The 57,671-nt window shown below is 65.3% G+C and carries 43 protein-coding genes, 1 other RNA gene and 2 pseudogenes (2 of these 46 only partly in view); 28 read left to right on the forward strand and 18 right to left on the reverse strand.

Annotated elements, in window-relative coordinates; all coding sequences use genetic code 11:
• The 3 genes from FLG15_RS02665 to FLG15_RS02675 form a co-directional block, all read left to right on the forward strand.
• Window positions 1–254: the 3' portion of an Rrf2 family transcriptional regulator gene (locus tag FLG15_RS02665; protein ID WP_017159129.1), read on the forward strand. It extends 268 nt beyond the left edge of the window; the window shows 254 of its 522 coding nt (coding positions 269–522); its start codon lies beyond the left edge, outside the window; its stop codon occupies window positions 252–254.
• Between the two features lie 102 nt (window positions 255–356).
• Window positions 357–1,256, forward strand: a complete 900-nt coding sequence (locus FLG15_RS02670; RefSeq protein ID WP_057680032.1) for an NAD(P)/FAD-dependent oxidoreductase — start codon at window positions 357–359, stop codon at window positions 1,254–1,256.
• 360 nt (window positions 1,257–1,616) lie between these two features.
• Entirely contained in the window at window positions 1,617–1,811 is a 195-nt protein-coding gene (locus tag FLG15_RS02675; RefSeq protein WP_057680033.1) for a hypothetical protein, read from the forward strand.
• Window positions 1,812–2,037: 226 nt separating this feature from the next.
• On the opposite strand, the gene FLG15_RS02680 is transcribed toward FLG15_RS02675, so the two are convergent.
• On the reverse strand, window positions 2,038–2,589 hold the full coding sequence (locus FLG15_RS02680; protein ID WP_057687033.1) for a hypothetical protein: 552 nt from the start codon (window positions 2,587–2,589) through the stop codon (window positions 2,038–2,040).
• Between the two features lie 205 nt (window positions 2,590–2,794).
• Complete coding sequence (locus FLG15_RS02685; protein WP_057679887.1) at window positions 2,795–3,679, reverse strand: class I SAM-dependent methyltransferase; 885 nt, start codon at window positions 3,677–3,679, stop codon at window positions 2,795–2,797.
• 198 nt (window positions 3,680–3,877) lie between these two features.
• Between FLG15_RS02685 and FLG15_RS02690 the strand changes: the two genes are divergently transcribed.
• Complete coding sequence (locus tag FLG15_RS02690; RefSeq protein ID WP_017159126.1) at window positions 3,878–4,753, forward strand: DMT family transporter; 876 nt, start codon at window positions 3,878–3,880, stop codon at window positions 4,751–4,753.
• 273 nt (window positions 4,754–5,026) lie between these two features.
• Here the strand turns inward: FLG15_RS02690 and FLG15_RS02695 are convergent, their stop codons facing one another.
• Both FLG15_RS02695 and FLG15_RS02705 read right to left on the reverse strand, forming a co-directional pair.
• A complete protein-coding gene (locus tag FLG15_RS02695; protein WP_057679886.1) occupies window positions 5,027–6,799 on the reverse strand; it encodes an expansin EXLX1 family cellulose-binding protein in 1,773 nt (590 codons plus the stop codon).
• Window positions 6,800–7,205: 406 nt separating this feature from the next.
• The gene (locus FLG15_RS02705) at window positions 7,206–8,852 is read right to left on the reverse strand and encodes a glycoside hydrolase family 6 protein (RefSeq protein ID WP_170922313.1); all 1,647 of its coding nucleotides are present in this window, start codon (window positions 8,850–8,852) and stop codon (window positions 7,206–7,208) included.
• A gap of 201 nt (window positions 8,853–9,053) precedes the next feature.
• Here FLG15_RS02705 and FLG15_RS02710 point away from each other — a divergent pair, with 201 nt between their 5' ends.
• Together FLG15_RS02710 and cycA are read left to right on the forward strand one after the other, a co-directional pair.
• Window positions 9,054–9,347, forward strand: coding sequence for a hypothetical protein (locus tag FLG15_RS02710; protein ID WP_057661407.1), 294 nt, complete (start codon window positions 9,054–9,056; stop codon window positions 9,345–9,347).
• A gap of 660 nt (window positions 9,348–10,007) precedes the next feature.
• A complete protein-coding gene (gene cycA / locus FLG15_RS02715) occupies window positions 10,008–11,438 on the forward strand; it encodes a D-serine/D-alanine/glycine transporter (protein ID WP_017167467.1) in 1,431 nt (476 codons plus the stop codon).
• Window positions 11,439–11,523: 85 nt separating this feature from the next.
• Here cycA and xopV read toward each other — a convergent pair whose 3' ends face one another.
• The gene (xopV, locus tag FLG15_RS02720) at window positions 11,524–12,516 is read right to left on the reverse strand and encodes a XopV/AopV family type III secretion system effector (RefSeq protein WP_412566726.1); all 993 of its coding nucleotides are present in this window, start codon (window positions 12,514–12,516) and stop codon (window positions 11,524–11,526) included.
• Between the two features lie 368 nt (window positions 12,517–12,884).
• Here xopV and FLG15_RS02725 point away from each other — a divergent pair, with 368 nt between their 5' ends.
• On the forward strand, window positions 12,885–13,796 hold the full coding sequence (locus FLG15_RS02725) for a CorA family divalent cation transporter (RefSeq protein WP_057679885.1): 912 nt from the start codon (window positions 12,885–12,887) through the stop codon (window positions 13,794–13,796).
• A 405-nt stretch (window positions 13,797–14,201) separates the two neighbouring features.
• Here the strand turns inward: FLG15_RS02725 and FLG15_RS02730 are convergent, their stop codons facing one another.
• The 4 genes from FLG15_RS02730 to FLG15_RS02745 form a co-directional block, all read right to left on the reverse strand.
• Window positions 14,202–14,900 (reverse strand): AIM24 family protein, encoded by a 699-nt coding sequence (locus tag FLG15_RS02730; protein WP_150145493.1) that lies wholly within the window; start codon window positions 14,898–14,900, stop codon window positions 14,202–14,204.
• Between the two features lie 84 nt (window positions 14,901–14,984).
• Window positions 14,985–15,060: non-coding RNA, sX9 sRNA (locus FLG15_RS02735), on the reverse strand.
• A 422-nt stretch (window positions 15,061–15,482) separates the two neighbouring features.
• Window positions 15,483–17,156: an alpha,alpha-trehalase TreA gene (treA, locus tag FLG15_RS02740; protein ID WP_150145495.1), complete on the reverse strand. Its 1,674-nt coding sequence runs from the start codon at window positions 17,154–17,156 to the stop codon at window positions 15,483–15,485.
• Window positions 17,157–17,429: 273 nt separating this feature from the next.
• Window positions 17,430–18,200 carry a DUF72 domain-containing protein gene (locus FLG15_RS02745; protein WP_150145497.1) on the reverse strand — a complete coding sequence of 257 codons (771 nt, stop codon included), beginning with the start codon at window positions 18,198–18,200 and terminating at the stop codon, window positions 17,430–17,432.
• Window positions 18,201–18,304: 104 nt separating this feature from the next.
• Between FLG15_RS02745 and FLG15_RS02750 the strand changes: the two genes are divergently transcribed.
• Together FLG15_RS02750 and FLG15_RS02755 are read left to right on the forward strand one after the other, a co-directional pair.
• A complete protein-coding gene (locus FLG15_RS02750; RefSeq protein WP_057678779.1) occupies window positions 18,305–19,057 on the forward strand; it encodes a DNA-formamidopyrimidine glycosylase family protein in 753 nt (250 codons plus the stop codon).
• A 617-nt stretch (window positions 19,058–19,674) separates the two neighbouring features.
• A complete protein-coding gene (locus FLG15_RS02755; protein ID WP_176215032.1) occupies window positions 19,675–20,580 on the forward strand; it encodes a hypothetical protein in 906 nt (301 codons plus the stop codon).
• Between the two features lie 358 nt (window positions 20,581–20,938).
• On the opposite strand, the gene FLG15_RS02765 is transcribed toward FLG15_RS02755, so the two are convergent.
• Both FLG15_RS02765 and FLG15_RS02770 read right to left on the reverse strand, forming a co-directional pair.
• Window positions 20,939–21,868 carry a GAF domain-containing protein gene (locus tag FLG15_RS02765; protein ID WP_057678781.1) on the reverse strand — a complete coding sequence of 310 codons (930 nt, stop codon included), beginning with the start codon at window positions 21,866–21,868 and terminating at the stop codon, window positions 20,939–20,941.
• 568 nt (window positions 21,869–22,436) lie between these two features.
• The gene (locus tag FLG15_RS02770) at window positions 22,437–25,316 is read right to left on the reverse strand and encodes a M16 family metallopeptidase (protein WP_057678782.1); all 2,880 of its coding nucleotides are present in this window, start codon (window positions 25,314–25,316) and stop codon (window positions 22,437–22,439) included.
• A 138-nt stretch (window positions 25,317–25,454) separates the two neighbouring features.
• Here FLG15_RS02770 and FLG15_RS02775 point away from each other — a divergent pair, with 138 nt between their 5' ends.
• Window positions 25,455–28,145, forward strand: a complete 2,691-nt coding sequence (locus FLG15_RS02775) for a PAS domain S-box protein (RefSeq protein WP_335338815.1) — start codon at window positions 25,455–25,457, stop codon at window positions 28,143–28,145.
• Between the two features lie 598 nt (window positions 28,146–28,743).
• Here FLG15_RS02775 and FLG15_RS02780 read toward each other — a convergent pair.
• Window positions 28,744–30,524: pseudogene (locus FLG15_RS02780) on the reverse strand (methyl-accepting chemotaxis protein).
• 267 nt (window positions 30,525–30,791) lie between these two features.
• Window positions 30,792–32,252: a cellulase family glycosylhydrolase gene (locus tag FLG15_RS02785; protein WP_150145499.1), complete on the reverse strand. Its 1,461-nt coding sequence runs from the start codon at window positions 32,250–32,252 to the stop codon at window positions 30,792–30,794.
• 211 nt (window positions 32,253–32,463) lie between these two features.
• Here FLG15_RS02785 and FLG15_RS02790 point away from each other — a divergent pair, with 211 nt between their 5' ends.
• The 8 genes from FLG15_RS02790 (at window position 32,464) to hemC (ending at window position 43,719) form a co-directional block, all read left to right on the forward strand.
• On the forward strand, window positions 32,464–33,951 hold the full coding sequence (locus tag FLG15_RS02790; protein WP_057661422.1) for a SulP family inorganic anion transporter: 1,488 nt from the start codon (window positions 32,464–32,466) through the stop codon (window positions 33,949–33,951).
• Window positions 33,952–34,171: 220 nt separating this feature from the next.
• Window positions 34,172–35,152: a GGDEF domain-containing protein gene (locus FLG15_RS02795; protein WP_057678785.1), complete on the forward strand. Its 981-nt coding sequence runs from the start codon at window positions 34,172–34,174 to the stop codon at window positions 35,150–35,152.
• A 167-nt stretch (window positions 35,153–35,319) separates the two neighbouring features.
• A complete protein-coding gene (locus FLG15_RS02800; RefSeq protein ID WP_057678786.1) occupies window positions 35,320–36,969 on the forward strand; it encodes a M28 family metallopeptidase in 1,650 nt (549 codons plus the stop codon).
• A gap of 1,262 nt (window positions 36,970–38,231) precedes the next feature.
• Window positions 38,232–40,130 (forward strand): glucans biosynthesis glucosyltransferase MdoH, encoded by a 1,899-nt coding sequence (gene mdoH, locus FLG15_RS02810; protein WP_237377079.1) that lies wholly within the window; start codon window positions 38,232–38,234, stop codon window positions 40,128–40,130.
• 150 nt (window positions 40,131–40,280) lie between these two features.
• The gene (locus FLG15_RS02815) at window positions 40,281–40,949 is read left to right on the forward strand and encodes an alpha/beta hydrolase (RefSeq protein WP_017159119.1); all 669 of its coding nucleotides are present in this window, start codon (window positions 40,281–40,283) and stop codon (window positions 40,947–40,949) included.
• Between the two features lie 4 nt (window positions 40,950–40,953).
• Window positions 40,954–42,006, forward strand: coding sequence for a sensor histidine kinase (locus FLG15_RS02820; RefSeq protein WP_057678789.1), 1,053 nt, complete (start codon window positions 40,954–40,956; stop codon window positions 42,004–42,006).
• A gap of 30 nt (window positions 42,007–42,036) precedes the next feature.
• A complete protein-coding gene (locus FLG15_RS02825; RefSeq protein WP_017155438.1) occupies window positions 42,037–42,774 on the forward strand; it encodes a LytR/AlgR family response regulator transcription factor in 738 nt (245 codons plus the stop codon).
• Window positions 42,775–42,804: 30 nt separating this feature from the next.
• Window positions 42,805–43,719, forward strand: coding sequence for a hydroxymethylbilane synthase (hemC, locus tag FLG15_RS02830; protein ID WP_017155437.1), 915 nt, complete (start codon window positions 42,805–42,807; stop codon window positions 43,717–43,719).
• A 382-nt stretch (window positions 43,720–44,101) separates the two neighbouring features.
• Here hemC and FLG15_RS02835 read toward each other — a convergent pair whose 3' ends face one another.
• Entirely contained in the window at window positions 44,102–44,902 is an 801-nt protein-coding gene (locus tag FLG15_RS02835; RefSeq protein ID WP_057678790.1) for a DUF481 domain-containing protein, read from the reverse strand.
• A 567-nt stretch (window positions 44,903–45,469) separates the two neighbouring features.
• Between FLG15_RS02835 and FLG15_RS02845 the strand changes: the two genes are divergently transcribed.
• Complete coding sequence (locus FLG15_RS02845) at window positions 45,470–46,435, forward strand: helix-turn-helix transcriptional regulator (protein ID WP_005916857.1); 966 nt, start codon at window positions 45,470–45,472, stop codon at window positions 46,433–46,435.
• A gap of 158 nt (window positions 46,436–46,593) precedes the next feature.
• Here the strand turns inward: FLG15_RS02845 and FLG15_RS02850 are convergent, their stop codons facing one another.
• The 3 genes from FLG15_RS02850 to FLG15_RS02860 all read right to left on the reverse strand — a co-directional run bounded on the left by FLG15_RS02850 (window position 46,594) and on the right by FLG15_RS02860 (window position 47,901).
• Window positions 46,594–46,872 (reverse strand): hypothetical protein, encoded by a 279-nt coding sequence (locus FLG15_RS02850; RefSeq protein WP_057661438.1) that lies wholly within the window; start codon window positions 46,870–46,872, stop codon window positions 46,594–46,596.
• 84 nt (window positions 46,873–46,956) lie between these two features.
• Window positions 46,957–47,298: a VOC family protein gene (locus FLG15_RS02855; protein ID WP_057661440.1), complete on the reverse strand. Its 342-nt coding sequence runs from the start codon at window positions 47,296–47,298 to the stop codon at window positions 46,957–46,959.
• Between the two features lie 33 nt (window positions 47,299–47,331).
• Window positions 47,332–47,901, reverse strand: coding sequence for a lipocalin family protein (locus tag FLG15_RS02860; RefSeq protein WP_017155433.1), 570 nt, complete (start codon window positions 47,899–47,901; stop codon window positions 47,332–47,334).
• Between the two features lie 376 nt (window positions 47,902–48,277).
• On the opposite strand from FLG15_RS02860, the gene FLG15_RS02865 reads away from it, so the two are divergent.
• The 3 genes and pseudogenes from FLG15_RS02865 to FLG15_RS23320 all read left to right on the forward strand — a co-directional run.
• Window positions 48,278–48,583 (forward strand): hypothetical protein, encoded by a 306-nt coding sequence (locus FLG15_RS02865; RefSeq protein WP_150145501.1) that lies wholly within the window; start codon window positions 48,278–48,280, stop codon window positions 48,581–48,583.
• 67 nt (window positions 48,584–48,650) lie between these two features.
• Window positions 48,651–50,744 carry a prolyl oligopeptidase family serine peptidase gene (locus FLG15_RS02870; RefSeq protein WP_150145503.1) on the forward strand — a complete coding sequence of 698 codons (2,094 nt, stop codon included), beginning with the start codon at window positions 48,651–48,653 and terminating at the stop codon, window positions 50,742–50,744.
• A gap of 206 nt (window positions 50,745–50,950) precedes the next feature.
• Window positions 50,951–51,193, forward strand: a pseudogene (locus tag FLG15_RS23320) (P-loop NTPase family protein); the annotation flags it as partial.
• A 289-nt stretch (window positions 51,194–51,482) separates the two neighbouring features.
• On the opposite strand, the gene FLG15_RS02880 reads toward FLG15_RS23320, so the two are convergent.
• Window positions 51,483–52,667 (reverse strand): pyridoxal phosphate-dependent aminotransferase, encoded by a 1,185-nt coding sequence (locus FLG15_RS02880; protein ID WP_057687031.1) that lies wholly within the window; start codon window positions 52,665–52,667, stop codon window positions 51,483–51,485.
• 109 nt (window positions 52,668–52,776) lie between these two features.
• Here FLG15_RS02880 and FLG15_RS02885 point away from each other — a divergent pair, with 109 nt between their 5' ends.
• The 6 genes from FLG15_RS02885 to xerC form a co-directional block, all read left to right on the forward strand.
• On the forward strand, window positions 52,777–54,885 hold the full coding sequence (locus FLG15_RS02885; protein ID WP_057677622.1) for a S9 family peptidase: 2,109 nt from the start codon (window positions 52,777–52,779) through the stop codon (window positions 54,883–54,885).
• A 115-nt stretch (window positions 54,886–55,000) separates the two neighbouring features.
• The gene (locus FLG15_RS02890; protein ID WP_003482768.1) at window positions 55,001–55,399 is read left to right on the forward strand and encodes a YbaN family protein; all 399 of its coding nucleotides are present in this window, start codon (window positions 55,001–55,003) and stop codon (window positions 55,397–55,399) included.
• Window positions 55,400–55,455: 56 nt separating this feature from the next.
• Window positions 55,456–55,710, forward strand: coding sequence for an LPS translocon maturation chaperone LptM (gene lptM, locus FLG15_RS02895; protein ID WP_017155427.1), 255 nt, complete (start codon window positions 55,456–55,458; stop codon window positions 55,708–55,710).
• Window positions 55,700–56,554 (forward strand): diaminopimelate epimerase, encoded by an 855-nt coding sequence (dapF, locus tag FLG15_RS02900; RefSeq protein WP_057677621.1) that lies wholly within the window; start codon window positions 55,700–55,702, stop codon window positions 56,552–56,554. The genes lptM and dapF overlap by 11 nt, the downstream gene beginning before the upstream one ends.
• Window positions 56,551–57,222 (forward strand): DUF484 family protein, encoded by a 672-nt coding sequence (locus FLG15_RS02905; protein ID WP_017155425.1) that lies wholly within the window; start codon window positions 56,551–56,553, stop codon window positions 57,220–57,222. Before dapF ends, FLG15_RS02905 begins: the two co-directional genes overlap by 4 nt.
• A 199-nt stretch (window positions 57,223–57,421) precedes the next feature.
• Window positions 57,422–57,671 carry the start of a tyrosine recombinase XerC gene (gene xerC / locus FLG15_RS02910; protein ID WP_057677620.1) on the forward strand. It continues 668 nt past the right edge of the window, so 250 of the gene's 918 nt are visible here — the first part of the coding sequence; the start codon lies at window positions 57,422–57,424; the stop codon falls past the right edge of the window.

Genomic DNA, 57,671 nt, shown 5'->3' on the forward strand with positions numbered 1-57,671 from the left:
TGCTGGATGTGCATCGCGCGGTTGGCGGCCCGCATCTGTTCGCGATCGGTGCCGATCACCCGAATCCGCAATGTGGGGTGGAGCGAGTGGTCAACGCGGCAATCGCCGATGCGCTGGCCCACGCCGAAGCGCTGCTGTTGCAGCGCCTGGGCACGGTGACGCTTGCCGCACTGGCGAGCGAGTTCGATGCCTTGTGTAGCGCGAGGGCCCCATCTGGCGGCAACGCGACGGGCAAGCGCACGCGGCAGCGCTGAATCGCGTCACTCGAGACGCAGCACGATGCCCGTGGTGTCTCAGCTGTCAATTAATGTAACATCGAAAGATACATTATTCGACATCGATACCCGGGAGCGACCATGCAGTACGAGGTGATCATCATTGGCGGCAGTTATGCAGGGCTATCTGCCGCCCTGCAGTTGGCGCGGGCGCGACGCCGCGTCTTGCTGGTGGACAGCGGCCGGCGGCGCAATCGTTTTGCCGACACCTCGCATGGCTTGTTGGGCCGCGATGGCGCATCGCCCGCGCGCATTGCCGATGAGGCGCGCGCGCAGGTGCTGTCGTATGCCAGCGTGCAGTGGGCCGACGGCGAGGTGGTCCAGGTCCGCGGGCAGGCAGATGGGTTCGAGGTCGTCTTTGCCGACGGCAGCGTGCATGCGGCCCGGCGGCTGATTCTGGCCATGGGGGTGGTCGATCGCCTCCCTGCGCTGGCCGGTCTGGCCGAACGTTGGGGCAGGCAGGTGTTCGTGTGTCCGTATTGCCATGGCTACGAACTGCAGCAGGGGCGCATCGGTGTGATCGCGACCTCCGCGCTTGCCGCGCATCAAGCCGCCATGCTGCCGGATTGGGGCGCCACCTGGCTGTTCTTGAACGACGCGCTGGTGCCCGATGAAGCCCAGCGGGCCCAGCTGGAGGCACGCGCGGTGCGTGTGGTGGCTGGCGCAGTGGCGGCGCTGCAAGGCGAGGGCGACACGCTGGAGCTGGTGCTGCACGACGGCCAGAGGTTCGCATTGGACGGGGTATTCATCACCACCCAGACCCAGATCAGTCCGTTAGTGACGCAGCTTGGATGTGCCACCAGCGATGGGCCATTCGGTCGCCTTGTGGCCGTGGACGCAATGCAGGCGACGACAGTGCCGGGCATATTTGCCTGTGGCGATATCGCAAACCCGGCCGCATCGGTGGTGTTGGCGGCAGCCAGCGGCGCGATAGCTGGCGTCGCAACGCATCGCAGCTTGATCTTCGGCCTGGGTAGCTGACCGCTGCGTGCGTGGTGATCGCCCCGCACGCCGCTTGGTCTGCGGGATGCTACCCGGCGCCGCATCGTTAACCGACGCAGGTTCTGCATTGGAATCTTGTACCCGGCGAACACCAGAGTGCGAGAGAGATACAGCCGGTGGCGACGACCGCGACGCCCATCTGACGACCGCGCAGAAGTTGGCCGGTCTGACGTTGCGCGGCGTAAACTTCACTGCCATGTCGATCCAACTTCATGCTTGAAAAAACTTCGTCGATCATCGCTGCCGGCCTCTGAACGCAAGAGTTCACGCCTGACCGACTGGCTAGTGCGCGGCGTGGTCGGTATCGCGGTGATCGCATGTTGCGGACGTTTTTGGCTATTGGGTGAGGCAGTCTTCGAAGGACGCTATGTCAACGTGATACGTGGCCGGCCGGCACGGATCTTCCTGGTGGACAGCGACCCGCATCGCTTCTGGATTGCTGTGGGCTGGGATGCGCTGCTGAGCTGCGTGCCGTTGGTGATCGTCGGCGGGTTTGCATATGCGGGTTGGAGGGCGCGCCGTCACTTGCGGTGATGGCACGGTTGGTGGCGATTGCAGTTTTCGTGCTTCATGGCCCGGCGTGTGCCTTGCCGCCGATCATGCGACGCCTATCCATTCGATACGCAGCAGTTGAGGCGGCGGTGCCAGGCAATCGCATGCAACGTGCAATCGCTGGTGTGCAGCGCGAAAGGCGTATTGCGAACGCGCGCTGACCAACACAGGCCAGATTCGTGCCGCTCCCACGGCGCCCGCACAACGATCAATGCGCTTGTTGCTTGCGCGCAGGTCGCCGCGCAGCGTGCCTGGGCCAGGTGTCGTAGCTATAGACGAACTGCTTCTGGTCGGCCCCTGCGGTCGGGTCGCAATGCCAGGAGCCGGCGACACCGCCGGGTTCCAGCACGCCGCCGATCTCGCGTACCGCTTGCGCTTCGAAGGCGCAGATGGGCCCGTAGACGGCCACGTCCCAGTCCGGTCGCGACGTCGGATGCGCATGCTGTACCAGCACGACGTCGCTGCCATGGAAGCGATGGACCTGCGCGGCATGCCGACGATCGGTGCTGAAGTAGCAAGGTGCGCCGATGCCCAGCACAACGACCTCGTCATCGCGCACTACCGCGCACTTGCCCTGGTGTTCGCCCAGGTGGATCACACGCCCGCCCACCGTTGCGGTAGTCACCGGATAGCGCGTGGTCACTTCCGACATCGGCTGCGATGGTGCGCTTGCCGTTACCGATGCCGTCTGCGCGTGTGCTGGTGCCGCAGTGACCAGCAAGAGCGAAACCAGCAGGGCAATGATCACGTGGGCGCGCATGCAACATCCATGTCGAGGGCGCGGCAGTATCGCAGATCCCTTCGGCGGCACGCTGCAACTGCCGCGGCACCCGTCATGCTGGCCTCGCGCACGCTTCGCGTGATCATGCAGTGCGCATGCGTGCTGTGAGTGCACGCTGCCTTGCATCTGCCGCTCGGTGATCGCACGGAGCGTGTCGCCAGCGTCAATGGCACGGAGGCACCATTCAGCGCCGTGCCGGCAAGTTCGCCAGCACGCCATCCAGGGCAAGTTGCGTGGTGAAGCCGGCCTTGGCCAGACGCTTGCTCACTTCGTTGGGCACATCGCGCCCACTGGTGAGCTTGTTGGGCGCGCCGGTGTAGTGAAACAGCCGCCCGCCTCGGCGCAGCACGCGTGCCAGCTGATCATAGAAGACCTGCGAATACAGCTCGCCAGCAATGCCGAAGCGGGGCGGGTCATGCAGGATGGCATCGACCGAATCGTCGGCCAGCGTGACGATGTGCTGCGCAATATCGGCATGGGTCAGCTGCAGGCGCCCGCCGGCAGCAGCGCCCTCCGGATCCGGCGACCACGGGTTGAGCGTGCGCAGCCACAGCACGTCGGCATTCTTTTCGAACGAGCGCAGCTGCGCGACCCCGGCCTCCAGGCAGCAGGCGGCGAAGTAGCCCAGCCCGCCGCAGGTGTCCAGCACGCTCTTGCCGCGCGGGTCCACCAGCGCCACCTTGCGCCGCGCATCCTCGAACGGCGACAGCTGCGCCGAGGGCAGCATCTTGATGCCATCGATCTCGAACGTGGGCGCGCCCCATTCGGTCGGCACCAGCTTGATCAATGCGCCGCTGTAGCGCGAGATCGGCGCGAAATCCTCGCCATCCCAGAAGTACAGCGTGCGCTCCTTGAGCTTGCCCGGATAGGGATAACCGCGGCCGCGCCATTGCCAGGTCTGTGCATCGAGCTGGGCGGTGTCGGTGCTGCGGCCCAGGTCGAGCGAGCCGGTCCAGTAAGCCAGACCACTGCCGCGCGCGGCAAGCAGCGCTTGGGCATCGGCGAGAACGAGTAAGGGGCCGGAGTAGTGGGGCACGGCTGACAGCTCTGTGTGCGGCGTGCGGAACATGCCGCAGCGCTGCAAGGAAGGGAGCGGCATCGTAACCGACCTGTTGCGGCCAGGCATCTGCCGCCGGGGCGCCCACCGCATGCGTCTGCCACCGAGGTCGACTGCCTGCGCCGTTTCGCTGACACACGCCGCATCGCATACTGCAGGCAGTCCGTATCGACACCTCGTCGGATCGGCGTCAACCGAGGAGCGTGGGTCATGCTGAAGGGTGTGTTGTTGGGGTTCGCCTGTTATGCGGCTTATTCGATCAGCGATGCGTTCGTGAAGCTGCTCGAAGGCACGCTGCCGGTCTATGAAGTGCTGTTTCTCGGCGCGCTGCTGATGCTGCTGGCGGTGCCGTTCCTGAAAAAGCCAAACGACCAGCTGCGCGAGCTGGTGATGGCCAAGCAGCCGGCACTGTGGTTGCTGCGTGCGCTCACCGGCGCCATCGGCAATCTCACCTCGGTGATCGCCTTCACCACCTTGCCAATGGCCGAAGCATTCGCGCTGATCTTCCTGATGCCGATCTTCGTCACCGTGCTGTCGGTGATCTTCCTCAAGGAAGAAGTGCATTGGCGGCGCTGGTCGGCGGTGATCGTCGGGTTCATCGGCGTGTTGATCGTGCTGCGCCCGGGATTTCGCCATCTCACCCACGGGCATGTGGCGGCAATCGTGTGCGGCCTGGTCGGCGCCATCTCGGTGATCGCCTTGCGCATGGCCGGCCATAGTGAAAAGCGATTGACCTTGTATGGCGCTGGGGTGATCGGCCCGTTGGTGATGGGCGGGATCATGATGTTGCCGAGCTTCGTCTGGCCCACGCTGTCGCAGTGGGGCTTGTTGGCCGGCTACGGCTTGCTCGCCGGGCTGGCGGCCATCTGCATGATGTACGCCACGCGCATGGCCCCGGTCAGCGTGGTCGCACCAACCCAATACAGCCAGATGCTATGGGCCATCGCCTTTGGCTACCTGCTGTTTCATGATCATCTGGACTGGCCGATGGCCGTGGGCATCGCGCTGATCCTGGGCGCCGGTTTGTTCACCCTGGTGCGCGAGGAACAGGTGTCGCGTTGGTGGCGGCGGACGAAGATCGTGTGAGTGCTGCGCAGTACCGGCCGGTTGGCTGGCAGTGGGGCGGGATTCAAAAAAGCCTCGGTCCGTCAGGGGTCCAGACAGCGAGGCAGTTGCGATCCAATCCTGCATCCGGATCCATCGCTGACCAGAACCCGGTGCCGCACGCCGAACGCGCCAGCGCTCGATGAGGCGGGCATCGTCGCCGGCCTTGTTTCGATGCAGTCGCCGCGATAGACGTTTTGCCAATGTGGCCGCAGCGCGCCAGCGTACCGGCCGTTCTCGGGTCGGCGGCGTACCTCAGGGAAATTGTACGTTGCCGGGCTCGAAATACGGCTCGGAGCTACTGTATTCCGTCAGCGCGGGAATCTTGTCCGCGATGACCTTCCCGCGGATATCGGTGATGCGGATGGACAGCGGCTTGTTGCCGAGGTTTGTGCCTACGAAATGGTTGTAATCGGTCTTCGGCAGACTGGTCCAGGTGCTGCCTTGTTTGACTTCGAACTTGACCACCGGATAGGTGTGGTGTCGCACCTGGATCGCGGCCCAGTAGCGTGAACTGCCTTCTTTGATGCGGTACTGCACGTTGCCGGTAATCGGCGCGCGGACGACCTTCCAGCTGATCGGAATGCGCCCGTCTGCCGTGTTGCCGATCGCCGCGAAGGCATTGGGCGACAGATCCAGGCCGCCAGAGGCGCCCCCCGGATACAGGTCGGTGACATAGACGATGGTCTTTCCCCTGGGGCCGGTCACTTCCAGATAGGCGCCAGCCAGCGCGGCCTTGATCCCGCCGAAGTTCAGCTGCGTGGAGTTGAGCGCGGTGATGAAGGCATCGCTCGGAATGGGGTCCAGCAGGAGCGCGCCGCCAGAGTAGCCGGAGCCGGTCATGGTGGCAGTGCCGCTGAAAGTACTATTCCACGACTTCTTCCCGCTCGCATTCTTCGTGCTGTCGCCAGTTGCTGTGGCAATGGCGGGCATGACGGGCAACATGCCCCAGGCATGACGCAAGATCAGCAGTTTGTCTGCGCGGGGGCTGCCATCCGGCGCCAACAGGCCGCCGTTGTTGGCATTGCCAGTTTCCCAACTGCCGAGAAATGCGCTGCGCATTCCAGCGTTTGCCAAATAACCGCTCAATGCGGTTTGCCATGCTGGGTCGCGCGGGTCGCCATCGCCCAGTCCACCGCCGAGGCTGACGGGTACCACTGCATGGTCGAGTGCGAATTGGCCGAAGTCGCGTTGCCACATGGCGGGCAGTGCCTGCGCAAATCCGGGTGCGGCGAAGGCACCGGTCGTATCGCGGTCCGGGCCCGCCAACTTCGGCATCAACACCAGGTGTCGGCGAGCGATGTCCAGCGGCACGCACGCGAACGGCTGAAGATTGCTGCCAGGCGCTTTGCGCCCCGGGTCACTGCACACCGCATTGCTGCCCACACCTTCCACACCCACGAACCAACGCGGTGCCTGCGCCAGCACCGTTGCAGCTGCGCGCGACGCTACCCGGTTCCAATCCTGATCCGCCGCGTTTCCTGTCCAGCTGGCATTGCGGTAGCCGCTGCTGCCAAGGTCGATACCCAGGACATTGGCGTTGCCGCCATAGCGGCGTGCCAGCGTGACCAGGCCGCGCGTCCATGCCTGCCGCTGTGCGCCCAGGAGCGGTGCGCGGTCATCGCAACTTCCATCTGCAAACGCGAACATCACCTGCATCCCGCGCTGGGTTGCGGCATGCACCACTGTGTCGAGCAGTTGCAAGGAATCTAATCCGCGCAGCGTGGAATCGCCGGCAACTTCTGCAGCTGCCACAGGGGCGCGTTGCAGAACAGCGGCGCAGACCGGCACCCGCACGGCATTAATGTCTGACGCCTGCATCCGATCCAGCAGTTGCGCCAGTGTGTTGTTGCGCATGCCGACGGCCGCCAACCCGGCGCGATCGAAGCCGGGCCAGGTGACCCCGCGAATGTGCAGCGTCTGACCCGTTGCATCGACAAGGGGAGCTTGCGTACTGACCTGCATCGCCGGCGCGGTGAGCGGGACGAGCGTTGCGAGCGCGATCAAGAAATGGATGTGTGACAGCATGGACGTTTCCTAGAGTGTGTCATGTACGTTGAGATGCCTACGAAGCGGCCTGTGCGGTTGGAGACAAAAGGGCACAGCGCCCCGGCAACGCGCGCGATGCAGTCCCGGCGTGCCACAGGCCACTTCCCGCCGGGTTGGCCGGCAGAAGCACGGAGTGGGCGCTGCGCCGCTTGCCGTGGCGCTACCGAGCCTGTGCCATGCAGCGCCCGTTCCGCCGCCGACGGCATCTGCTCCGATGTCATCTCATTCGAAGCGCATGCCGCGTTCCAGACAGAGGTAGAGCAGCACGACAGCGATTGAACTGGCGGCCGCTAGGCGCCGCATCGTTGTTGCAGCGCTCCTCCCGCAGCCGAGGAGCGGTAGAGCACACTAGCCTCTACCGCTCTGTGGCAACGCAGTTATCGCATCACCGATGCGGCGTCGCGCTCACGGTGACCGAGCTCGCGCCTGCACCCGATGGGCCGTTGGCCGTTACCTTGTAGTAGTACGTGGTACCGTTGGTGAGCGCCTGGTCCACATATGAGGGCGAGGTCAGGCCCGATGCGACGGTGATGGGAGCAGCGGCTGCGCCGGCAACACGTTGCACCGTGTAACCCGTGGCACCGGCAACGGGCGACCAGCTGAGCCTGACCTTGCCGTCCGCTGCATTGGCGGTCAGCCCCTTCGTTGCCGTCGGCAAACTGGCGGGCACCGCGTCGGTCGAAGCCGACTGCAGCGCCACCTTGGTCGAGGTGCCGATAGCGGGATACGCGTTGGCGACCAACTGGACGAACTGCGTGTGGAACCAGTTACCGGCGATCGGCGCGTTCGGCAAGGCGCCCGTCAACGTGCCGTCCGGCGTCGTATAGGTCGGGTCGCAGTATCTGTCGAAGCCCTTGCCCTGGTTGTTGGGGATGTACTTGCTGGAGCCGTCGGATTCGCCCGCTCCCTTGCCCCACACATAGGCATGGATATGCCCGCCGGGTGCCGCGGTCGGCGGCATGCCGATCCCCGCACCGCTCTGATTGCACCAGTTGCCGCGATGGAGACGACGGTCCACGCGTCCGGAGTCCACGTAGGTGTTGATGTCATTGCCGCTGGCAGATGCAGGGCGCGCGCTGCCGCCCCAGCCGTTGCGACCGGTGTCGATCAGAAAGCCGATCTTGCTGGGCCAACCCGCGCCGACGAAGCCGTTGTAGAGCGCTTCCGCATAGGTCGATTCGTCGAAGAAACTGTTCCATTGATAGAAGTTGGACGAGCGAATGGGCTGGCCACCGATCGTCAGGTCCGGATTGGGCAGGTTCGGCTCATGAAGCGGCGTGTAATTGGCGGTGTTGGTGATGAAGCCATCCGCACTGGCCAGACCGGCTGCCGTTCCCTGCACGACCCGTGTGTACAGCGAAATCGCAGGGCTACGGTTATTGTCCCACCCCAGCCAGCCGGAATGGGCGATATCGAGGTAATTGTAAACATTGGGAATGGCATGGAGCTTGTCGAGCGCGTACTTGATGGCGGCCTCGTAAATGCCGCTGGATGCCGCCTGGCCGCAGGCGGGCGTGCTTTGATTGGTGACAAGATTCGGAAGGCTGTCCGGCTCGATGATGTTGACGATCCGAAGATCCTTGTATTTCGGATTGGCCAGCGTCGATGCGATGACGTCGATGTATTCGGTCTTGTAGCGCTGCAAGCCGGCTTGCGTCAGTGGCAGCTCGCCGTTGGAGGCCAGCGCATGGCAGTCGCGCCCCGGCATGTCGTAAATGACAAAGCCGACCGTGATCGGCGTGTTGGCCTTTTTCTGCGCCAATGCCGCATCCAAGTGGCCTTGCAGACTTAGGCGGCCGGCGTTGCGCGAGCCGCCATAGATCGCGTTGATCGAATCCAGCCAGACGGAGGTCGGATAGGACTTGACGACCTGCATCTTGGCTTTCAGTTGCACATCCTTGACCTTGACGATCGACGAGTTGACTTCCTTCGAATAATCGGGATTGACATACCCGCTCGCGCCGACGAACGGGTTGTCGACATGGCTCTGGGCGGATGCCGCAACGGGAATGAGCAGCGCGCCGGTCAGCAACGAAACGGCGAGCTTGGACGTGACGCAGGGTCGGAGGTTTGTCAAAGATGACATTGAATTTTGCCTTGGGATGGGAAGTGGTGAAACGGTGTGTAATAGCGAGATATCAAGATGTCGCGTGATTCGCTATGACTGGTGGCTTCTCTCGATTGATGTCCGCTCGGGGTGAGTGATGCACGTGCGCAACCGAACGCGCCCCAGATGCGCGTGTGCATCGGTGGTCCTGCGCCGGGGCGATCGGCGCAGAAGATGGTGCGGCGTGTCGCATTCAAGCGGCTCGCCGTATTCGCGCATCGGTCGGCGCAATGCGTCGATTCCGTTGCCCGTTTGAGCGCAGCTGCAGCGGGGCTTACCCCCACGCGCACTGTGCGATTGTGTGCCGCGTCGTTGCGGCTCATGACCGGTTTCGTCTACCTGCCTGCCACGACCATCGAACGGCATGGTCGGCGCATCGATCGACAATGGCAGCAGGCCTTGCAGGCGGGGTGTGGCTGAAGATGCATGGGAAGCTTTCTGGCGAGACTGAGAACGTAGAAGGCCAGCATTGATGGCACGAATCCGTGCGCGTGCTCTAGAAAGCGAGCGCTACCATAAAAGCAGATGCTGGAACTGTGGACGACTACGCTCACCATCCGAGAAAGGTGTGGCGTTATTGCAGATGCCGATTATGTGGAGAAGAAAACGAAGACGGATACCGATGATTCGGAAATTATATTTACAAAGATAATCTCGAAAGTTATTTAATTCTGACAAAAATGGTTTGTTTTTTATTTTAGGAGAAGGGTGTAAAAGTATATTTTGATGCATTATGTTGGATGTCAGTCTCGGCTGGGGTCGTGGTTCCAGGGCATTGCGCCACAGCTTCAGATGGCCGGTGCCTGGCGGTGAACGTGAACCAGCGCGTCTGACCTAGATGCCGGTGTCAGAAGAACTCGGGACGGTTCGATGCGAGGTCGCTACGGTCGAGATGGCAGGCGTGAGCAGGTACCGGCAGACTGAGCTGCATGCAGTGCGAATTGCCGCCGCCGGGAGTGCGGTACGGCCTGGACGCTGGTTGCGGTCTTGGGGCGGTGCAGGTCTGCGACGCGGGTCTTGCCCAGGTCGTTGCAGAGGACGTGCCCACCGCAGCCTCGCATCAGGCGCCCACTGGCACGCATGGGCGTGATCTCGTATGTTGACCAGCTTGCCCACTCCTCCGGTGCCGTGCCCATGTCTGACCCGTCCGCGCCCGATCATCTGCAACGCAGCCTGTCCAATCGCCACCTGCAGTTGATCGCCATCGGCGGGGCGATCGGTACCGGCCTGTTCATGGGCTCTGGCAAGACGATCAGTCTGGCCGGGCCGTCGATCCTGTTCGTCTATCTCATCATTGGCGCGATGCTGTTCTTCGTGATGCGCGCGATGGGCGAACTGCTGCTTTCCAACCTGGAATACAAGTCGTTTATCGATTTTTCCACCGACCTGCTCGGGCCATGGGCCGGGTTTTTCTGCGGGTGGACGTACTGGTTTTGCTGGATCATCACCGCCATTGCCGATGTCATCGCGATTGCGGCCTATGCGCAGTTCTGGTTTCCGGGATTGGCGCCGTGGATTCCGGCGATCTTGTGCGTGTTGTTGCTGCTGAGCCTGAATCTGGTCACGGTGAAATTGTTCGGCGAGATGGAATTCTGGTTTGCGCTGATCAAGATCATCGCCATTGCCGCGTTGATCGTCACTGGCGCCGGGCTGGTGGCCTGGGGCTTCCGCTCGCCCTCGGGCAACGTGGCCTCGCTGTCGAATCTGTGGAACGACGGTGGCATGTTCCCGATGGGCATTGGCGGGTTCTTTGCCGGCTTTCAGATCGCGGTGTTCGCTTTCGTCGGCATCGAGCTGGTCGGCACCACGGCTGCAGAAACCGCCGACCCGCGCCGTAATCTGCCCAAGGCGATCAATTCGATTCCGGTGCGCATCTTGATTTTCTATGTGCTTGCGCTGATCGCCATCATGGCGGTGACGCCGTGGCGGCAGGTGGTGGCCGACAAGAGCCCGTTCGTGGAGTTGTTCGTGCTGGCCGGCGTGCCGGCGGCGGCCAGCCTGATCAACTTCGTGGTGCTGACCTCGGCCACCTCGTCGGCCAATAGCGGCATTTTTTCCACCAGCCGCATGCTCTACGGCCTGGCCGAAGAACAGCATGCGCCCAAGGGCTTTGCCAAGCTCTCGCGTGCGGCAGTGCCGGCGCGCGGCCTGCTGTTTTCCTGTCTGTGCCTGCTGCTGGGCGCGATGCTGGTGTATCTGATTCCCAACCTGGTCACCGCGTTTACGCTGGTCACCACGCTTTCGGCGGTGCTTTTCATGTTCGTGTGGTCGCTGATCCTGTGCGCCTACATCGCCTACCGCCGCAAGCGCCCGGAGCAGCACGCCGCCTCGGCGTTCAAGATGCCCGGCGGCGTGCTGATGTGCTACGTGTGCCTGGCTTTCTTCGCCTTCGTCATCGTGCTGCTGACCCTGCAGGACGACACGCGTCAGGCATTGCTGGCCAGCCCGGTCTGGTTCCTGCTCCTGGCCATTGGCTATGCGGTCAAACGCCGTGGGAACCGGCAGCGCTGAGCGATGGGTGCGGCACGCATCGTGTGCAGCGTGCGGCAGTGACCGCACGCTGCGAGCGGTCATGTCGATGCGCGTGTACGCCGGATCAGTCGCCGTTCGGGTCAGAATGCGCCGCTTCGCCTTCCTCTGCCGGGCGCGGCGGCATTACAGCCGCGCCGGCGGGCAGACGCTGCAACGGGATCTGTTTCTTTGCTTTCCATTGCGGCGTGACCGGTAGACCGTAGTATTGAAAGAGCTTGGCGACGTTTTCGAGATGCTGTGATGTTCGGTCGGCATATTCGCTGAATCGCCCCGAATCGTTGTCGATGCACAGCTCGCCGTCCGGGTTGTAGTACAAGGTACCGCCGAGGCGCGCTTCGGGCAGCATGCGATTTTCCTGCCAGGGAGTCTTGTCCCATGGTTGGCCGCCCACGAGGGTGACATGGCCTTGCGCGTATGGCTGTTTCTTCTTTCGCGCCTGCTTGCTTGTCATCGGCTCGTCCAGGACCACGCCAGGATGCCCTTCGCCGATGACCAGGCTGCCATTACCGGCGATGTTCCACTTGTACTCCACCTTCTTGTTGCGCAGATCGTCCAGGCGCAGCCGCTGAGCCAGTGGCGTACTGGAAGGAGCGCCGGTTTCATTCTGTTCGTGGAACGTGGGGGTGTTCCTGATGCGATCGATGTCGTCCTCGCTCAGCCCGAGATCGTTGGACAGCTTGGCTGGATCGAGACGATGCGGCATCTCCAGTGCCGGAGCAGTGGAGACGAACAGGCGTGTTGGATTGATCTTGACGTGCGCTTGGCCGCCAGCTGGCGTTTCTATTTCCTGAGACTGGCTCGGCGTCGGCTGGACATCTTCTTCCAAGCCGCCAGCGGGCGCTTCTTCTACCTGGGACTGGCTCGGCGTTGGCTGGCTACCTCCTTTCAAGCTGGCAGTGGGCGTGTCTATTTCCTGAGACTGGATCGGCGTCCGGTGGACACCTCCTTCCAGTTGCTTTCCGCGCGCGGGCTGGGTGCTGCCGAACAGCGCATCGAGATGGCGGTTGTCTGCGACGAACGCCGGCGATCGCGCCTTGGCTGATGCGCTCCGGCGCAGGGGAGGCAGCCCGTGGAGCTGGGTGTGGCCGCGGAGTTGGATGTCGTCGCACAGCGATGGAGCAGGTGGCAGATCACCATGGCCAATAGGCTCGTGTAGGCCGCCAGACGCCGAGCCGGAGATTTTCATGCGCGTACTCCTGGGATGCGTGAGCGGAAAATGTAAGGCAGCCAGAACGTGCAGACCGCTCACAGCAGAATCGATGTGCGATTTGGCGAAAGCTGTCGCTGCCTTGCAGGAACCGCACGGCGATTGCGTGACCAGGTACGGCCATCGTCCGTCGCGGCCATCGCCGACGGGCACGTGTCGGCGTTGACGCCATGGTGGACGCGGAGGATGCTTGGGCTCTTTCATCCCACCGTCGATGCATGATCACGATCCACCCGATTGCCGGAACCCGGCACACCCCAGGTTGCTGGGTCGACCTGTGCCAGCCAAGCCCGCAAGAGCTGGCGCAAGCCGCCGAGAAAGTGGGGTTTGCCTTGCCCGATCGTGCGGCGATTGGCGAGATCGAATTCAGTAGCCGGGTGCGTCGCCAGGGCGATGTGTTGTTTCTCAATGTGCCGCGTTTCCAGGACGAGGACGGCCCCACCGCGCCGTTGGGATTCGCGCTGTCGCCCACCATGCTGGTGACCTTGCGCGAGCAGCGCATCGGCTCGTTGGAGGCGCTGACGACGCGGCTGGAACACGAACCCTGCCACAGCTCGGACGACTTGCTGCTACGCATGTTCGACCAGCTGGTCGGGCGTCTGGCGGACCGGCTCGAGGGACTGGAAGCGGCAGTCACCGAAACCACGCGACAAGTGTTCGACAGCCCGCACAAGACCAAGGACCTGGAGCGCATGTTGCACCAGGTCGGCGACATGGGCCGACAGCTTGGCGGCCTGCACAACGCCGGGCAAGGCATGCTGCGCCTGGTCACCTATCTGGATGGCGCCGCCCCGGACTGGTTCGGGGCCGATGCAGCCAAACGCATCACCCTGCTGCACAAGGACCTGACCACCTTGAGCGAATTCCAGCAGCACATGGACGATCGCATCGAGTTCCTGCTCGACAGCGTGCTGGGCATGATCAACATGGACCAGAACAACGTGATGAAGGTGATGGCGGTGGCGTCGGTCGTCGGCATCCCGCCCACCGTGCTGGTTGGCATCTGGGGCATGAACTTCTCCTACATGCCCGAACTCAAGGGGCACGACCACTACTTCTGGGCGCTGGGCATCATCGCGCTGAGCGTGGTGGTACCGCTGGCGTGGTTTCGCAAGCGTGGTTGGGTGTGATGCGCTTTATGCCGGTGCGATGGGGTGATTGGGTGTGAGCGATAGGTGCGTGGTTACAAGTGGCCAGGGCTCGGGAAGCGGCCTGTGAGGCGTTGAGGCTGCTTTGTGCATATACCGCGCGTCACCTGGTGTTTCGCATGTCTTCGACAGTCTTGCTCGCTTCAATAGGGTGATGTGCTCATACGCGTTGCGCGTGTGGCGCTGGATGAGGGGGCATCGCACGGCTGTGTTGGTACTGTGTCGAAAGCGGCCCCCATCCGCCCTTCGGGCACCTTCCCCCGCCATGCGGTGGAAGCGATGCTGATCGTTTGGTTTGAGGGGTATCGTGCGGTCGCACAGCGCGTCGACGGGTACCAGGTATCAGCGTAATCAGCTGCGCCAATTCCCAATCCCCAATCGCAGCCATCAGCCCTTGGACTGCTGGAAGCTGGCTTCTTCGTAAGGCTGCACCACCACCCAGCCTTCGCCGGCAAAACGCATCTGCAGGCTTTCGCCCGAGCCGCAGCCGAATAGCGTGCCGATCGAGACGTCGGTGACCAGCTCCGGCGTCAGCGTGCCGGACCAGGCGACGGTGGCATTGGGGTCGGTGAACACCGGGCCGCTGGCGGCGGTGACCGGCAAGGTCAGCGGCTCGTAGTGCGAGGTGATCGCCACGATGCCGTGGCCACTCAGGCGCACGTTGAACAGCCCGCCCGAGAGCATTCCGGCCACTTTGCGCATCATGGTGATCTTGTGTTCGACGCCCGATTCGAACGCCAGCACATCGTTGCCGTTGACGAAGATCGCCTCGCCGTTCAAGCGCAGCAGCGTGACCATCTTGCCGACATCGGCCAGATACACGCGGCCCTGGCCTTCGGCCTTCATCAACTGCATGCCTTCGCCGCTGACGGCTTTTTTCAGCAGATTGCCCAGGCCCTGTTCCAGCAATCCCTCGCGGGTGAACTTGACGTTGCCGGTGCGCGCCACCATGGCGCCGGCCTTGGACCACACCATGCCGTTCAGGCGCACTTCCAGCAGATGCGGGTTTTCCAGTTCGAACGGATCGGGGCTGACGTCCTTTTCCTTGGAATGGGCGAGAAATTCATTGAGCGTGCGTACGGCCATGGGTCCGTCCTGGAGTGAAAGAGTGCGCATGATACGCGGCCGTCTGCGGTGCAGTCGCGGGCTGGCACCGCGAGCCTTAAGAGCGGCTAACAAAACGTCGCGAGCAGTTGTCAGGTGGGTGTGGACGGCGCACAGGATCCGGAGTGTACGAGTGCTACATGCCGATTCCGAGCACCGGCCGCGCCCGCCTGGCGGGTGCGCAGTCGTTTGGTTAGCTGCTCTAGGTGCTGCGTATCAGCACACGCGATGACAGCGGCAATCTGGCGATCGGCAAACGCGCTCGACGCATGCGGGCGCACCAGGCGCGGATCGAAGCGCTGCGCTCCACGCGGCGTACACCAGCAGAACGCGTCGCCAGTGCGCAGGATCGCCATGGTGGCCCGTCTGCCACGGCTCGTGCGGGCAATGCCTCATTGCGCGCCTGCTCGCGACGTGTCGCCAGCAAAGGCAGAACGCGTCATATCGCCGCGACGGCGGTGCTGCGCATCGAAGACGTGCGCCGTCCGACGCCCCACGTCCGACACCCGACGCCAATGATCCGACCCCGCCGCTGCCACGCACTGCGCAGCAGCGGCCCCGTCCTCAGCGCGCGGCGGCCTCGGGCTTGCGCACACGCTTGGCAGGGGCGGCGTTGGCATCCTTGCCGGGATACAGGTTCAGCAGCATCAAGGTGACGCCGTTGGTCCAGCCGAAGCCGTCCTGCAAGGCGTATTCGCCGCCGCCGCCGCCGGCCGCATCGGTTTCCAGGCCGTACTTTTCGACCAGCTTGTGCTCGCGTGCGAACAACGCCTGCACCTGGGCGAGGAAACGCTCGCCGATGGTGCGTGCCAGCGCGTCTTCGCCGTAGCGGCGCAGGCCGTCCACGGCCACCCATTGCAGCGGTGCCCAGCCGTTGGGTTCGTCCCATTGCTGGCCGGTCTTCACCGCGGTGGTGGCCAGGCCTCCCGGGCGCAGCAGTGTCTTGCGCACGGTGCTGGCGGTGCGCTTGGCATGATCGTCCGAGGCCAGGCCGGCGAACAGCGGGTACAGCGCGGCGGCGGTGACCTGGTTGCTCAGCGTGCGCGTCTGCCAGTCGTAGTCGGCGTAGTAGCCGGCGGCATTCCACAGATGCGCGTCGATGGCCTGCTTGCGCTGCTGTGCGAGTGCGGCGTAGTCGCGCGTGCAGTCTGCGCCCGGTTGCGCACAGGCCTGGGCCAGGGTGCGCTCCAGATGGTAGAGCAGGCTGTTGAGGTCGATCGGGAGGATGGCAGTGGTGCGGATGGTGCGCAGGTTCTGGCCGTCGGCCAGCCAGCGGCTGGTGTAGTCCCAGCCGCTCTCTGCGCCGGCACGCAGGTCGCGGTAGACCTCGGCGGCCGGGCGGTCTTTCACCTCGGCAGCCGTGCGGGTGTCGTGCAGCCAGGCTTCCGGGCGCGGGGTGTCGCGCTCGTCCCAATAGCGGTTGAGCACGCTGCCATCTTCCAGGCGCACCACGTGGCGCGCGGCCTGGCCGGGCTGCAGGTCATCGCTGCCCTGCATCCAGTAGGCGTATTCCTTTTGCAACTGCGGCAGGTAGCGCTGATACACCGCCTCGCCTTCCACGCCGGCCTGCAGCTCCACCATGTAGGAGAAGAACGGCGGCTGCGAGCGGCTGAGGTAGTAGGTGCGGTTGCCGTTGGGAATATGCCCGTAGGTGTCGATCAGGTAGGCGAAGTTGTCCAGCATCTGGCGGCTGAGCGTGGTTTCGCCGCTCTTCACCAGGCCCAGCATGGTGAAGTAGGAATCCCAGTAATACACCTCGCGGAAGCGTCCGCCCGGCACCACGTACGGGTGCGGCAGCGCCAGCAGGCTGCTGTGCGGCGGCACGCGGTTCTGGCTGCGCACCAGCTTGGGCCACAGCAGGTCGATGTGCTCGCGCAGCGCGGTGTCCTGGCGGATCGCATCGGTCTGCACTGGCGGCGATTCTTCGAAATTGGCATCCACGAACTTGCGCAGGTCGAAGCCGGGGTGATCGTGCTGCGCCAGATAGTCGGCGTTGATCAGCGCCGGGTCGCGCAGCGGCAGGAAGTCGACAAAGTGCTTCTGGTCATCGAACAGCTCACCGCGCTGCACGGCCTGGAACAGTTTCGGGTAGGCCAGGTCGGGCGTGGGCGGCGTGGGCGCCGGCGCATTGACGACCGGAGGCTCCAGCGGCGCGGCGGTCAGCGTGCCCGGCGCAACAAACATGCTCAGCGACAGGCCAAGCAGCGACGTGCAGCACGGGGGCGCGGCAGAACTCATGACATCTCCAGAACGGGCAGTGGCGTAGGGCATGGTAAACGACCGATGTGGCGGGCGGGACCGAGCGAGGTGCCGGCACGCCGACAGGCTTCGCACCGGGACGACTGAATTCAGCAAGCTGATCGGCGTGGTGCCGCAACGTGCGTCGATCCAGGCATATCGGCGCGGCACTCAGGCAGCTTGAATGGTGGTGCGCCGGCGTCCCTGCAGCCTGGCCGTTGCAAGATGCGCGCCACTGGCGTGCCGGAAGACCGCCACCTGCCCGCGTTTGCGTTAGCGCTCCTTCTTGAGCAGGCGCTGCAATTCCAGCGCATTGGAGGTGGCGCACCCGGCTGCGGTGTTGTCGAAGATCACCCAGCGTTCGGGCGGTGGCTGCGTACTGCCCGGATGGCTGGCGCGCACCGCCGCGGCCAGCGCCTGCAGTGCGGTGTGCGGGTAGCTGCTGTAGTAGATGCGCGGGGCGCCATGCCAGCGCCAATACAGCGGTGCAGCAGTCGGGCTCGGCAGCGAGGCTGCGGGCACTGGCGCCGGGTCGGCGGCGCAGTGTGCAATGCGATGGCGCGCCAGCAGCGCCTGCGCAGGTGCGGCGAACCAGCTGGAGTGGCGCGGTTCGCAGACCACGCCGCCGTCCCAGCGCCGGCGCAGCATCGCGAAAAACCGCGCGGCCACCGCGGCATCGAAGGCGGCGCTGGGCGGCAGTTGCAGCAGCAGGCAGCCCAGTCGTGTTCCCAGCGCGCCGGCCTGCGCCAGGAAGGCATCCAGCAGCGGCCCGGTGCCGTGCAGGCGCGCGTCGTGGCTGATGCTGCGCGGCAGCTTGACCGAAAAACGAAAATCCTCCGGGACGCTGTCGGCCCATCGCGCATAGGTGCTGGCGCGGTGCAGGCGATAGAACGAAGAGTTGATTTCCACCGCGTCAAAACGCGTGGCGTAGCGCTGCAATACGCTGGCGCCTTGGTCGAACTGTGCGCGGTCGGCGGCAGGAATCGACCAGCCTGCGCAACCACAACGCACACGTGCAATGGCAGCGGATGGACGAGCTGGCATGGCAGGCAAGCCGAGAGTGGCAGCACTCTATGCATGCGCGTGCGTCAGGATGCCGTGTGCATCGCACTCACGGGCGACTCACGCAGCGCTTCGATACTGGGCGCATGCCAGAAGGTCCCTCACTTGTCATCCTGCGCGAAGACACCCAAGCGTTTGTCGGTCGCAAGATCGTGCGCGTGTCCGGCAACAGCAAGCAGGACATCGCGCGGCTGGACCAGCAAAACGTGCTGGCACTGCGCAGCTGGGGCAAGCACTTTTTGATCGAATTTGCGCATTTCAGCGTGCGCATCCATTTCCTGCTGTTCGGCAGCTACCGCATCAACGAAGACAAGCCCAACGCGGTGCCGCGCTTGTGCCTGGAATTTTCCAAAGGCCAGCGGCTGAACTTTTATGCGTGCTCGGTGCAGTTCATCGAGCGTCCGCTGGACGAGATCTACGACTGGACGGCGGACGTGATGAACCCGCTCTGGGACCCCGCGCAGGCGCGCCGCAAATTACGCGCCGCCCCGGCATTGCTGGTGGCCGATGCACTGCTCGACCAGACCATCTTTGCCGGCGTGGGCAACATCATCAAGAACGAAGTGCTGCATCGCATCCGCGTGCATCCGGAAAGCACCGTGGGCGCGTTGCCGGCGCGCAAGCTCGGCGAACTGGTCACCCAGGCACGCGACTACAGTTTCGACTTCTACACCTGGAAAAAAGCCTTCGTGCTGAAGAAGCATTATCAGGTGCACACCAAGACCAGTTGCCCGCGCGACGGCGCACCGCTGCAGTACCGCAAGCACCTGGGCAAGGCCGGACGTCGCGCGTTTTTCTGCGAGGTCTGCCAGCGCCTGTACCGCGCCGACCAGGCCTGATGGGCGCCGTGCCGTGGCCAGGAAAGTGCTGGTCGGATCGGCGAGTGCCTGCTGATGGATTGCGGTCTGATGGATTGCGGTCACCAAGCAGCAGTCCGTGCGCGCCGAGCTATGTGCGCCTGTCGTTGGCCTGCCAGTGATCGGATGGCGATGCGTCGTCGGTGAGCGTGCTGGCGTGAAGGTGCATCAGCGTTCGAGGATGTGCATGGCGGTGTCGGATCTCGCGCGGGGTAGGCCGTTTTCGCGGTGCTGGCGCTTGGCCTGCCCATCGCATGGCCAAACGAGTTGCCCGCCATGTTCTCGGAGGCTGTTGTCGAATCCGCTCACCGGCGCGCCCTCTATTCGGCCCGTGGCGCACTGGCAATTCGCTCGCGCCCACCTGCGGCGCAATGTGAATGGCGGCTGGCCCTTCCCAGCCAAACAACGAATTACAAACGCGCGCCGTCGCGCCGCCCGCTAGATTTGCGCGTCGCACACCAGGGTTCGCTGTGTGCGGCGTCGGCACTCTCATCTCATCGGTCTCCCGCATTGTGATTACCCGCAGGAAGGAAGCGCTTGTCCCGCATGTCGCCGCTGTCGCATGCACGGGCGCCATCCTGTTCTTTCTTGCCTGCCTGTTGCTGTACATGCCGCCGCCACGCGAAACCCCGCAACACGACGACACGTTGCAGGTGTATTTCGTGCCGCGGCCACAACAGACGCCGCCGACACCGCAGCAACCGCCGCAGGAGCCCGAGCGCAAGCCGCGGGTTGCCTCGGCCGCGCGTGCGGCGCCGCCGGTCACGCACACGCCGCCACCGCCGCGGCAGTCAGCCGCCGCCACTGCGCCTGTCAGCGATTCGATGTCGGCCCAGCTGTATACCCGCGACGGGCGCCTGCGCATGGCGCAGGTGGACCCGATGGCGCAGACCGGCAGCGCGGTGCCACCGGGGATGGCCGACGAACGCGCGCAGGCCAAGGCGCGCAAGATCATGGAGCGGGTCAACCCGGTGCAGTACCAGGAAACCCGCTTCGCCAAGGACTGGAAGAGCGATGGCACCTTGGGCGATGTGGCGGTGCAGGAAATGAATCGCGGCATGAAGAAGTTCAACGACATGCTCAACGGGCCGCAGACCCAGGTCGCCAAGGCGCGTCCGCCGCCGGACGTGCGCTTCAATCCCGCGCTCGCCGGCAATCAGGGCGAGATGGGCAGCGAGGCGACGGGCGATGCCTATAAGTCAGCGCCGATTGCGCATGAAACGCTGCCCGACCTCAAGGGGGAAGCCAGCCGTCGCATCCGCGAGGCACTGGCGGCGCTGGAACAGCGCAGTGCGCGTTGCGACGCCTCCAGGCGCACATCGCTGTTGTCGCCGGTACGCACGCACCTGTCGGATCTGGAACGTGCCGAGCACGCCTTGAACAACGGCGCCGATCCGGTGATGGCCGCACAGATGCTGCCGCGTCAGGCCGACAGCGCCTACGACCTGGCCCGCCGCGCGCTGTGGTACGCCGATCGCCAGTTGAAGCAGTGCGCGCTGGGGTGAAGGGTGCATTTGTGCTGTGGTGCAGACGCAGCTGGGGATGCGGCAGTGTCATCGCGAGATTCGGCGACTCGGTACCGCCGTACCCTTACCCCAACCCCCGTTCCACGCCCCGGCCCGCGCCTGCAGCGCGGGCGCTCCAAGGCACGCGCACGCCAGTGGCCTGCAAGCGATGCGTTTACGCCCCGCCGGGAAGGGGGCTTACATCGCTTCCGCCTTGCCTTGCAGTTCAAACCAAGCGGCGAGGATGAATCCACCGCGGAACAGCTGACCGCGGGCGCTTCGCTTCAAGACCCCTCTTCTAGCGGAGAGGGATTCGGGTGAGGGTACGTCTGCGAAGCAGCAGATCGATTCGCAGGCCTCAGGCCAGGCTCTGCCGGTAACGGTCCTTCTCTGCGCTCAGCGCGACTTCGGCGCGCAGAAATACCTGGCCGATCGGCTCGTCCGGGCGTGTGGATTGTGCCTGGCCCAACAAGACGGTCAGGCCCAACGCATGTTGTTGCTGGGCGATCTCGCGCAGGCTTTGCAAGGTGCGCTCGGCGTCGGGGCCGCGCAGCACGGCGATGAATTCCGCACTGTCGGTGACACGGTCGATGCTGTTGCCTGGCCCCTGCACCAGTGCTGCAAGGGCCTGGTCGAGCTGCTGCAGGTTGCGCCCGAGCAAACGTTCGCTCTGGCGTTCGGCCAGTGCGGCCAATTCCTGTACTTCCAGAATCACCAGGTGATAGCCGGTGTCGGCGACGGCCTGGATGGCGACCGGGGCGACCGGCTGCAGGATGGCGTCGCGTTCGAGTTGCAGCTCGCGCTTGCGCTCGTCGAGCAGCCGCATGGCCACCCGTGCAAGCGCCTGCAGGCCGGTGCGCTGCAGCTCGGTGAGCGTGCGTGGCTCGGTGTCGAGCACGCAGACCGTGCCCAGTGCCACGCCGTCGGAGGTGACCAGCGGCATGCCGGCATAGAACCGCGCGCCGGTGTCGCCGGTGACCACCGAAATATCGGCAAATCGCGTGTCCTTGCGCAGGTCCGGCACTACCATCAGTTGCTCGGGGCTGCGGATGGCGTGGTCGCACACTGCCTGGCTCCGTTCGGTCTGCTGCAGGCCCAGACCCAGCTGCGCCTTGAACCATTGGCGGTCGCGGTCCACCAGCGACATCAGCGCGATGGGTGTGTCGCACAGGGACGCGGCAACCTGCACGACGTCTTGATAAGTGTCCTCCGGCAGGCTGTCGACGATGCGATAGCCATCCAGGACCTGTTGGCGAGAGGCTTCGTCAGCTACGGGCATGTCTTTCATCGAATAAGCCAGGCAAGCGCGAACGCGAAAGCGGCAAGCATACCGGCAGCGCCGGTAATGCGGCGTGGATGCCGCCCTGCGGACAGCGCGAGGTGAGACGCCAGCGCCGCGTGCTGGCAGCGACCGCATGGGTCGTGTTTGCGAGGCGATCAGGCAGGGGATCGGGCAGGGCCACGATGGCGAACGACAGGCGAGGTGTTGGACATGCGCTGCGTGTAACGCACGCTGGCGAATGCGCCTGGACCATCTGCACCACACATTGCATGGTGCCGGCGGTGTCCACCCGGCAGTTGCGCGCCAGGGTCATCGCTGTTTCAACACGACGCGCACGAAGCACGCCCTGCTGTGTCCTTGCTGCTGTCGAGCACGCCTGCAGGCAGCGATCACAGGGCAGCAGGTGCATGTGCGTTGCTGCTGTAGCAACGCAGCCACGCGGGGGAATACTGCGGTGGCGACGAGCATTCGGGCAGCGACTGACGCGCCGAACCACCACACGCTGCATCAAACATGACCCCTGCCCGCACCGGCCACGCTGCGTGCAGCAGCGCAGCCGGTGTGGCAGGTGCGATCAGCGCTTGACCGGCTTGCCGTCCACGTCCAGCACCTGCACGTCACCCAGCTTGAGCGCACGCACGGGAGCTTCGATCTTCTTCAGGTCGCCGACGATCACCCAGGTCATCGCCTCCGGCTTGATGATTTCCTTGATGGCCTTCTGCGCGGCCGGCTGGTCGATCGCTTCCAGGCGCGGCTTGAGCGTCTGCACGTAGTCGTCGGGGCGGTCGAACTGCACGATGCCCTCGATCGCCCCGAGCACCGCGCCGGTGGTTTCGAAGCTGCCGGGCAGGGCGCGGATGCGCTGGTTCTTGATCTTCTCGATCTCGTCGGTGGTCAGCGGCTTGTCGCCGATGATGGCGGTGGCTTCCTTGAAGATCTCGTTGGCCGATTCGGCGGTCTTGTCGGTCTGCACCGGTGCCGAGAACAGGTAGGGCCGCTGGCCCTGCGCATCCATCATGCGGGTGCCGGCGCCGTAGGCCCAGCGCTTGTTTTCGCGCAGGTTCATGTTCAGGCGCGAGGTGAAGGTGCCGCCGAAGGCGCCGTTGGCCACACCAATGGCCAGGTTGTCCGGCGCCTTGGTGGACGGAGCCAGCAAGCCGGCCAGGATCACCGATTGCGGCGCATCCGGGCGGTTGATCAGGTACACGCGCGGCTTGGGCTGGGCGGCGACGTTGGCCAGGTTCTTCTTCGGCAACGCCGTGGTCGGGACCTTCCAGTCGCCGAAGGTGGCATCGAGCTGGGGAATGATCTGCGCCAGCGTGGTGTCGCCGGCCACCAGGATGCGCAGGTTGTCCGGACGTAGCCACTGGCTGTGGAAATTCTGCAGATCCTGCGCGTTGAGGCTCTTGATCGCCGCCTCGGTCCCGCTACCGGTGAGCGGGATGCCGTACGGGTGCTGGTTGCCGAACAGCAACGGCGGCAGCGCCCGCAGCGCCAGGCTGTTGGGCTGGGTCTTTTCCTGCGCGATGCCGGACAGCCACTGGCCGCGGACGCGTTCGATGTCGGCAGCCTTGAAGGCTGGATTGCGCACGATATCGGAGAACAACTGCAGCGAGGGCTGCAGCTGGTCGTTGAGCGCGTCCAGCGAGGCGCTGCAGCTGTCCAGATCGCAGCCGACCGCCGTGATCGCACCCAGGCGCTGGCGGCGCTGCGCCACTTCCACCGAGTCCAGCGCGGTGGTGCTTTCGTTCATCAGCGCGGCACTGAAGCTGGCGGTGCCGAGCTTGTGGCCCTGGTCGGCGGCGTAGCCGGCGTCGAACAGCAACTCCACCTGGGTGACCGGGATGGTGTGGCGCTCGGCCAGGATCACCTCGATGCCGTTCTTCAACTTGCCGCGCTGCAGCGTCGGAAAGCTCAGGTCCGGGAATCGATCGGTCTGCGGCACGCCCTTGCTGCGGTCCAGCGTGGAGGCGGTGACCTTGAACGCGCCCGCGGCCGGCAGCTTGGGCGCCGGCTTGCCGGGTTCTTCGCCACGTGCCACCACCGCCTTGTCTTCGGCGGCCGGGTCGAAGTCCTTGCCGGCCGGCAGCACGGTGAGCAGGTAATCGCCCTTGCCGAACCATGTGGCCGAGGCCCGCTTGACGCTGTCGGCGGTGGCGGCCTGGGCACGCTGCAGATCCTTCTTGTAGGCGCCCGGGTCGCCGCGATAGACCTGGCCCTCGGCCAGGATCACCGCCTTGCCGGTGAAGCCGCCGACCTTTTCCAGCCCGCGCACGAAGCCGGCGCGGTAGGCCACCTGCGCGCGCTGCAGTTCGTCGGCGGTGGGGCCCTGGGCGATGAACTTCTTGAGTTCTTCGTCGATGATCGCCTCGACCTTGGCCGGGTCCACGCCGTCCTTCACGTCGGCCTGGATCTGCATCTGGCTGGACAGCGCGAACGGCTGCACCGAGGCGGAGACGTCGTCCACCAGGTTGTCCTGGTAGACCAGGCGCTGGTACAGCCGCGAGGTCTTGCCGCCGCCGAGCACGGTGGTGGCCAGATCCAGCTGGATGAGGTCGTCGGTGCCCAGCTGCGGTGCAACCCAGGTGCGGTAGATGCGCGGCTGCGAGACATGGTCGTGCTGCACGCCGCGCTTTTGTGTTGCCAGCGGGGTCACCCACGGCTGCTGGCGTGCCACCGGCTTGCCGGACGGGATATCGCCGAAGTACTGCAAGGCCTTGGCGCGCGCCTGCGCCACGGTGATGTCGCCGGCCAGCACCAGGGTGGTGTTGGCGGCGCCGTAATTGTCGTTGAACCACTGTTTGACGTCCGCCAGCGAGGCCGCGTCCAGATCTTCCATCGAGCCGATGGTGTCGTGCTGGTAGGGGTGGTTGGCCGGGAACAGGTTGGACAGGATGTTCTGGTCCACGCGGCCATACGGGCGGTTCTCGCCCTGGCGCTTTTCGTTCTGCACCACGCCGCGCTGGGTATCGAGTTCCTGCTGGCCGATCGCGCCGAGCAGGTGGCCCATGCGGTCCGATTCCAGCCACAGCGCGGTATCCAGCGCGGTGGTCGGCACGGTCTCGAAATAGTTGGTGCGGTCGAACCAGGTGGTGCCGTTCATGTCGGTGGTGCCGACCTTTTCCAGCGGCGCGAAGAAGCTGCCCTTGTTGTTCTCCGAGCCGGAGAACATCAGGTGCTCGAACAGGTGCGCAAAGCCGGTCTTGCCGGCCGGCTCGTCGCCGGAGCCGATGTGGTACCAGATGCTCACCGCCACCACCGGCGCCTTGTGGTCTTCGTGCACCACCACGGTCAGGCCGTTGGGCAGGGTGAAGCGGGTATAGGCGATGTCGGGAATGGCGCTGCTGGCCGCGCTCTTGGACAGGCTGGCCGGGGCGGCCGCGACGGCGGGGGCAACGGAACCGGCAGCGACGCCAAGCACACCGGCGATCAACAGGGACAGCGGACGCAGCATGTGACACTCCAGGACAGGGCAATCGGCCGAGGGTAGTGGCTGCTTGCCGGCGCCGCAAATGCGGATGGGCAGGGAACTGGCCTGGCGTCTGGCCGCGTTCAGTGCCGGGCAGGCGCCAGCGCGGGGCTCGCCAGCGCATTGCCACGGCGCGACGGCCAGGCGAACGCAAGCGCCAGCCTCAAGTTGCCCGTCGCCTCGCCGTTACCTGGGTCGACCTATCTTGACCAGACGCCGCCTGCCGATCACCCCATGACCGACCTGTTGCCGCCCGTGCCGATTCCCGTCGACGACGCCTTGCGCGTGGACGCGGTGCGCCGGCTGCGCGTGCTGGACACCGAGTCCGAGGCCGAATTCGACGATATCGCCTGGCTGGCGACGCACGTCACCGGCGCCACGATGGCGCTGGTGTCGCTGCTGGACGCCGATCGCCAGTGGTTCAAGGCGCGTTGCGGCACCGATCTGGAAGGCACACCACGCAGCGCCTCGTTTTGCGCCCACGCGATCATGGGCACCGAGTTGATGGAAGTGCCCGATGCCGAAGCCGACCCGCGCTTCGTCAACAACCCGTTGGTGATTGCTGCCCCCGGCGTGCGCTCGTATGCCGGGGTACCGTTGATCGGGCGCGAAGGCTACGCCTACGGCACCTTGTGCACGCTCAGCACCCAGCCGCGCGTGCTCGACGACAGCCAGAAGCAGGCCCTGATCCGCCTGGCACGCCAGGCCGTCAACCAGTTGGAAGCACGCCGCGACCGGCTGGACGCGCAGGCGCAGCGGCAGACCTTGAGCATGTTGCTGGAAGCCATGCCCGACGGCGTGGTGGCCTGCGGCACCGACGGCTTGCTGCGCGAGTTCAATCACGCCGCCCGGCAATGGCATGGCACCGACCCGCGCGTGCTGCCACCGGCGCAATGGGCGCTGCACTTCGATCTGTACACCGCCGATGGCAACAGCCTGCTGCCCACCGAGGAAATCCCGCTGCTACGCGCCTGGCGTGGCGAACACGTACGCAATGCCGAACTGCTGATTCGCGCCACCAACCAGCCGCCGCGCAGCGTGCTCTGCAATGCGGATCCGGTCATCGGCGACAAGGGCACGGCATTGGGCGCGGTGTGCGTGATGCACGACATCACCCAGCTCAAGGACGCTTCGGCCGCACTGGCCGGCGAACGCGCGCGCCTGCAGGCACTGGTGGACGCCTCGCAGGACGTGGCCATCATGGCATTCGACCCGCAGGGCCGTCTGAAACTCTTCAATCCCGGCGCCGAGCGCCTGCTCGGTTACCGTGCCGACGAGGTGCTGGGCACCTGCCCGGCGCAGTTCCACCTGCCGGCCGAACTGGAGCGGCACATGGCGACGCTGGCGTTGTCGCCCCCCTCGTATCTGAAGCTGGCTGCCGCGGCGGCTGGCAATGTGCTGGCCGAAGAACTCTGGACGCTGGTACGCAAGGACGGCGATCTGCGTCGCGTGCGCCTGTGCTTCAACGTGATCCACGATGCGCAGCAGGGTCTGGCCGGGTATCTGGCAATGGCCATCGATGTCACTGCCGAATTGCAGGCGCAAGCGGCCGCGCAGCTGGCCGCCGAACGTTTCACCGGTGCATTCGAAACCGCGCCCCAAGGCATGGCCATCGTGTCGCTGGAAGGTGAGTGGCGTGACGTCAATCCGGCGCTGTGCGGCATCCTGGGCTATGCGCGCGAGCAATTGCTGCGCACCACCTTCCAGCAGATTACACATCCCGACGATCTGGAGATGGACCTGCAATTGGTCCAGGACCTGATCGACGGCAAACGCGACAGCTACAGCCTGGCCAAGCGTTACATCAGCCAGCAGGGCGCGGTGATCTGGGCGCAGCTGTCGGTGTCGCTGGTGCGCGATAGCAGCGGTGCGCCGGTGCATTTTGTTTCGCAGATCCAGGACGTGACCGAGCGCCATGTCGCCGCCGAACGCCTGGCCGAAAGCGAAGCGCGGCTGCGGGCCATCAGCGACGCCACGCCCACCCTGGTTGCCCAGTTCGATGCCGAGCAGCGCTACCTGTTCGCCAATGAAGCGCATCGCCACTGGCTGGGCGTGGAGCCTGCCAGCCTGGTCGGTCGCCACATTACCCAGGTACTGGGCGAAGACCTCAGCACTGCAGCGCGCGCTGCGCTGGCACAGGCGGTGGCCGGGCAGCGCGCAAGTTTCGAACATCTCCTGGGCGGCGGCAGCACGCCGCGCGACGTGGAAGTCACCCTGGTGCCCGAAACGCAGACTGCCACGCCCACGCAGGGCTTTTTCCTGATGGCGCACGATGTCACTGCGCACAAGACCCTGCACCGCCTGATGCACGAGCGCGCCACCCGCGATGCCTTGACCGGCCTGCCGAACCGGCACGCATGGTCCGAAGCGTTGCAGGTGGCGGTTGCGCAGGCGCAACAGCAGCAACGCGCGGTGGCGGTGATGTTCCTGGATCTGGACGGCTTCAAGCGCATCAACGATGTCTACGGTCACCGTGCCGGCGACGCGGTGCTGGTGGCGTTCGGCAGCTGCCTGCAACGCGCGGCGGGCGAGCGCTATCTGGTGGCGCGTCTGGCCGGCGATGAATTCGTCGTGTTGCTGGACGGGTTGGAAGATGCGCAGGCCGAATGTGCTGCGGTGGCAGAGCGTATCCGCACGCTTGCCGCGCAAGGCGCCACGTTCGGCGATGAGCATCTGCCGATCCAGCCCAGCATCGGTGTGGCCTGGCAACACGGCGCACAGGCCGAGGCGTCCAGCTTGATGCATGCCGCCGACGAGGCGATGTATGCAGCCAAGCGCGCGCGGCAGCCAGAGGGGCAAGCGCCTCGCTCTTAGGCGTGGTTGGGCTGAGGGTGCAGGACAGCGCATGCGCACTGGCGGAGGCTGCTTACTGCTGCTGTTAGGTGCAATCGCACATCGCACATCGCAAGCCGCAAGCCGCAAGCCGCACAGCACACAGCCAGTGCCTGATTGCGTGACAGCGGGCGTAGGATCAGCGTGGTAACCAAAGGTTGCGGGCAGTCGTCAGGCAGTTGGACGACGCAGAGCACACAGATTGCCCACGCCACTGGGCGATCGCGCGGCACAGTCTCGCCCGGAAAACGCCGTGTCCGCATTGCAAAAAGGCACCGATACGCGTCCCTGCCTGGAGAATGCGCGAGAGAGCGCGCCGAAACCGACCATGGCACGTCGTACGCCGCTGTTGGTGCTCAGGTACACGGTTCAGTCGCTTTACAGCAATACACCCACGCGTCGCGCAGGCTGGCGATGGCGGGTTCGGCCCGCGATTGCGGCGGACCCAGGCGCGGACGCATGGCAGATGGCGGTGGCGTGTCCCGATCCGGAAACTTCAATCTCCATCATCGCTGCAGATGCCACCGACATCGCCTGCCGCACAGGAGCGAGCGCTCGTGTGCATGGCAGGCGATATCGCTCACGCCCGCAGCCTGTGGTCGTGCGCAGCTTGCTGGCTGGCCACCGGCTTCGTCGCGGCAAGCACGTTCGCTGCGCTGCTTGCCTGAGGCTGGCCGGCATCGGATGTCAGTCGGAACACCGCCACCGCGCGTGCCAGGTCCGCGGCCTGGTCTTCCAGGCTGCGTGCGGCTGCCGTGGCTTCTTCCACCAGTGCTGCGTTCTGTTGGGTCATTTCATCCAGCTGCATCACGGTGGTGCTGACCTGCTCGATACCGGCGCTCTGTTCGGTGCTGGCGGCGGTGATCTCGGCCATGATGTCGGTCACGCGCTTCACCGAGCTGACCACCTCGGTCATGGTGCTGCCGGCCTGTTGCACCAGGCCCGAGCCCTGTTCCACCTTTTCCACCGAGTCGGAAATCAACTGTTTGATTTCCTTGGCTGCACCGGCCGAACGCTGCGCCAGTGCACGCACTTCCGTCGCCACCACCGCAAAGCCGCGGCCCTGTTCGCCGGCACGTGCAGCTTCCACCGCTGCGTTCAGTGCCAGGATGTTGGTCTGGAACGCGATGCCGTCGATCACTCCGATGATGTCGGAAATGCGCGCCGAGGCCTGGGTGATCGCCTGCATGGTGATGACCACGTCCTGTACCACGCGCCCGCCGCTTTCGGCGACGTCGCCGGTGCGCTTGACCAGCTGATTGGCCTGGCGCGCGTTGTCGGCATTCTGGCGCACGGTGGACGTCAGTTCTTCCATCGAGGCGGCGGTTTCTTCCAGTCCAGCGCCTGATGCAGGGCAGCGCGCTGGCCGGGCAGGCGACGCATGTCGCGGCGCAGATCGCCACGGCCGTAGTCGCTCATCACGTCCATCGCTTCGTTGATGGCGTCCAGGTGTTCGAACACCACCGTGTTGACGCCGTGCGCCAGCGTGCCGTAGTCGCCGGGAAAATCTTCCGGAATGCGGTGCGCGATGTTCTCGCCCTGCTGCAGCCGGATCATGGTCTGCATCTCGCCGTTGAAACGCTGCAGCTGGGTCTGCATCTGCTGCATGCTGTGCATCAGCTGGCCGGTTTCATCGCGCGATTCCACGCGGATGTCGTTGTCGAAGCGGCCCGAGGCGATGGCTTCGGCAGTGCGCGAGGCGGCGCGCAGCGGCGCAGCCATGGCCGAGGCGATCAGCCAGCACAGGCCGATCACCAGCGCCACCAGGGCGCCACCGATCAAGGTCAGGGTGCGCGTGAAACCCCAGGCCTGCACCTGAATATCTTCGGCATAGACGCCCATCACCAGCACCCAGTTCCAGGCCGGAAAGGTCTTGGCATAGCTGATCTTCGGCAGCTGTTCCTTCTTGCCCGGCTTGGGCGCATCGTAATAGCTGAAGCCGTCGCCGCTATCGATGGCGGTCTTGATGTCGCGATACACGTATTGACCGGCATCGCTCTTGTAGTCGGTCATGTCGGTGCCGACCGGGCGCTTGGGATGCATCAGGATGCGCATCTGCGGGTCGACGATGAAGAAGTAATCCACCCCGTCGTTGGTGCGCATGTCGGCCAGCGTGGTGCGTGCGGCTTCCTTGGCCTGCTCAAGGCTCAGCTCGCCGGCTTTGACCTTGTCGGCATAGTGCTGCATCACCGTCAGGCCCATCTCCACTTCGGTCTTGACGCTGAGCTTGCGCGCCTCCACCAGATCCAGATATTGCAGACGCGCGGCGGCCATCGCCAGCAGGATCACGCCCACTGTCAATAGCGTGCACAACAGGACGAACTTTCGGGTGAGCGGGAGATTGGCAACAGAACGACGCAGGAGGGAAACGACAGGCATGACAACGACATCCAGAACGCGCGCACGGCGCTACATCATGGATAGCGGCTGATTCACATGCAGGTTGAATGCTAACTGCGGCAGCGTCCGCTCAGGCGATGCAACAACGTGCCAATGCAATGTCGGAGCGCACCGGCCGCGACAAGACGTTATCGATAGCGTTTCTCTGGCCCGCGCGCTGCGACGCAGGCGTTCGCAACGGTCCGCCGATGCGGCGGCGGACACGCACTGCGTGCCCGCCGCCTTGCATCAACCTGCAGCGCAGAAGCCGAACTCGGCCGTTGCACCGGGCGCCAGCGTGCGGTTGAAGTCCACGCCGCTGGCCTGGAGGGTGGTGCCGCTCTGTGACCAGGTGACGTTCCAGGCGTTGTTGACGGTGCCGGTCACTGTCAGCGAGATCGACCAGTTGCCGCTGACGGTGCCGGTATTGGTGACCTGCACGCGGTTGCAGTAGCCACCGTTCCAGGTGCTGTCCCGGATCACCTTGGTACTGAAGCCCGCGCTTGGCGTCGGCGTCGGCGTTGGTGTGGGAGTGGGAGTGGGAGTGGGAGTGGGAGTGGGAGTGGGGGTCGGCGTGGGCGTCGGTGTGCTGTTGCTGGCCGTTCCCCACAACGTCCGCAACAAGGTCATCTTGTCTTCGCGCACGCTGATCCAGTCGTCGCGCAGGATGCCGCCGGTATCGCCGCTATTGGGGTTCCACGACCAATAGAAGCCTTCGTTGATGCCCTTGCTGCGCAGGTACTTCACCAGCGCGTCCTGCCAGACCTTGTCGCGCGCATCGCCTTCGCCGTACTTGCCGCCGAATTCGCCCAGCAGCAGCGCGTGATTACCGGCAAACTGGCCGAAATGGCGGTCCCAGATCGCGGGCATGTTGTTGGGGAAGTTGCTGTCGTTGAAGTACGACTGCACGAACACGTCCGGGCCGTACACATGCGGTGCCAGCAACAGGCGGTTGGCCGGAATGTTCAATGGGGTGCAGGCCAGCGGCTGCAGGCTGCCACCCCAGAAGATGCCGCCATTGGTCGAACACACCGGGTTGTCGGTGATGCCTTCCACCGCGATGATCCACTTCGGCGCCACCGCAAGCACAGCGGCAGAACCGCGCTCGGCGGCCTTGTTCCAGTCGGTGGCGGCGTTGCCGGTGCCCCAGGTGGCGGCGCCGTGCGGCTCGTTCTTCAGATCCACGCCGATCACGCTCGGCACGTTCTTGTAGCGGTTGGCGACAAAGCGCAGGTCGTCCAGCCATTGCGCTTCGGAATACGCGCTGGTGTACCACAGCTCGGAAATCGCCGCGCAATCGGGCGTGTGGTGATCCAGCAGCACATACATGCCGCGTGCGTTGAATTCGTTGATCACCTTGTCGAGGATCTGCAGCGAGGTCAGACCCTGCAGATCGGCGTTGCGGCTGTAATCGATGCTGCTGGGCATCTGGCCGCTACGCAGCGTGGCCGGGCAAAACGGCAAGCGCACCGCGTTGAAGCCCAGGCCCTGCATCTGGTTGATCATCTCCTTCCAGTTGCGTGCCCACAGGCCGTGCATGACATGGTTGCCGGTCTCGAAGCCGAACACGTTGACGCCCTTGAGCTGAACCACGTTGCCGTTGTCGTCGACGATCTTGTTGTTGCTGACCGAATAGCTGAAAGCCGGTGCGGCGGTGAGCGCTAACATCGTGGCCAATGCGAGCGTACTTGCAGCCCTGAAGATGGACATGGTGGTCTCCCTGGATGACCGAGCCCGACGGCCGGGCGCGGTGAGGGGGCATCTTGGTCTTCGGCTGCGTCGTGTGGCGTGACCGCTGCCACAGAAGAGCGCAGCGGCGGACCGATCACACGCAAGCTGCGGGCGAGGTCGCTTTCCCGCACACTATCGATGCTGCGTGCTGTCTGCAGGCTGTCCTCTTTGTCCCCCGGAGTGTCTCTCAATGTCTTTGTTGCGTGCCGAAATGGCGCAATGGCGCGCCTCCCCCGCGCGCGAACTCATGGCCGGTGCGGTCGCCACATTTGCGCTGATTCCCGAAGTGATTGCGTTCGCCTTCGTCGCCGGGGTGGATCCGCAGGTGGGCCTGTTCGCATCCTTCGTGATCGGCATCGTGATTGCGTTTTGCGGGGGGCGGCCGGCAATGATTTCTGCTGCGGCCGGCTCGGTGGCGCTGGTGGCTGCACCGCTGGTGGCCGCGCACGGGCTGCCATATCTGCTGGCCGCCGGCTTGCTCGCTGGCCTGGTGCAGATCCTGTTCGGGTTGTTGCGGCTGGGCGTGCTGATGCGGTTTGTCAGCAGTTCGGTGCGCACCGGTTTCGTCAACGCGCTGGCCGTGCTCATCTTCGCGGCGCAAATGCCGCATCTGCTCGGCGCCAACCTGACCACCTGGGTCATGCTGGGCGCAGGTCTTGCCATCATCTACGGCCTGCCGCGTCTGCGTCTGCCGGGGCTGTCGGCAATTCCATCGCCCCTGCTGTGCATCCTGCTGCTCAGCGTGGCCGGCACTGCGCTGCATCTGCCGCTCAAGACGGTGGCCGATCTGGGCAAGCTGCCCAACGCGCTACCGTTCCTGCAATGGCCGGCGGTGCCGTTGACGCTGGAGACGCTGCGCATCATCGCGCTGCCGGCGCTGGCCATTGCCATGGTGGGCCTGCTCGAGTCGATGATGACCGCGCGCGTGGTCGATGAACTCACCGATACGCCCAGCAACAAGAACCGCGAATGCACCGGGCTGGGCATCGCCAATGCAGCGGCCAGCCTGTTCGGCGGCATTGCCGGCTGCGGCATGATCGGGCAAACCGTGGGCAACGTGAAATACGGCGGCCGTGGCCGGCTGTCCACGTTGTTCGCCGGCGTGTTCCTGCTGGTGCTGATGGTGCTGCTCAAGCCGTGGGTGTCGCAGGTGCCGGTGGTGGCGTTGGTGGCGATCATGGTGATGGTGTCGGCGGAGACCTTCGACTGGCGCTCGCTGCGCACCGTGGTGACCCACCCGCGCACCTCCAGCGTGGTGATGCTGGCCACCGTGGCGGTCACGTTGTTTACGCACAACCTAGCGGCAGGTGTGGCGGTTGGCGTGCTGCTGAGCGGGGTGTTCTTCACCTTCAAGGTGGCCGGGCTGCTGCAGATCGCGCATGTCGATGGCGCGGACGGGGTGCGCACCTACAGCGTGCGCGGGCAGGTGTTCTTTGCCTCGGCCGATGTGTTCATCGACGCCTTCGACGCACGCGAGGTGCCCGGCCGCGCAGTGGTGATCGATGTCGGCCGCGCGCACTTCTGGGACATCACCGCGGTGGCGGCACTGGACAAGGTGGTGCAGCGTTTGCGCCATCATGGTCTGGAGGTGCAGGTGAAAGGCTTGAATGCCGGCAGCCGACGCCTGATGCAGCGGCATGCCCTGGGCGAAGACGCGCTGGAATCGTCGCTGCCCTAGGCGGCGGAATGCGCCTGGCACGCATGCGGGGCGTCATGCCGGGCTGTGCGTGCGCTGAGCGCGGTGGCGAACCAATTCAAGTTCCGGCGGGCGACGCCGATGATTCGGCATCCTCATTGCCGGTCGTCGCTGTGATGCCAGTGGGTTTCAACCCGAGATATGTGCCTGCGTGCCAAGCCCGGCACTGCGGGTTCGTGTCCGCCCGCCGGAGGGCGCAGCCATGACCAACACGCCGTTGCTGGAACGGATGGTGGACCTGACCGCCATCCGCGATGCGGACCTGCTCGATCTGAGCCTGTTGCGCACCGTGCGCGAGGTCTGCGCGGCCGAAGAACTTTCGCTGCTGCGCATCGCCCCGGACAGCAACAGCATCGCCGAAACGCGCCTGCGCGACGACGGCCGGCTGGCGCTGACGGTGGCCGAGATCCACGATGCGCGCACGCGCATCCAGCTGGCCCAGGTGCATGGGCCGGGCGATGTGGTGCAACTGCACGAAGACGGCCGCGCCTTGCTGGTCTACCCGATGATGGAGGCGCGCGGCATCCGGACCTGCCTGCGAGTGGGCGGGACGCGTATTCCCGGCGTGGCCGAGCAAGCGATGCTGCAGGGCTTTGCGCGCTTCTTCCAGAACTACCGCAGCCTGCTCGACGACGCCCAGCGCGACGCGCTGACCGGCCTGCGCAACCGCAAGACGTTCGACGAGCTGATCTTGCGGCTGTTTGCCGGGGGTGCCGACTCCGCCGCAGAGCAGGGCGTGTGGCTGGGCATCGTGGACATCGATCACTTCAAGCGCGTCAACGACACCTTCGGGCATCTGTATGGCGACGAGGTGTTGCTGCTGGTCGCGCAGCTGATGCAGCGTGCGTTTCGCCAGGACGACCTGCTGTTCCGCTTCGGCGGCGAAGAGTTCGTGATCGTGTTGCGCGGCGTGGACCGCGACACGGCCGTGCATCTTTTCGAGCGATTCCGCCTGGCCGTGGCCGAGCACCTGTTCCCGCAAGTGGGGCAGGTCACGCTCAGCACCGGCATCGTCGCACTGACCCACGGCCGGCTGATCAGCGAAATGCTGGACGAAGCCGACAAGGCGCTGTACTGGGCCAAGCAGAACGGCCGCAATCGCGCGGCGGTCTATGCCGAGCTGATTGCCGGCGGGCACTTGCAGCAGGTTGCGCAACCGGTGGGCAGCATCGATCTGTTCTAGGCGCCGGCGCGGCGCTGAAGCAGGCCAGAGCTGTTTGCCGTGGATGCAGACACGGCGCTTCTGCAGCACTTGTCGCACTCGCATCGCAGGCATCGGCGCAGCTGCGGCTATCGGCTTGCACGCGATGCTGGCTACACTCCAGGGCTATCCAAGATCTGGGGTGTGCAATGAAGCGAGTTGCCGTAGGACTTCTGGCGATGGCGGTCTCGACCGCGCTGATGGCGGCCACGCCAAGTTTCGATGGCGCGCGCATCTCGCGCGACGTCAAGGAACTGGCCTCCGACGCCTATGAAGGCCGCGGCCCGGCCACCGCCGGTGAAGAAAAGACCATTGCCTACCTGAGCAAGCAGTTCGCCGAAGCCGGTCTGCTGCCGGGCGGCGATCTGGCCAATGGCAAGCGCGCCTGGACCCAGGCGGTGCCGTTGCGGCGCGCCGATATCGTCGGCACGCCGACCATTGCCGTGCAGAACGCCGGCAAGCCGCAAGCGCTGACCCAAGGCAAGCAAATCGCCATCCGTGCCGCGCTGGATGGCTCATCCAAGGTGGAGATCGCCAACGCGCCGCTGGTGTTCGTCGGCTACGGCGTCAAGGCACCCGAGCGCAACTGGGACGATTTCAAGGGTGTGGACCTGAAGGGCAAGATCGCGGTGGTGCTGATCAACGACCCGGACTTTGAAACCGGCAAGGGCGACTTCGACGGCACCGGCATGACCTACTACGGCCGCTGGACCTACAAATACGAAGAAGGCGCACGCCAGGGCGCACTCGGCGTGCTGGTGGTGCACGAAACCGCGCCTGCCTCCTACGGCTGGGACACGGTGGCCAGCTCCAACACCAACACCATGTTCGACGTGGTGCGCGACAACCCGCGCAGCGCGCATCCCACGCTGGAAGGCTGGATCCAGCGCGATCTGGCCGCCGAGCTGTTCAAGCACGCAGGCCTGGATTTCGAGACCTTGAAGAAGCAGGCGCAGACGCGCGATTTCAAGCCGGTCGAGCTCAAGGACCAACGTTTGAGCGCCAGCTACCAGGTCAAATCCGACGTGATCACCTCGCACAACGTGGTGGCGCGGCTGGAAGGCAGTAAACACCCGAACGAGACGCTGATCTACAGCGCGCACTGGGATCATATTGGCGTGGGCAAGCCGGATGCACGCGGCGACACCATCTTCAATGGTGCATTGGACAATGCCAGCGGCACCGCCGCGCTGCTGGAGCTGGCGCGTGGTTTCGCCAAGGGACCAACGCCTGAGCGCTCGGTGGTGTTCCTGGCCGTCACCGCTGAAGAAAAGGGCCTGCTGGGCTCGGAGTTCTACGCCTCCAAGCCGCTGTACCCGCTGGATACCACGGTGGCGGTGATCAACATGGACGGCATGAATCCGTTCGTGCCCTCGCGCGACTTCGGCATCTACGGCACGGCGAAACTCGAACTGCTCGATCAACTCAAGAGCGTGGCCGCGCAATCCAAGCTGCGTTACACGCCCGATCCCAAGCCGCAGGCCGGGTATTTCTTCCGTTCCGATCACTTCTCCTTCGCCAAGCGCGGCGTACCGGCGCTGTCGTATGCAGCCGGCCAGGATTGGGAAGTGGGCGGCGTGGCGGCAGGAAAGGCGGCCGCCGACGACTACACCGCCAAGCGTTATCACCAGCAAGGCGACGAATGGAAGCCGGATTGGACCTTCGCCGGCGCCGCCCGCGATCTGGGCGTGCTGTATGCACTGGGCCAGCAGCTGGCCGACTCGCGCCAGTGGCCGAACTGGAGCCAGGATTCGGAGTTCCGCGCCACCCGCGATGCCAGCGCGGCGGCACGCAAGTAAGACCGGCGCACACCGCCATTGCGCCAGGACCAGGACGGCTGCCCTGTCGCAATGCGGCGTGTGCCATCGCGACATGCCGCTTTTGAAAAAGCCTCGCCTGCCACGTGGCGCGTGCTTCTGGTTGTCAGTCACACCAACCGGCGAACGTGCTGTGCGATGTCTTCGCCACTTACGGCATGCATGTCGCCATCGCGCCTCAGGATTGGATTTACCGCGTGTCCGCGCGCGGCGAGGGCACTGCGCACGCGACATGCAGGCTTGAAGATCGCCGAGCGCCCGCACACACGCTCGGCATCTTCAGGTGGCTAGTTGACGAAGAGTGAAGTTGTCACCAGGCGAGTCTGCGCGTTGCTGCGGGGCCCTTGCCTTTCCACCATCGCAGGACGCATTGATCGCAGGACACATTGCAATTACGTCCTAGTAAGCCCCTTGGCGGCGTCCATGCCGCCAAGGGTCCCGCGCCGGTGGGCGGGCAAGGGCCAGTCGTGTCGTCGGTGCGTACGCTAAGGGCAAGCGCTCCATGTCGGGTTTTCAACGTATCGCCCGCTCGCTCCAGCCCAAGTCCTGCAACGACGTTCATTGATGCCTCGATCAAGCGGTTGCATCAGCAAACAAAAGCCACGTGCGGTGCGCCGTTTTCCTGGCCATCGATCAACTGCCTGGAGCAGCGAGGACGCCGCACGCTCGACCAATCACGCCGTTGCCGCAGGCCTTGAGAACCTCCGACCACCGCAACGTCTGGAATTCCAGGGTGCCTTCAGCGATTCACAGCGACCAACCGATCGCTTGCCCAACCGGCTGACCGCATCGGCACGACGCAACGCCAATGCCCCGCCGCTGCAACCGATTGCACGCCATGGCACACCAATTGCAGCTCTCCTGCAGGATGGCCCGGCCAGCGGCCCGTGACAGCGTCTGCGCTAGGCTGCAATCTGTTGGGGTTGCGTTCGGTCGGTGCGGCGTAGTCTGCCGCGCGGTCCTCATGGGGGGAGGGCGAAGACCGTACGCGGCGTTCGTTCCTTTAACGGTCGATTCTTTAGGATGAGCTGCGAGGTGAGATTGCAGCCAGGAGAACTTGTGCATCGGAGTGGTTTCAGAGCGTCTTGGTCGTACACCGTCGGGCTCGCCCGCTCGGCCGCGTGCCAGGCAACATCGCACTGCATGGCGGGGATGGACCTCCCGTGTCAGCCCGCCCTGTCGTCCTCGCGCGACGGGCAGCCCTGATGGACGGCACCGTGACTCCTTCCCCGACAACGACTGCAATGCCCTCCATTTCCGCCCTCGATGCCGGCACGCCCACGCTGCCGCCGGAAGCACCGTTGGCGATGCCCGAACAGAACCTGCGCGAAGGTAGCCTGCAGGTGCGCCACCAGCGCACGTCGCCGCCCGGCATCGGCGTGCGCCGCTTCTATTTGATCGGCGGCACCTTCGCCACCACCGCCATCGCCGTGTGGGTGATGCTCAGCGTGCTGTGGCCCGACGGCATCAGCGTGCTGGAAGGCTGCCTGCTCGGCCTGTTCGTGTTGCTGTTCGCCTGGATCGCCATGTCCTTCGCCAGCGCCGTGGCTGGCTTCGTCACCGTGGTGGCGCGCGCCGGCCGCAAGCTCGGCATCGACCCGGAGCAGCCCCTGCCTACGCTGCGCTCGCGCACCGCGTTGCTGATGCCCACCTACAACGAAGACCCGCGCCGCCTGCTGGCCGGCCTGCAGGCCATCTACGAATCGGTGGCCGAGACCGGCCAGCTGGAGCATTTCGATTTCTTCGTGCTCAGCGACACCACCCGCGAGCACATCGGCCGCGCCGAAGAGCTGGTCTACAACGCGTTGTGCGATCGCGTCGGCGGGCACGGCCGCATTTTCTACCGCCGCCGTGCCGACAACGCCGCGCGCAAGGCCGGCAACGTGGCCGACTGGGTGCGTCGCTTCGGCGGCAGCTACCCGCAGATGCTGATCCTGGACGCCGACAGCGTGATGACCGGCGACACCATCGTGCGGCTGGTCGCCGGCATGGAAAACAACCCGGACGTGGGCCTGATCCAGACCCTGCCGGCAGTGGTCAACGGGCAGACCCTGTTCGCCCGCATGCAGCAGTTCGGCGGGCGCGTGTACGGGCCGATCATCGCCTTCGGCGTGGCCTGGTGGCACGGCGCAGAAAGCAACTACTGGGGCCACAACGCCATCATCCGCACCCAGGCCTTTGCCGATCACGCCGGCCTGCCCTCGCTGCGCGGGCGCAAACCGTTCGGCGGGCATGTGCTCAGCCACGACTTCGTGGAAGCGGCGCTGATGCGGCGCGGCGGTTGGGCCATGCACATGGTGCCGTACCTGCAGGGCAGCTACGAAGAAGGCCCGCCCACGCTGACCGACCTGCTGATCCGCGACCGCCGCTGGTGCCAGGGCAACCTGCAGCACGCCAAGGTGGTGAGCGCCAAGGGCCTGCACTGGATCAGCCGCATGCACATGCTGATCGGCATTGGGCATTACTTCACCGCACCGATGTGGGGCCTGTTGATGCTGATCGGCATCGGCATTCCGCTGGCCGGCGGCGGTATCGACCTGGCCGGCGACCTGCCGTTCTCGCCCGCCCGTTACTGGCACGGCAGCAGCCAGGGCAATGCGATCTGGATCTTCATCTGCACCATGTTCGTGCTGCTGGCGCCCAAGCTGCTCGGCTACATCGCGCTGCTGCTCAACCCACGCGAATTGCGCGCCTGCGGCGGTGCTTTCCGCGCGGCAGTAAGCATCCTGCTGGAGACCGTGCTGGCCGCCCTGATGGCGCCGGTGGTGATGTACCTGCAGTCGCGCGGTGTGTTCGAGGTGCTGGCGGGCAAGGATTCGGGCTGGGATGCGCAGGTGCGCGACGACGGCAAGCTGTCGTGGCCGGCGCTGTTTCGCAGCTATGGCGGCCTGACCGTGTTCGGCCTGTTCATGGGTGCGGTGGCCTACGCGGTCTCGCCGGCGCTGGCCGCCTGGATGGGGCCGGTGATCGTCGGCATGGCGTTGTCGATCCCGGTGGTGGCGCTGACCTCGCTGCGTCGCACCGGCATGGCGCTACGCCGCGCCGGCATCTTCTGCATTCCCGAAGAGCTCGACCCGCCCAAGGTGCTGGTGCGTGCCTCCGAATTGCGGCGCGCCGCCGCGCTGGAACCGTCGCTGATCTGAGGGTGCATCGGCGCTGGCCTGGTGGCCGGCGCTGTGGCGGCATCGCATGCGGCAGGCCGGTGGCGATCGGCGGGCCTCGAGCCTCTGGCGCCAGCTGATCTGGCCCATCCCTCGCGCAAGGCATAATGCCCAGCCCGCAAGCGGAGCTGGATGATGCTGGAAGTGATCGAACGCGAGACCGGACCGAACCCGCAATGGAGCGTGCTGTGGCTGCATGGCCTGGGCGCCGATGGCAGCGATTTCGCCCCGATGGTGCCCGAGCTGGTACGCCCGCAGTGGCCTGCGCTGCGCTTCGTATTCCCGCATGCGCCGATCCGCCCGATCACCATCAATAACGGCATGCGCATGCGCGGCTGGTACGACATCGTCGGCATGGATTTCGCCCAGCGCGCCGACAAGGCCGGCATCGCCGAATCGGTAGCCCAGGTCGAAGCCTTGATCGCCCATGAGCAGGGTCGCGGCATCGCGCCGGAGCGCATCCTGCTGGCCGGCTTCTCGCAAGGTGGCGCGGTGACCCTGGCCGTTGGCCTGCAGCGCAGCGTGCCGCTGGCCGGGCTGATCGCCATGTCCACCTATCTACCGGATCCGGCCGCGGCCGCCAGCCAGTTGCAGCCGGCTGCCCTGCGCCAACCGCTGTTCATGGCCCATGGCACGGCCGACCCGGTGGTGCCGTTCGCGGCCGGCCAGGCCAGCATGCAGACCTTGCGCACGCTGGGCTTCGCACTGGATTGGCACACCTACCCGATGGGCCACCAGGTCTGCCTGGAAGAGATCGAGGCCTTGCGCGACTGGCTGCAGGCACGCTTCACCGCTGCCTGAGCCCATGGCCCAGCGCGCACCGCAGATCGCCTGGATGCCGGACCTGTGCCGGCTGCCGCGTTTGGGCGCGATGCTGGGCCTGGCCGAGCTGGTGGTGCTGGTGGTGACCTTGGTCCCCGATGCCGGCGCCGCGCGCAGCATCACGTTGTCGCGGTTCCTCTCCGCCAGCGGCCTGGCGCTGTGGCTGGCGTTGGCGGTCACCGTGCTGCTGTGCGTGTTGCGCCCCACCTTGTCGCGATTGCCGCCACGGCTGGGCGGTCTGAGCGCCTTGCTGATCGCTGCCGTGGTGGCGATGCTCGGTGCTGGCATCGTGCATGGCCTGTATGCGGCGCTCGGGCAGGTACCGCTGGGCACGCGGGTCGGCTTCTGGCGGTTCACGCTCGGCAGTGCGGCCACGGTGGTGCTGATCACTGCGCTGGCGCTGCGCTACTTCTATGTCAGCGACCGCTGGGAAGCGCAGGTGCAGGCCAATGCGCGCGCCGAGGCCGATGCCCTGCAGGCGCGCATCCGCCCGCATTTCCTGTTCAACAGCATGAACCTCATCGCCAGCCTGCTGCGGCGCGATCCGGTGGTGGCCGAGCAGGCAGTGCTGGACCTGTCGGATCTGTTCCGCGCCGCCCTGGGCGCCGGCGAGGGCGTGTCCACCTTGCGTGCCGAATGCGAACTGGCCGAACGCTATCTGGCGATCGAATCGCTGCGCCTGGGCGAGCGCCTGCAAGTGCGCTGGCACCGCCAGGAACCGTTGCCGTGGGAATTGCCGATGCCGCGGCTGGTGCTGCAGCCGCTGGTCGAAAATGCGGTACTGCATGGCGTTTCGCGCATGCCCGAAGGCGGTACGCTGTACCTGTCGCTGCGTCAGCGCGGCAACCAGCTGCAGATCCGCATCGTCAACCCCGCGCCGCAGCCCGGCACCCAATTGCCGCTGCTGGCAGGCGCCGGGCATGCCCAGGCCAGCATCTCGCACCGGTTGGCGTTCCAGTTCGGCGCCGGGGCACGGATGGCGGCCAGCTGGGCTGAAGGCTACTATGCCTGCGAGATCACATTGCCGCTGCCGTGAGGGGAAAGTCACTGCAGCGAGGGGGAGTCCATGACGGCCACGCAAGTGCGGGTGCTGATCGCCGATGACGAGCCACTGGCGCGCGAGCGCCTGCGCATGCTGCTGGGCGAGCATCCGCAGGTCGAGGTGATCGGCGAGGCCGAAAACGGCCAGCAAGTGCTGCAGCAGTGCGAACACCTGCGCCCGGATCTGGTGCTGCTGGATATCGCCATGCCCGGCGTCGACGGCCTGGAAACTGCGCGGCTGCTGCGGCAACGCCAGCCGCCCCCGGCGGTGGTGTTCTGCACCGCCTACGACCAGCATGCCTTGTCGGCCTTCGACGCGGCCGCGCTGGATTACCTGATGAAACCGGTGCGACCGGAACGCCTGGCATCTGCACTGGAAAAAGTCGCCACCTTCCTGGCCGGCCGCGTGCCCGGCACCGCGCCCAGGCCGCTGCGCACCCATCTGTGCGCGCGCCTGCGCGGAAGCCTGCGGCTGATCGCCATCGGCGACATTCGCTACCTGCAGGCCGAAGAGAAGTACGTCATCGTCCATCACACGCGCGGCGAGGACTTGATCGAAGAGTCGCTGAAATCGCTCGAAGACGAATTCGCCGACCGCCTGGTGCGCATCCATCGCAATTGCCTGGTGGCCCGCGATGAACTGGTGGAACTGCGCCGCAGCGGCGATGGCCAGGTCCATGCGGTGCTGCGCAACGTGCCGCAGACCCTGGAAGTGAGTCGTCGCTGCGTGGCCAACCTGCGCGATCAATTACGTCAACTGTGAGTTCGGTGCCGGCTCCGCGATAATGCCGGCATGACCACGCTCCGTATCGCCACCCGCAAAAGCCCGCTTGCCCTCTGGCAGAGCGAACACGTCGCCGCCGCGCTGCGTCAGCACCATCCCGGCCTGGAGGTGGTGCTGGTGCCGATGAGCACCCGCGGCGACGAAGTGCTGGACCGTTCGCTCGCGGCGATCGGCGGCAAGGGCCTGTTCCTGAAGGAGCTGGAGTTGGCGATGTTGCGCGGCGAAGCCGATTGCGCCGTGCATTCGCTCAAGGACGTGCCGATGGAACTGGATGCCCCGTTCGTGCTGCCGGCCATCCTGGAGCGTGGCGACCCGGCCGATGCGCTGGTGTCCAATCTCTATGCCAGCCTGCAGGCGCTGCCGCTGGGCGCGCGCGTGGGCACCTCCTCGTTGCGTCGCCAGGCGCAGTTGCGTGCCGCGCGCCCGGACCTGGAATTGATCGACCTGCGCGGCAACGTCAACACGCGGCTGGCCAAGCTCGACAACGGCGGCTACGACGCCATCGTGCTGGCCTGCGCCGGCCTGCAGCGGCTGGGGTTGGAAGCGCGCATCAGCGCGCGGCTGGACGCGCCGGAATGGTTGCCGGCGCCTGCGCAAGGCGCGGTGGCGGTGGAATGCCGTGGCGATGACGCACGCATCCACCGCCTGCTGTCGGTGCTGGATGCCGGCCGCACGCGTGCCTGCGTGGAAGCCGAGCGGGCCATGAATCGCGCCCTGCACGGCAGCTGCCATGTGCCGGTGGCCGCCTTCGCGCGCTGGGAAGGGCAGGGTTTGTTCCTGCAGGGCATGGTCGGCAGCGCCAGCGACGGCCGCCTGATCCACGCCGAGGCGCACGGCAGCGCCGAAGCGACCGAAGACCTCGGCCGCCGCGTTGCGCAAGGCCTGTTCGACAAGGGCGCCGCGCAGCTGCTGGCCGAGCTGTAATCCGGGTCTGGAAACAGGCACCTGCCTCGTAGGAGCGGACCTGGCCGCAAGAGGCGTTATCGGGAAAGCCCTTCGCGGCCAGGTCCGCTCCTACAAGCTGCGGTTGCGGATTCGAGCCTCTGACCGATCGACCGCCGGCCCGGGTAGATCTATCCGGCGGGCGCCGCTCCTACAGGGCGCGGTTGGGTTGTCGAACGTATGGCCCGATTGACCGCCACGTCGCGGGCCTGCCTTGCAAAGATTACGCTGTTCGTAGGAGCGGACCTGGCCGCGAGCGGCTTTATCGGGAAAGCCCCTCGCGGCCGGCGCCGCCCGTGCAAGTGCGCGGTACGTCGTCAGTCACCGGCGCAGTGCGTTGGTGCGGCAACGCCGCTGGCACGGCTTACTTGAACGTGTAGACCAGATTGACCGTGGTCAGCGTGTCGGTCTTCTTGTCGCCGTCGCTGACGTCGCTGTTGTGACGCATCTGCCACGCCGCCTTCAACGCAAAGTGCGAGTTCATGCTGACCTGCACGCCGAAATCGTTTTGCGCATAGGTGTTGTACTCGCCCGATTCCACCAACAGCGTGTTGATCAGATCGGTATTGTCGGTGACGGTATACTTCAGGTCGAACAGGCCGCGGCCGATCAGGCCGGTTTCGTTACGGTCTTCGTCGCTGTTGTGCGCGCGGCGCACACCCGGGCCCACCTGCGCATCCAGATAGAAGCGGTCGGCGTCGATCAGGCGCGTGCCATAGCCGATACCGAAGGTGGCCAGGCGGTCGTAGGTGGCGAAGTCGTCGTGTTCGTAGCGGCCGGTGGCAGTGAGCTGACGGTGTTCGCCCAGCTGCAGGGCGCTGCCGACGCTGCCGGTGTAACGCTCGGCGGTGGTCTGGCGCTCGCGCGTGGTGCTGCCGTCGTCGTTGGTGTTGGTGTACTCCGAGCTCGAGCGCAACGCGGTGGCATCCAGGCTATGGATCCAGTCGCCGTCGGTGTAGCGCAGGCGTACGCGGCCGTTGAGGCTGTCGGTGGTGCTGTTGCCATGCGCCGCTGCGTAGCCGAGCTCGCCGCTGCTGCCGCTCCACGGCGACGGCAGCACCACGGCGGCCGGGTCTGTCGGCGCCGGTGCGACTGCCTGGGCCCAGACGGAGGGCGTGATCAACATCAGCGGCAACAGGGCAGACAACGGGACACGGCGGGACATGGGCAGCTCGCTTTGCAAGGCGGGAGAGGGGGTGGAAGCGATTTCATGATAACGGACTGTGCGGTGACGTAATCGCCAAGTGAATATCCGCTTCATTGCCGGTTGGGACGCCGCAAGCGGCCTGGGCCGGTTCCGCTCCTGCGATGGCGCCACCGCGACGCCGATCCGAGGACGGTCGGCGATGTGGCCCAAGCGATTGGAGTGATCGGTGACCTGCGAGGTCGCGTTGTAGCGAAATAAAGGGTGGCTCTGCGCTGTGCCTGGCGTAAGCCGCAGCCACCTGCCTGGGCGCGCGTGCGCATGGCAGACGGCCTGGCGATGTCATCGGGGCTTGCGGCCCGCTGCGGGGCAGGAGCCCGAGCGACCCGACTGCGCCGCGTGCAGGTGCTGCCGGCAGTGCCTTCCAACCAAGGGCCTGGTGAACACTCGCGCCGCGCCGGCACGCTGTGAAGTTGCGACCGACCCAACAGACGCTGGGTCGCACATCCCCAGACGCTTGCCGCTGTCGGTCTACCGTCGCAGCGCGATGCTCACCCCACCGCGCAAAGACTCGGACATAATCGGCCCATGGACCGCTACGAACGCATCAACTCCCTGCATCGCTTGCTCAAATCGGCACGCTACCCTGTCACGGTGGCGCGGCTGCAGGATGAGCTGAGCTGTTCCCGTGCCACTGTCTATCGCGATCTGGCGTTTCTGCGCGACGCGCTGATGGCACCGGTGGAAGGCGACGGCGAATCGGGCTTTCGCTATCTTTCCGGCGAAAGCGACCGCTTCGAATTGCCCGGCCTGTGGCTGAGTTCGGAAGAACTGCACGCGCTGCTGGCCTCGCAACAGCTGCTCGCGCGCACTGGCGGCGGAGTGTTGTCTTCGATGCTGGCACCGCTGCAGCAGCGCATCGAAGGACTGCTGGCTGCGCAGGCCGGCGTCTCGCAATGGCCGGTGGATCGGGTGCGGGTCATTCCACACCGCGGCCGCAAGCTGGACGAAGCCAGCTTCCGCACCGTGGCCTCCGGCGTGCTGGAGCGCAAGCAGCTGAGCTTCGACTACCGTGCGCGTTCCACCGACGAATCGACCAAGCGGACGGTGTCGCCGCAACGCATTACCCATTACCGCGACAACTGGTATCTGGACGCGTGGGATCACGGGCGCGACGGCGTACGCAGCTTTGCGGTGGACCGCATCAACCACGCGCGTCTGCTCGATGCGGCGCCGCGCGATGTGCCCGACAGCGAACTGGACGAGCAGCTTGCCGCCAGCTACGGCATTTTTTCCGGGGCGCCCAAGGGGTGGGCGACCATCGTGTTCAGTTCCAAGGCCGCGCGCTGGGTCGCCGACGAACATTGGCATTCCAAGCAGCAGGGCCGCTTTCTGCCCGATGGCCGCTACGAGCTCAAGTTGCCCTACAGCAACTCGCGCGAACTGCTGATGGACGTGCTGCACTACGGCTCGGACGCAGAGATTGTCGAGCCCATGTCGCTGCGCGAGCAGGCCAAGGCGTTGTTGTCGCTGGCGCTGAGCAATTACGACTGAGCCTGGCAGACAGATGACGCAGTGAGCAGGGCCGCGGTCGCGGCAGGCACGTGCACGCGTCTGGAAGACGCATCGGGCCTGGTCGGCGCAGATGCGGTCGGCCAGGCCCAAGGCCTGAATCAAGCCAAGTTGCGAAGCGGGTTCGTCCTTATCACGCGTCAGGCCCCATCCTGCACCGCGAGCATCTGCTGCGGCTCCAAGCCCAAGGAGTGGGAGTCAACCAGATCCTCACCCTGATGCCACTGCTTCTCTAGCCAGGCCTGTCCCCACCGATCCACCTCGTAAACCTCGAATGTGTCGCCGACCATCGAGAAAAGTCGATCTCGTTCCAGCTGCGGCAGGTGGCAGACAGTGGAATGGTGGAGATGCAGGACTTGGACACGCGTGCCGACTCGAACGACTAGGCCTCTGCTGCCAGCGGTCGCCTGTTCCGGCATGGGGCCCCTGGCACCTGCGTTAGCCGCGAAGCGGCGTCGGCCTGGACGCATTGTCAGGCCGCGCGACAGACACGATCACAGGCGCTAGAGCTGCCATAGGCCGTGATCGTTTCCACCGAGCAGGTAGATGGCACATCGACCCCGGCCGGGAAGTTCCATCGGTGGGACTGCGACCGTGCCGCCTGCCTCCACGATGGCCGAAACCGCCGACTCGATGTCTTCGACGCGCCAGTATGGGCGAACAACAGGCCGTTCCGACTCGCGCAAAGGTGCGCGAACACCGACGATGCCGCCGCCCGCCAGGTTTGCGGTGCGGGCGTTGCCCAGTTCGGGCACCGGCTCGCCGAATTGCGCGCCCTGCACCGCATAGGCGGCGCAGACCGCCTCCAGGTCGTGTGTCACGATCTCCAAGTACTGGACCTTCATGCCATACCTCCCGGGGGATGACGTTCGATCGCGCTAACGCTTGTTCGGCACTTCGAAGCCCAGGCGGTCCACCTGCTCGCGCAGCTGCGGCACCCGCTTGAGTTTGTCGGTATAGATGGAATAGTCGTCGCGCATCTTGTTGACCAGCATGCGGTACTGGTCGCGGCTCATGTCCGGCTTGCGCGAGAAGATCCAGGCCAGGTCGCGGCCGGGGTAGGAGATCAGCATCCATGAGCCGTCGGGGGCGATTTCCAGAATGCGCTGCTTGGCCGGGATGACCTTGTAGAACCACACCCGCCAGTCGCGGTTGCCGCTGTCGGCATCCACCGAGGCGCGCGCATTGACTTCCTTTTCCGGCTCGCCGAACCCGTCGCGGTACAGATAGCGCACCGCCACCTTGCCGTCTTCGACCAGGGTGTATTCGTCGCGGCTGGTGACGTGGCCACGCTCGACCGCGTTGGGCATGCGCGCAATCACGTACCAGGTGCCCATGATCTTGGACAAATCGATTGCCGGCTCCGTGGCGGGCGTGTCCTTGGCATGCGCCACGGGCAGGCCGAGGACGAGCAGAAAAGCGAGGGCGATCGTAACGGTCAGGCGCATCGCAACATCACAAAGAGGCAATCGGAGCAGCACACTACCGCATGCAGGGGGCAAGTTCGCGTCAACGGTCGGGCCTGGCATCGGCGGCCGGGGAATCTGCGGCAGACGCCGGGCGGCCGGGGCCGGCTTGCGGGTCTGGATCAGGCGCTGGCGCCGCGGCCGGCTGGCTCCGCCACGTTGCCTCGGCCCTGTGCCGCGTGCGGGTTGCCGGGCGCCGACGTCGCAGGGGGCAGCAGCACGCGTGGAGGCCCGTGACGCGCTTGGGCAGGCGCCCGAACCGCGCCCCGCAGATGCCCGCGTCAAGGTCGCAGCCTGTGAGATGGGCTGCGGCAATCCTGCGCGCCTGTTGTGATCCTTCCTGCCACGGAGTGCCGCCATGTCGCATCGCCCTGCTTCCCGTTCCGAACGTCCCGACCCGCGTGTGCTGCGCCCGGTGCGGCAGCTCGCCCTGGCCGGGCTGGTGCTGGTCTGGCCGGCCGCGCGCGGCAGCAGCGAGTGGATCGGCTGGTTGCCGCTGTGGCTGGTCGGCATGCCGATGCTGGCATGGTGGAGCCTGCACCGGTTTGCCCTGCCGTCTTTGGCAGCGCGTGGCGCGCGCCGTGTTGCGCCCCGGCGGCGTGGCCCGCAGGCCCAGCGCCGGCGCAGTGCTTCGCGTACGGCGACACAGGCGCGCGCAGCCTGACCTTCGGCAGGGTTGGCCGGTGGGGCGCTGTGCTACGTTCCGGGCATTCGTGTTTCCGGAAACATTCATGTCCAAGTTCGCCTCGATCTGCCTGGTTGCCGGCCTGATCACCGCTGGCGCTGTCTCTGCAGAGGAACCCCCCGTGTCCAACGATCCCTACGCCTGGCTGGAAGATGTCACCGGCGCCAAGCCGCTGGACTGGGTCAAGACCCAGAATGCCAAGACCGAGGCGCGCCTGGCCAGCACGCCGGCGTTCAAGCAGATGGAAACCAGCATCCGCGAGGTGCTGGATTCGGACGCCAAGATTCCCGGCGTGCAGAAGATCGGCGCGTTCTACTACAACTTCTGGAAGGACAAGCAGCACGAGCGCGGCCTGTGGCGGCGCACCACGCTGGACGAGTACCGCAAGGCTTCGCCCAAGTGGGAAACGGTGCTGGACCTGGATGCGCTCAACAAGGCCGAAGGCGAAAACTGGGTGTGGCACGGTGCCGACTGCCTGCGCCCGGACTACCAGCGCTGCCTGATCGCATTGTCGCGCGGCGGTGCCGATGCCGATGTCACGCGCGAGTTCGATCTGGTCAGCAAGCAATGGGTCAAGGACGGCTTTTTCCGCCCCGAGTCCAAGGGCGGGCTGGGCTGGATCGACCGGGACACCGTCTACGTGTTCACCGATTTCGGCGCCGGCAGCATGACCAGCTCCGGCTACCCGCGTATTGCCAAGCAATGGAAGCGCGGCACGCCACTGACTGCCGCGAGCGTGGTGTACGAAGGCAAGCCGACCGATATGTACATCGCGGCCATGCATGACGACACCCCCGGCTTCGAGCGCGATTTCGTCAGCCGCACGCTGGCCTTCTACAACGACGAGCTGTATCTCAAGGGCGCCGACGGCACGCTGGTCAAGGTGGACGTGCCCAATTCGGCCAGCAAGTCGGTCAAGCGCCAGTGGCTGACGCTGGAGCTGCGCGAACCGTGGACGGTAGGCGGCAAGACCTACAAGCCCGGCACCTTGCTGGCCACGCGTTTTGACGATTTCATGGCCGGCAAGCGCAACTTCGATGTGTTGTTCGAGCCCACCGACACCACCTCGCTGGCCGGCATGGCGTGGACCAAGTCGCATCTGGTGTTGAACGTGCTCGACGACGTCAAGAACCGTCTGAGCGTGATCACGCCTTCGCGCGATGGCTGGAAAAAGAGCGCATTCGTCGGTGCGCCGAGCTTCGGCACGGTGGATGTCGGTGCGGTGGACAGCGACGACAGTGACGCGCTGTGGCTCACCGTCACCGATTACCTGACCCCCACCACCTTGTCGTGGGTGGAGGTGGGCGCTGCGCCGCAGCCGCTCAAGACCATGCCGGCGTTCTTCGATGCCGGCAAGGACACCATCGAGCAGCACTTCGCCACCAGCAAGGACGGCACCCGCGTGCCGTATTTCCTGGTACGCCCGAAGGCCTTGAAGCTCGATGGCAGCGCGCCGACCCTGCTGTACGGCTACGGCGGTTTCGAGATTTCGATGACGCCCAATTACTCCGGTGGCCTGGGACGCGCGTGGCTTGAGAAGGGCGGCGTCTACGTGGTGGCCAATATCCGCGGCGGTGGCGAATACGGCCCGCGCTGGCACCAGGCCGCGCTCAAGCAGAACCGCCACAAGGCGTATGAAGACATGGCCGCGGTGGCCAAGGATCTGGTGGCGCGCAAGATCACCTCGACCAAGCATCTGGGCGTGCAGGGCGGCAGCAATGGCGGCCTGATGACCGGCAACATGCTCACCCAGTATCCGGAACTGTTCGGCGCGGTGGTCGTGCAGGTGCCGCTGCTGGACATGAAGCGCTACAGCCACCTGCTGGCCGGCGCCTCGTGGATGGCCGAGTACGGCGACCCGGACACCGACGACTGGACCTTCATCCAGACCTTCTCGCCGTACCACCTGTTCGACCCGAAGAAGACCTACCCACCGGTGATCTTCCTGACCTCCACGCGCGACGACCGCGTGCATCCCGGCCACGCGCGCAAGATGGCCGCCAAGATGATCGAGGCCGGCAAGGACGTGACCTACTACGAGAACATCGAAGGCGGCCATGGTGGTGCGGCCAATAACGCGCAGGCCGCGCATATGGCCGCGCTGGCCTACAGCTTCCTGTGGGAGCGCTTGGCCGACTGAGTCATCAGTAACGGGTGCACTGCGTTGATCGATACCGGCCCGCTGGCATTGCACAGCGGGCCGGAGCGTTTGCGATGAGTGGCATTGGCAGTGTCTGGAGCGGCGCAATGCAACTGGATGATCTCGGTCCACGGATCTGCATTCTCGGGCCTTCCAATAGCGGCAAATCCACGATGGCGCAGGCGATCGCGTAGGCGCGTGATTGCGTGCCGGTGCATCTGGATCAGTTGCATCACCTGCCCAATACCGCCTGGACACCTCGGCCCAGGCAGGACTTCATGGCACTCCACTGCACCGCAATCGCCAAGGAGCGGTGGGTGATGGACGGCAACTATCTCGGCTGTCTTGCGCAGCGTCTGGCGCGTGCCACCGGCGTTATCGTGTTGGATGTTCCAACCATCGTCAGCGTGCTGCGCTATCTGAGGCGAAGCTGGTGCGAGTCTTACCGTTACGGTGCGCTGGAAGGCGGCAAGAATCAGGTCACCTGGGCAATGCTGCGCCATATTGCGATCGTTGAACGTCGTAAACAAACAGAACTGTCGAGGTTGATCGAGGCTGTGGCCTTGTCGACAATCGCATTGCGCACGACAAGCGCTATCGACCGGTTCTATCGCGTCGAACGATTGCAGCGCCCCGACTGGCGCACTTAGACGACTTTGCGCGCGGTCTTTCAGGCAAACGATGCGGTGCTCCGGTCAGGACCCTGCCAGGGGTAAGTTGCGCAGACGCGATGACGACCTACAGCCGCGTCAACCCACGCGCAATCCGTTCCACCGCCTGTTCCAACCGCGGCAGGCTTTGGGTGTAGGCAATGCGTACATGCTGGTTGGCGCGGTAGTGGCCGAAATCGATCCCTGGCGTAAACGCAACATGCTCGCTTTCCAGAAAATGCGCGCAAAACGCCTGCGCATCTTCAGAAAACCGGCTGATGTCGGCGTAGAGGTAGAACGCGCCTTGCGGTTCGACGGCAATGTCGAATCCCAGCGCCCGCAAGGCTGGTAGCAGGTAATCGCGACGCTGCTGGAATTCGACGCGGCGCGCTTCGAAGATGGCGATGCTCTCGGGCGTAAAGCAGGCCAGTGCGGCGTGCTGGGCAATCGTCGAGGCGCTGATGTACAGATTCTGCGCGAGCTTTTCCAGTTCCGGCACCGCGTCGGGCGGTGCGATCAGCCAGCCCAGCCGCCAGCCGGTCATGCCGAAGTACTTGGAAAAACTGTTCAAGACGAAGGCGCTGTCGTCCACCTCCAGCACGCTGTGGGCGTCCAGGCCGTAGGTCAGGCCGTGATAGATCTCGTCCACCACCAGATGGCCACCGCGCGCATGCAACGTCTGCGAAAGCGCAGCCAGTTGCGTGCGCGACAGCACGCTGCCGGTGGGGTTTGCCGGCGAGGCCACCAGGGCGCCCACGCTGTCGGCATTCCAGGCGCGCTCCACCAGCGCAGGAGTCAATTGATAATCGCTGTCCGGGCCGACCGGAACCAATTGCGCGGCGCCTTCGACCAGACGCAGAAAGTGGCGGTTGCAGGGGTAGCCCGGGTCGGCAAGCAGCCAGTGCTTGCCTGGGTCTACCAACAGGCTGCTGGCCAGCAGCAACGCGCCCGAACCGCCGGGCGTGACCAGGATGCGCTCAGGGTCGACGCGGCAGCCATAACGCTGCGCATAGAAGCCGGCAATCGCCTCGCGCAGCGCCGGCAGCCCGCGTGCGGCGGTGTAGCGGGTGTGGCCGGCTGCCAACGCCGCCTGGCCGGCAGCGACGATCGGCGCGGCAGTGGTGAAATCGGGCTCGCCGATTTCCAGGTGGATCACGTCGTGGCCGGCCTGTTCGAGCGCGTTGGCGCGTGCCAGCAGCGACATGACATGAAACGGGGCGATGTCCTGGCTGCGGCGGCTATAGCCGCCTGCGTACGGAAGTGAGCAATCCATTGGTTCGATGATAGACCAGCATGACCTAGGACACATGACGCTCGGCGACGGGCTCTTCCACACTCGGGCGCTGGGATGGCATTGCGTTCATCCAACGGACCCCAATCTGATGAAGCCCGTCCTCACTCTTCTGATCGCCAGCCTGATGACCACATCCCCTGCCTTCGCCGCCCTTCCGTCGCCGCCAGAGGTCGCCAAACGCCCGCATGTGGTCAAGGCGCCGTTCGGTGCGACCCGCAACGACGACTATTACTGGTTGCGCGACGACAAGCGCGAAGACAAGGCGATGCTGGCGTATCTCAACGCCGAGAATGCCTACACCGACAAGGTGATGGCGCCGCTGAAACCATTGGAAGAAGCGCTGTATGCCGAGATCGTCGGGCGCATCAAGCAGGACGATGCCAGCGTGCCGTACCGCGAGCGCGGCTATTGGTATTACACGCGGTTCGAAACCGGCAAGGATTATCCGATCCAGGCGCGCCGCAAGGGCAGCATGGAGGCGCCGGAAGAAATCCTGCTCGATGTCAACAAGATGGCGCAGGGCAAGGGCTACTTCAGCGTGGGCGATGCTACGGTGAGCCAGGACAATCGCATCCTCGCCTGGGCCGACGATGCCGTTGGCCGCCGGCAATACACCATCCGCTTCAAGAACCTGGAGACTGGCGAACTCTATCCGGACACCGTGGAAGGCGTCTCGGCCAATGTGGTATGGGCCGACGACAACAAGACGCTGTTCTATGTCGAAAACGATCCGGAAACGCTGCTCACCGTGCGCGTGAAAAAGCATGTGCTCGGCACGCCGTCCAAGGACGATGTGCTGGTGTACGAAGAGAAGGACGACAGCTTCTACATGGGCATCGGCCGCACCCGCGACGACAAGTACATCACCATCGAGGTCGAAAGCACGGTCTCTTCGGAAACCCGCTATGCGCTGGCCGCCAAGCCGGACAGCTTCAAGGTGCTGGCTAAACGCGAGCGCGACGTGGAGTACCACGCAGATCATTTCGATGGCCGCTGGGTGATTCGCACCAATGCCGACGGCGCCAAGAACTTCAAGCTGGTCACTGCGCCCACCGATGCGAGCACACGCACGCAGTGGACCGATTGGGTAGCGCACGAGGACAATGTCTACATCGAAAACTTCGCGTTGTTCGACGGCTTCACCGCCATCGAAGAGCGTTCCGGCGGACTGGAGCGTGTGCGCTTGCTCAAGCGCGAGGGCAGCCATGAGTACGTCAAGGCCGATGAACCGGCCTATTCGATGGGGCTTTCGGTCAACTCCGAGCCAGACACCCCCTGGCTGCGTTACAGCTACACCTCGCTGACCACGCCGGCGACCACCTACGAGCTCAATACGCAGACCGGCGAGCGCAGGTTGCTCAAGCAGCAACCGGTGCTCGGCTACGACGCCAGCAAGTACGTGACCGAGCGCGTGTGGGTGACGGCGCGCGATGGGGTCAAGGTGCCGGTGTCGCTGGTGTACAAAAAAGGCTTCAAGAAGGACAGCAGCGCAGCGCTGTTTCAGTACGCGTATGGCAGTTACGGCATGTCGATGGACCCGGCATTCAATTTGCCGGCGATCAGCTTGCTGGATCGCGGCGTGGTATACGCCATCGCGCACATCCGCGGCGGCCAGGAAATGGGTCGGCAGTGGTACGACGACGGCAAGCTGCTGCACAAGAAGAACACCTTCAACGACTTCATCGATGTGACCCGTGGCCTGGTCGCGCAGGGCTACGCTGCCAAGGACCGGGTTGCCGCATCCGGCGGCAGCGCGGGCGGCCTGCTGATGGGCGCGGTGGCCAATATGGCGCCGCAGGACTATCGGGTGATGGTCGCGCAGGTGCCGTTTGTCGATGTGGTCACCACCATGCTCGACGCCAGCATTCCGCTGACCACCAACGAATACGACGAGTGGGGCAACCCGGAAACCAAGGATTACTACGACTACATGCTGTCGTATTCGCCTTACGACAATGTGCGCAAGCAGGCGTACCCGGCGCTGTTCGTGGGCACCGGCCTGTGGGATTCGCAGGTGCAGTACTGGGAGCCGGCCAAGTGGGTGGCCAAGCTGCGCGACGACAACACCGGCACCCAGCCGATCGTGTTCCGCATCAATATGGAAGCCGGGCATGGCGGCAAATCCGGTCGCTTCCGCCGCTACCGCGAGCTGGCCGAATCGTATGCGTTCGTGCTGGACCAGTTGGGCGTGAAGTAGCTAGAAGACCGGGATTGGGGAGTCGGGATGCGGGATTGGTTGGAGCGGACGGCGTGGGCCGGCATCGCTGCAGGGCCGACTCACCAAACCGCAGCGCTGGCCGTATCATTTGCGCATGACGCGACCGACTCGATTCCGCTGGGCCTGGTGGTTGCTGGCCTACGCCAGCCTGGCCACCGGCATCGTCGGGATCTTCGTCCCGGGGCTGCCGACGACGGTCTTTATTCTGATCTCTGCCTGGGCGGCCTCGCATGGCTCCGAGCGCCTGCACAACTGGCTGCTGTCGCATCCGCGCTTCGGCCCGGCGATCGTGGAATGGCAGACCTATCGTGCAGTCAGCCGCAAGGCCAAGTGGATGGCGACGCTGACCATGACGGTCTGCGCCGCGATCATGCTGTGGTGCGTGCCGGTGTTCTGGGTCAAGTGCCTGTCGATCGGCAGCATGGCCGTGGTGGCGATCTGGCTGTGGTTGCGCCCCGAGCCACCGCCGCGCCCGCTGCCGGGCGCGCACTGAACGCAGCGCGCCAGCGAGCGCACGGCCATAACGGTGTTCTGGCTATACTTCGGCCCATGAGCATCATGTCCCGACCGTCTGTTCGCCTCGCACTGGTTGGTGCGACCTTTGTCCTGCTTGCCGCCTGCGGCAACAAGGGCCCGCTGGTGATGCCGCAAAAGCCGGTGCCGGTGGAAGCCCAGCCGGTGCCGCAGCCGCAGCCGGCGGATGCGTCGCAACCGCTGGACCAATCCACGCCTGCGCCGGTGGATGGCGACACCAAGCCCGCTTCCACCACCGACCAGCCCGCTAGCAGCGGCAATGAGCGCTGACGGTCGCAGCGGGCGTCTGCGTTTCACCAAAATGCATGGCGCCGGCAACGACTTCGTGGTGCTGGACCTGCGCGACGGTACGCCGCCACCGGATGCCGCACTGGCATCGCAGCTGGCCGACCGCCACTTCGGGGTGGGCTGCGATCAAATCCTGACCATCGAAGCGCCGCGCAGCGAAGGTGCCGTGGCAGCCTACGGCATCTGGAATTCGGACGGCTCGGCCGCGCGCCAATGCGGCAATGGCGCGCGTTGTGTCGCCGCCTGGCTGGTGCGCGACGGCACTGCCCAGGGCGAGCGCTTCATCATCGACAGCCCAGTGACCGCGCACGCGGTCGAGCGCCTCGACGGCGACCGCTCCGCGGTGGCGATGGGTATCCCGCAATTCGAGCCCACCCAGATTCCGCTGGCCGGCTTTGCGCATGCGCGCGACGAATATGCGCTGCCGGTGCACGGCGAGACCGTGCGCTTTGGCGCGGTGTCGATGGGCAACCCGCACGCGGTGGTCGAAGTCGGTCGCGTCGATGCAGCGCCGGTGGAACGGGTGGGCGCGCTGCTGCAGCAGAACGCGGCGTTTCCCGATTCGGTCAATGTGGGCTTCGTGCAGGTGGTCGACCCTGCGCATGTGCGCCTGCGCGTGTTCGAGCGCGGGGTGGGCGAAACGCTGGCTTGTGGGAGTGGCGCCTGTGCGGCCGCGGTGGTGTTGATGCAGCGCGGCCGTGTCGAGCGCGATGTGCAGGTGTCCTTGCCCGGTGGCGATTTACGCATTCGTTGGCCCGGCGAGCAGGAGCAGGTGGTGATGTCCGGCCCGGCTGTGTTCGTCTTCGATGGAGAGTGGAACCGATGAGCGAGAACACGGACAAATTCGGCGCGCACGACGTGGCCACGTGGCTGCGACGTCACCCGACCTTCCTCAAGCAGTTCCCGGATCTGGCGGTGAGCTTGCTGGTGCCGCGCGACGACGGCCCCACTGCTTCGTTGGCCACCTACCAGCTGGAAGTGCTACGCGACAAGAACCGCGAACTGTCGCGCCGCCTGCACGAACTCGGCAGCAATGCGCAGGAAAACGAGCGGCTGGCGGTGCGCACGCATCAACTCACGCTTGCGTTGATGCGCCAGACCAGCGCGGCCGACACGCTCAAGGCGATGGCGGCCTCGCTGGCCGAAGATTTCAACGGCGAACTGGTGCGGCTGGTGTTGCTCACGCCTGTCGATGCGCTGGACGCGGACTGGCTGCAGATCATTGCAATCGACGATGCACGCCTGGCCCCGTTCCGCGATTGCCTTCACGATGGCGAGCCCATTTGTGGCCGCCTGCAAGCGGAAAAGCACGCGCTGCTTTACGGCGCACAGGCAGGGCAGGTGCAATCCACCGCGTTGCTGCCGCTGCCGGGCATCGGCCTGATCGCGGTGGGCAGCAGCGATGCCAACCGGTTCTATCCCGGCATGGGCACGCTGTTCCTGCGCATGATGGGCGAATCGCTGAGCGTGGCACTGCAACGCTTCGACGCGTGAGGCCCATGGCTGCGCGTACCGACGTTGGCGACATGGGGCCGCTGGTGGCGGCGCTGCTTCCGCGGCGGGGAGGGTGAAGTGCTGGCAGTTGGTTGTCTGTGCTGTCTGCAACCGCAGGGCGCGCAGTCCGCATGCTGGCTGCACACTTGTCTGCGCAAGCAGATGACGGCAATCACGCCGCGTCATCGGGAACGCTGACATGTCATCGATCGACGAGTTCCTGACGCACCTGCAGGTCGAGCGGCAAGTATCGGCGCACACACTGGATGCGTATCGGCGCGATCTTGCTGCCCTGGTTGCCTGGGCAGCTGAGCAGACGACCGCAGATGGCGCGCAGGACGCTGCAGTGCCTGGCGATCCTGCACAGTTCGATAGTGCGCATTTGCGGCAATTCGTTGCGGCAGAGCATCGACGCGGGCTGTCGGCAAAGAGCCTGCAGCGCCGTCTGT

This window comes from Xanthomonas phaseoli pv. dieffenbachiae, assembly GCF_008639345.1.
GTDB classification, from domain to species: domain Bacteria; phylum Pseudomonadota; class Gammaproteobacteria; order Xanthomonadales; family Xanthomonadaceae; genus Xanthomonas; species Xanthomonas phaseoli.

Coding starts and splice junctions, on each gene's coding strand:
- FLG15_RS02725 (WP_057679885.1), top strand. CDS start 12,885: ATGATCACGATCCACCCGATTGCCGGAACCCGGCACACCCCAGGTTGC.
- FLG15_RS02800 (WP_057678786.1), top strand. CDS start 35,320: ATGAAGCGAGTTGCCGTAGGACTTCTGGCGATGGCGGTCTCGACCGCG.
- FLG15_RS02765 (WP_057678781.1), bottom strand. CDS start 21,868: ATGAAAGACATGCCCGTAGCTGACGAAGCCTCTCGCCAACAGGTCCTG.
- cycA (WP_017167467.1), top strand. CDS start 10,008: ATGGGCGTGATCTCGTATGTTGACCAGCTTGCCCACTCCTCCGGTGCC.
- FLG15_RS02680 (WP_057687033.1), bottom strand. CDS start 2,589: ATGCGCGCCCACGTGATCATTGCCCTGCTGGTTTCGCTCTTGCTGGTC.
- FLG15_RS02695 (WP_057679886.1), bottom strand. CDS start 6,799: ATGCTGTCACACATCCATTTCTTGATCGCGCTCGCAACGCTCGTCCCG.
- FLG15_RS02825 (WP_017155438.1), top strand. CDS start 42,037: ATGACGGCCACGCAAGTGCGGGTGCTGATCGCCGATGACGAGCCACTG.
- FLG15_RS02890 (WP_003482768.1), top strand. CDS start 55,001: ATGACGCGACCGACTCGATTCCGCTGGGCCTGGTGGTTGCTGGCCTAC.
- FLG15_RS02860 (WP_017155433.1), bottom strand. CDS start 47,901: ATGCGCCTGACCGTTACGATCGCCCTCGCTTTTCTGCTCGTCCTCGGC.
- FLG15_RS02750 (WP_057678779.1), top strand. CDS start 18,305: ATGCCAGAAGGTCCCTCACTTGTCATCCTGCGCGAAGACACCCAAGCG.
- lptM (WP_017155427.1), top strand. CDS start 55,456: ATGAGCATCATGTCCCGACCGTCTGTTCGCCTCGCACTGGTTGGTGCG.
- FLG15_RS02855 (WP_057661440.1), bottom strand. CDS start 47,298: ATGAAGGTCCAGTACTTGGAGATCGTGACACACGACCTGGAGGCGGTC.
- dapF (WP_057677621.1), top strand. CDS start 55,700: ATGAGCGCTGACGGTCGCAGCGGGCGTCTGCGTTTCACCAAAATGCAT.
- FLG15_RS02885 (WP_057677622.1), top strand. CDS start 52,777: ATGAAGCCCGTCCTCACTCTTCTGATCGCCAGCCTGATGACCACATCC.
- hemC (WP_017155437.1), top strand. CDS start 42,805: ATGACCACGCTCCGTATCGCCACCCGCAAAAGCCCGCTTGCCCTCTGG.
- FLG15_RS02730 (WP_150145493.1), bottom strand. CDS start 14,900: ATGGCCGTACGCACGCTCAATGAATTTCTCGCCCATTCCAAGGAAAAG.
- FLG15_RS02835 (WP_057678790.1), bottom strand. CDS start 44,902: ATGTCCCGCCGTGTCCCGTTGTCTGCCCTGTTGCCGCTGATGTTGATC.
- treA (WP_150145495.1), bottom strand. CDS start 17,156: ATGAGTTCTGCCGCGCCCCCGTGCTGCACGTCGCTGCTTGGCCTGTCG.
- FLG15_RS02845 (WP_005916857.1), top strand. CDS start 45,470: ATGGACCGCTACGAACGCATCAACTCCCTGCATCGCTTGCTCAAATCG.
- FLG15_RS02865 (WP_150145501.1), top strand. CDS start 48,278: ATGTCGCATCGCCCTGCTTCCCGTTCCGAACGTCCCGACCCGCGTGTG.
- FLG15_RS02880 (WP_057687031.1), bottom strand. CDS start 52,667: ATGGATTGCTCACTTCCGTACGCAGGCGGCTATAGCCGCCGCAGCCAG.
- FLG15_RS02710 (WP_057661407.1), top strand. CDS start 9,054: ATGCGCGTGTGCATCGGTGGTCCTGCGCCGGGGCGATCGGCGCAGAAG.
- FLG15_RS02690 (WP_017159126.1), top strand. CDS start 3,878: ATGCTGAAGGGTGTGTTGTTGGGGTTCGCCTGTTATGCGGCTTATTCG.
- FLG15_RS02790 (WP_057661422.1), top strand. CDS start 32,464: ATGTCTTTGTTGCGTGCCGAAATGGCGCAATGGCGCGCCTCCCCCGCG.
- FLG15_RS02850 (WP_057661438.1), bottom strand. CDS start 46,872: ATGCCGGAACAGGCGACCGCTGGCAGCAGAGGCCTAGTCGTTCGAGTC.
- FLG15_RS02770 (WP_057678782.1), bottom strand. CDS start 25,316: ATGCTGCGTCCGCTGTCCCTGTTGATCGCCGGTGTGCTTGGCGTCGCT.
- FLG15_RS02685 (WP_057679887.1), bottom strand. CDS start 3,679: ATGTTCCGCACGCCGCACACAGAGCTGTCAGCCGTGCCCCACTACTCC.
- FLG15_RS02870 (WP_150145503.1), top strand. CDS start 48,651: ATGTCCAAGTTCGCCTCGATCTGCCTGGTTGCCGGCCTGATCACCGCT.
- FLG15_RS02795 (WP_057678785.1), top strand. CDS start 34,172: ATGACCAACACGCCGTTGCTGGAACGGATGGTGGACCTGACCGCCATC.
- FLG15_RS02745 (WP_150145497.1), bottom strand. CDS start 18,200: ATGCCAGCTCGTCCATCCGCTGCCATTGCACGTGTGCGTTGTGGTTGC.
- mdoH (WP_237377079.1), top strand. CDS start 38,232: ATGCCCTCCATTTCCGCCCTCGATGCCGGCACGCCCACGCTGCCGCCG.
- FLG15_RS02785 (WP_150145499.1), bottom strand. CDS start 32,252: ATGTCCATCTTCAGGGCTGCAAGTACGCTCGCATTGGCCACGATGTTA.
- FLG15_RS02670 (WP_057680032.1), top strand. CDS start 357: ATGCAGTACGAGGTGATCATCATTGGCGGCAGTTATGCAGGGCTATCT.
- FLG15_RS02905 (WP_017155425.1), top strand. CDS start 56,551: ATGAGCGAGAACACGGACAAATTCGGCGCGCACGACGTGGCCACGTGG.
- FLG15_RS02815 (WP_017159119.1), top strand. CDS start 40,281: ATGATGCTGGAAGTGATCGAACGCGAGACCGGACCGAACCCGCAATGG.
- FLG15_RS02820 (WP_057678789.1), top strand. CDS start 40,954: ATGGCCCAGCGCGCACCGCAGATCGCCTGGATGCCGGACCTGTGCCGG.